This window comes from Vibrio sp. NFR (assembly GCF_027587095.1).
GTDB lineage: Bacteria > Pseudomonadota > Gammaproteobacteria > Enterobacterales > Vibrionaceae > Vibrio > Vibrio harveyi.
Map to the genome: position 1 here is coordinate 1 of NZ_JAPPTN010000020.1, position 54,520 is coordinate 54,520.

Below are 54,520 nucleotides of genomic sequence, written 5' to 3' on the forward strand. Positions count from 1 at the left end.
TAAATATCGTTACCTGTATAAACAAGTAACAACATCATCAGTGTACTAATCTGTTGATGACAATTTGTGGAGAGATGGCTGAGTGGTTGAAAGCACCGGTCTTGAAAACCGGCATACGTTAATAGCGTATCTAGGGTTCAAATCCCTATCTCTCCGCCACTATTAAGAAGCCTCGCTAGAAATAGCGAGGCTTTTTTCATTTCTGATGTTTGAGAATTAGACGGGATTTGTATCAAGTCCCAAGTCAGTCGCGACTTAGGATTAGTCGTCCTCGAACTCAGTCACTACAAAGAAAGCCTGTTGAGAAACCAATGGGCTTTCGTCGTTTCTAGTGCTGGCAAATAAATGAAGTGACTTCCTAACCGAGTGCAGTTCCAAACTAGCGCTTCTGCTCTCCACTCAATAAGCTGCCCAGCGTTTAGCCGTACCTTGAGGCTTTCTACTTTCTTTGCCTTGTAGGGTTATAGAAACTGCCCTCTAGCGAAAGTGATTGAGCTTTCCCCTTATTATTCCTCTCTATATCGAAGCAGTGTTTCTTTTAACAAAAGAGCGTTTCTACTCACTGTAGCATTCATGTGTATTAGAGCTTCTGAGCACCTTCTGATACTTGCTGTCGCTTTGCTTTATCTTTTATTAACAAACGCTACCCAAGCGCTGTATGGGGCTTTCACATCGAATAAGTGCATAACATTACTCCTAGTTACTTCTTTGGCCATCACTACGCTTTACTGTGCTCTGAAGGAGGTTTTCCCTCCTAACCATTTAAAGACAATCGCTATGTCTTGCAGAAAGTGATCGCGATTGCTTCACGTGCTTCTTAATGACACGAAGAAGAGCAGCTTGGAATGAACGACAGAAGCTTTGATGATTGCCTCTAATGAAGAGTAGCCAGCAGAGGAGCACAAATTTTGGAGAGTTAGTTGGAGCGATAAAGGGACGTGAAGAGTTACTGGCAATAAAAAAGCCGACAGTAAACTGTCGGCTTTCTACTTTCTGAATCGCTTAGTTGTTTTGAACTAGCGTTAAGGCTTTACGAGAGACCTCGTGAGCCGCTTTTGTTAGGTTTTGCTTCTCTAGTGTGTCTGCTAGGTAAGCATAGTCAGAAACGTCTGAACGAAGTTTTAGCGCAACCTCGAAGTGCTCTTGTGCTTCTTGCCATTTTTCTTGGCGGAAGAAGAAGTGCGCTAATGCACTTTGCGCCGCTGCGTTTTCTGGTTCACGCTTCAAGACACCTTCCAAGAATACGATGACTGGGTGGCTATCCGGTAAGTTTAGCTCTGGCAGTAACTGGTACAGCTCTGGTGTTGGGCTCTTCTTCAGTGCTTCTTTGATTACTGTGAATGCCTCGTTATCTGCTTTACGTGAGATGAGCTCGTGAGCAAAACAGCCGATCAAATGAGCGTCTTGTTTTACCTTACGTGGCAGCCCGTTCCAGTGTGAGATAAGACCTTCACTGCCTTGCTGCTGAGCCACTTCGTGTAGCAAGCCGCATTGTGCTTGCTGAATCAGTTCCGCTTGCTCCTCTTCCGTTACCAGTTTTGCTTTGCTTAGCTGAGGCATCAGATCGATCAGCGGTTGCCATAGCTTAAGCTGCATGTAAGTGGTTTTTAGCAGGTTAAGAACAATCGAGTTATTCGCGTACTGACCTTTCAGCGCTTGCAGTGTATCGAATGCAGACTCGAATTCGTTATCACGAATAAACTGTTTTGCACGAGTCAGTTCTACTGCTAGGTGCGCGTTTTCTTGCTGGCCTGCCAGTTCTAGATACTGGTCACGCTTCGCTTTGTCACCTTGACCTTGTGCTGCTTCTGAAGCCACTAAGTAACACAGAAGAGGCATATCGTGGTGGTTTGCCCAGCGTGTTACTTTCTTCTCTGCGCCTTTCCAGTCACCTTCAAGTAGCTTGATGATGCCTTCGTTGGTGTAGCGACGAGAGCGACGCATTTTGCGCACGCTAAAGTAATTCCATGTGCTTGAGCTTGCGTAAACCACTTTCTTGACCACGTATTCTAGGAAGAACAGTGCCGCTAAGGCCGCAATCACGAAGATCACTAGAGTGGTTACACTCATCTCAATGGTTTTGTTAGCAATTGAGATTAGGACATAACCTTGCTGACCTGAGAATTGAGTGCCAACGAACAGACCGGCACCAAGAACAACAAATAGGAAAATAAGACGAACCATTACTTATCCTCCGTACCTGTCATTGTGGTCACTTCACGACGTAGGCGTTCACGAATCACGTCAGAGAGTTGGTTTTGGCTTTCTAGCTTCGCAGGGTATTCAACTTGAATGTCTTGCTTGCTCAGTTGACTCAGTGTTTTGTTGAATTCTTTCACCGAGTTGTCGTCTTGGTTGAAGAATGCCATTGCCCACTTGTCTGCCGTTTCCAAAGAGGTGGCGTAGATTTCACCTTGCTCTTGGTAAACCGCTTTAATTGCCGTCTCTAACTTCGCTTTGATGTTCTCTTTCAAGTAGAAGTGTTGTTGTGGTGACAATAGAGGGATTACGTTGCCGTCACGAGTGCGGAAGGTGATGAAGTTTTCTGAGAAGTCTTTCAATGACGTCATCAGGTTATCTTGCCAGTTTGCAATGTCTTCAGACACTTGTTGTTTCTCTACCGCAGCTGCTTCAGGTAGTAAAGCATTCGCAAGTGGCAGTTTGTCTACTTGCTGTTGTAGTGCAGTGAGGCGCAATACCAAGCCATCACGGTCTACTAAAGGAACAACACGCAGCTTAGTAATGTCGTTTGCCATGGCTTTACGCAGACCGACCAAGCTTGGGTCGTTCAGCGCTGCGATACGTTGATCCGCGCTTTCCATCAATTGAGTAGCACTTTCTACATCGTGCTCTAAGAACAATTTACGACCTGCCAGTTTTACTAGGTAGTCAGCTTCTGCCAGTAACCAGTCGTTTGGACGACGACCTTTCACATCAGCGACTGCCAGTTGCAGGCTTTCGATGCTCTTTTGTTGCTGACCCAGTACCACTTCTGCTTTGTGAGTGACTGTGGTCGCTTTTTCAATGGTTTCTTCTTTTACTTGGCTAAGCTCTTGCTTCATTGCTGATTGAGCTTGCGCCAGTTGGCTTTGCAGCTGAGCGATCTGAGTTTGGTATTCAGATTGCTGCTCAAGCATTTTGTAAGTGAGACCGCCACCAAAAATCAGTGATAAGACGATAGCGACAGTACCCAGCTTGACGCCGCGTTTGCCTTGCTTCTCTTCAAATTCAACTTTGTTTGGTTCTGCTGGTTTGCTTGGCTCAGCAGGCTTTGATTTTGCCTTGCTTGGTTCAGATTCCTTCTTAGGCGTGTCTTTTTCAGCTAGCGGTGCCGATGTGGTTTCTTCGGAAAGGTTTTTATCGTTATTCTTTTGGTCGTTATTTTTACTTGTCATGCCTATATCCTGTGTAGCTAGGGCTGGAGAGCAGCCAGTAATTCTTGGTTGGATGCGCTTCCTGTGCACCTGACCTGAGTGAAGCCCCGTTGAATTGCGATGTCAGCGATTCGCTGACTGGGGATATACAACTCTTGTTGATTAAGCCAGGTCAATTGCTCTGACGTCAATTGGCTGCACAAATAATCCAGTTGTTCACCACTGGTGACAATAATCTGGTCGATTTGTTGGGTTTTCCATAGTGAGACACAGCTTACTGGATCGAATGGGATAAATTCTCTCTTATAAGTCTCACTATAGTGAACTTTTGCTCCACGTCTCACCAATGCATCTTTTATCAGCTCTCTACCGCCGTTGCCACGGAGGATCAGAACTGTTTGTTTTTCTACATTGTTTAGCTCGGGTAGCTGCAACAAGTGCTCACTATCACTGACTTGTGGATAGTGTACTTTTTGTTGGGTACATTTGCTCAAATAGTGTGCTGTTTTTTGACCAACGGCAAGGTATATAGCCTGCTTAGACCATGATTTAGCGTGGTTCTGCAAGATTTGCTCTGCGCATTGCACCGCATGTTGGCTAACAGCAATGATGATTTGAGCGGTTTCAATGTATTTGGAGAGCTGTGTGTCGCTGAGATCGGCGACGATGTCGATCAGAGGGTGATGAATTGCAGTTTTGCCGTGCCTTTCGAGCAGAGAGCAAAGCGCCATGCCTTGCTCTCCCGGACGAGTGACCAACACTGCCATGATTATTCGTGGTCTGCGTACAGTTTAGTTAGGATGTCGCGCGCACCGTTTTCAAGTAGCTCGTTAGCCAGTTGAACACCGAGTGCTTCGGCATCGTTGCGGTGACCACGAATTTCACCACGCACAATTAGGCTGCCGTCTGGTTCACCAACCAGTGCGCGTAGCCAAATGCTGTCACCATCAAGTAGTGAGTAGCTACCGATTGGCACCTGACAGCCGCCTTCAAGGGTGAGGTTCATCGCGCGCTCACAGCGTACGCGATCTGCCGTATCTTGATGGTTTAGTGGCTCAAGCAGCTTAAGTAGACGCTCGTCATCCACACGGCACTCAATACCCACCGCGCCTTGACCTACTGCTGGTAGTGATTGCTCTGGCTCGATAAAGCTACGGATGCGCTCTTCTAGCTCAAGGCGTTTCAGACCTGCAGCAGCAAGAATGATCGCGTCGTATTCACCTGCATCTAGCTTACCTAGACGAGTACCTACGTTGCCACGCAGCTCTTTGATAACTAGGTCTGGGCGGTATTCTTTTAACTGACACTGACGACGCAGGCTACAAGTACCTACAACTGCGCCTTGTGGCAGCTCATCAATGTTGTTGTAAGTGTTAGAAACGAATGCATCACGTGGGTCTTCACGCTCACAAATCGTCACCAAGCCAAGACCTTCAGGGAAGTCTACTGGTACATCTTTCATTGAGTGCACCGCAAGGTCCGCACGACCTTCAAGCATTGCCACTTCTAGCTCTTTCACAAACAAGCCTTTACCACCGACTTTTGCTAGCGGCGTATCCAAAATGATGTCGCCTTTGGTCACCATAGTAACCAGCTCAACTTCCAGACCTGGATGAGCGGCTTGAAGTGCGTCTTTTACATAGTGAGCTTGCCATAGGGCAAGAGGGCTTTTTCGAGTTGCAATGCGAATTGGCGTAGATTGTGTCATGGTCTTCTCAATGCTGTTTTAGTTTTGCCTAATCCTACCACTCAACGCGTGAAAGTCTTAATGTTAGTTAGGCTTCTCTTGGTGTCATGAATCGAATTACATGACGTTATGAAAATAGTGTGACTGGATTCTCATTTAGGCTAAGGACTATTATTAGTTATAGGTGAATACAAGCGACACTACTGCGCTATCGATTTTTGCGACTAGTGTGGGGTTTTCAGACCACAACTATTTGCGGGTGGAAATCTTTACCAACCCTGATGAAAGTGTTAAATTGATCACGTTTTTACACCATTTTGGTTTAAAACATCAGCAGATTTTCGTGATTGTTCAACCAAGGAACTTCCCTTGCAGGCTTACACCCAAAAACTTATTCAGCGATTAGATAACCTGAACCAGCAACGGATCGACCGTGCGCTGGCGCTTATGGATTCGCAAAGCCAGCAAGTCTTCCACTTGATTCCTGCCTTGTTGAACTACAACCATCCTGTTATTCCCGGCTACTACGATGCAGACGTCCCTTATGGTGTGTTTGGTCTAGAGCTGAACGATCTCCAACAGCAATTCCTTGATGATACCCAACTGACAATCGGTCAACCGCTTAAGACGGCAGAACAACCTGCGATCTTAGGTTTGTACACCATGGGCAGTACCTCTTCTATTGGTCAAAGTACTTCAAGTGATTTGGATATTTGGGTGTGTATCTCACCGGAGATGGATAACGACCAACGTGAGCTGCTGACCAACAAATGCTTGCTGATCACCGATTGGGCACAAAGCCAAGGTGTAGAAGCGAACTTCTTCTTAATGGATGAAGAGCGTTTTCGTAGCAACCGTTCTGAAGAGATGACCGGCGATAACTGTGGTTCTTCTCAGCATCTATTACTGCTGGATGAATTTTACCGTTCTGCGGTTCGTCTGGCAGGACAGCGTTTGTTGTGGCAAATCGTGCCACCAGAAATGGAAGAGTGTTACGACGAGTACGTTGCACAGCTTTGTAAAGATGGTTACATCAACTGTGATGAGTGGATCAATTTTGGTCAGCTTAACCGCATTCCTGCTGAAGAGTACTTCGGTTCGAACTTGTGGCAGCTGTACAAGAGTATCGATTCCCCTTACAAGTCCGTGTTGAAAGCGATCTTGCTTGAAGCTTACTCGTGGGAATACCCGCACACACAACTTCTCAGTATCGACACCAAACGTCGCTTCTTTGCCCACGAGCCTGACTTGTACGGCATGGATGCGTACTACTTGATGCTAGAGAAAGTAACGCGTTACCTAGAGCGAATCCAAGACGACACACGTTTGGATTTAGTTCGTCGCTGTTTCTACCTTAAAACCCATGAAAAACTGTCTCGTGAACCTGATGTAGGCTCTGTAGCTTGGCGTCGTGAAGCCTTGAGCGACATGATTGCGAAATGGGATTGGGATGAAGTGGTATTGGCAGAGCTCGACGATCGCCGTAACTGGAAAGTAGAACAAGTGAAAGTGGTGCACCATGCTCTGTTGGATGCTTTGATGCAAAGCTACCGTAACTTGATTCAGTTTGCGCGTCGTAACGACATTACTTCAGCGATCAGCCCGCAAGACATCAGTATTCTTGCTCGTAAGCTGTACGCGGCATTCGAAGTGCTGCCGGGTAAAGTTACTTTGCTTAACCCTCAGATCTCGCCAGATTTGCACGAACCCGACTTGAGCTTCATTGAAGTAAAAGAGGGTGGGGTGAACAAATCAGGTTGGTACTTGTACAAGCAACCACTGATTGCGCACCGCATTCTTGGTCAGCCTTGTCTTGAGCATCATGAGTACTTGAGTAAGTTGGTTTCTTGGGCGTTCTTCAACGGTTTGATTACGGAATCTACTCGCCTGCATGCCGTTGTTCGTGAGGCGCAGTTAGACATCGATAAGTTCTACCAAATGGTGAGTGACCTACGTAACACCTTCTCGTTACGTAAACGTCGCCCAACCATGCAAGCGCTGGGTAGCCCGTGTGAAATTAGTCAGATGGCGATGTTCATCAACTTTGAAAATGACCCGACGGCAGAGTTGTCTGGTCGCTCACTCAAAGTGGATGTGAAAAACACCGATATCTTCAGCTTTGGCCCTGAGCAAATTAACTTGGTCGGCAGTGTCGATTTGGTTTATCGCAACTCATGGCACGAAGTGCGTACCCTGCACTTCAAAGGTGAAACCGCGATGTTGGATGCATTGAAGACCATTCTTGGCAAAATGCACCAAGATGCGATTCCGCCAGAGTCGGTGGATGTATTCTGCTACGCGAAGAACATGCGTGGCGTGATGCGCAATATGGTGTATCAGCTATTGGCAGAGTGTATCGACTTACGTTTGAAGCCGGTTGAGCAAGAGAAACGCCGTCGCTTTAAAGCCATGCGTCTCGCTAACCAAACTTACGGTCTGTTCTTTGAGCGTCGTGGTGTATCGGTTCAGAAGCTAGAAAACTCGGTCGATTTCTACCGCAGCATTTCAACCAACAAGCTGAAAGGTTCACCGCTGTTGATGCTGGATCGTGAACAAGAGTACCAACTACCAGAAGTAGTGGATGGCTTTGCCAGTGAAGGTTTGGTGCAGTTCTTCTTTGAAGATACTGACGATGGTTTCAATATCTATGTATTGGATGAGTCAAACCAAGTTGAGGTTTACCATCAATTCAGTGGCTCTAAAGATGAAATGATTGCGTCAGTGAACAGCTTCTACACCTCAGTGAAAGACGACAGTCGTGTATCGTCGAAGTTTATTAACTTTAACTTGCCGCAGTACTACCAAATTATTCATCCGGAAGAAGGGAATACCTACATTATCCCTTACCGCAATGATGGCTGTACGCCGACTCGCCCAACCAAAGCGGTAAATGCGTAAAACGAACAACAAAAAAGAGCACCTTGGTGCTCTTTTGTCGTTTAGGTGACTGGTCGCCACGAAGACCCATTTGGCTTATGCCCAATCGATCGTTTCACCAGCGTGTTTTTCACATTCTTCTTTCACCATTGCAAACAGTTCCATGCCCGTTTTAGAGCAAGTCCATTTGTTATCGACTAGCTTGAAGTGGAAGCCACCAGACTTCGATGCTAACCAGATCTCATGCATTGGCTCTTGGCGGTTAATGATGATTTGGCTGCGGTCTTCAAACTCTAATGTCATTACGTTGCCAGTGACTTCGTAATCAATGTCTGCACCTGAATCATCGATGGATTCTTCGATGAGTTGCATCTGCGCATCCACCAGTTGATGAAATTCAGTATCGTTCATCCGTCTATCCTATTGCTTTTCCTGAGTGTGGTGCGATTATAGGGGGCATTGGTTTAATAATCACGATATGCAAAATGAAAAAATTACTTACGGTGTTGTTTGTGATGGTTGCAGCGACCCTTGCTGGTTGTGGTCAATCAGGTTCACTTTATATCCCAGATGATGCTCAACAAAACGAGCAGTCACAATAATCAGCCACACCTTCGGGTGAAAACAGGGTTTAGCAGTCGAATTAATTAAGGGAAGCAAATTTTGGATTACTTCAACTATCAGGATGATGGCCAGCTTTGGGCCGAAGACGTCTCACTCCAAGCTCTCGCCGAGCAACATGGCACTCCTCTTTATGTTTACTCACGCGCGACGTTAGAGCGCCATTGGAATGCGTTTGATAGCGCTGTGGGTCAGCATCCTCATCTTGTTTGTTACGCAGTAAAAGCAAACTCTAATCTTGGCGTATTGAATGCACTGGCTCGTTTGGGGTCAGGTTTCGATATTGTATCGGGTGGTGAGCTTGAACGCGTTATCGCGGCTGGCGGTGATGCGAAGAAGGTAGTGTTCTCGGGTGTTGGTAAAACGCCAGCAGAGATGAAACGCGCACTGGAGCTGGGCATCAAATGCTTCAACGTGGAATCAGAACCTGAACTTGAGCGCTTGAACAAAGTCGCAGGTGAGTTAGGTGTGGTTGCACCGATTTCTCTACGAATTAACCCTGACGTAGACGCAAAAACACACCCTTATATCTCGACTGGTCTGCGCGACAACAAGTTTGGTATCGCTTTTGACCGTGCTCCGGCAGTATATAAATTTGCTCAGAGCCTACCAAATCTCAACGTGCAAGGTATCGACTGCCACATTGGTTCTCAGTTGACTGAGATTGAACCGTTCATCGACGCGACAGATCGCCTCTTGGCTCTGATTGATGATCTGAAAGCACAAGGCATCAACATCCGTCATCTGGACGTTGGTGGTGGTCTGGGTGTGGTATATCGTGATGAATTGCCACCACAGCCTTCTGATTACGCGAAAGCACTGTTAGGTCGTCTTGAGAACCATCAAGATCTTGAATTGATTTTCGAACCAGGTCGTGCAATTGCAGCTAACGCTGGTATCTTGTTGACGCGTGTGGAATTCCTAAAACACACTGAGCACAAAAACTTTGCGATTATCGATGCGGCGATGAACGACTTAATGCGTCCTGCGCTGTATCAAGCATGGCAAGATATTGTTCCAGTTTCACCACGCGAAGGTGAAGCACAGACTTACGACTTAGTCGGGCCTATCTGTGAAACGGGCGATTTCTTGGGCAAAGATCGAGCACTAGTGCTGCAAGAAGGTGATCTACTCGCGGTTCGCTCTGCTGGCGCCTATGGTTTTGTGATGTCTTCGAACTACAATACTCGTACCCGAGCGGCGGAAGTGATGGTGGATGGCAACCAAAGCCACCTTGTTCGCCAGCGTGAGGAGCTGACCAGTTTGTGGCAGCTGGAACAGATTCTACCGGAGTAACACACAACAAATGCATTTCCACTTTTCCAAAATGCACGGTTTGGGCAACGACTTTATGGTCGTCGACTGCATTACCCAGAACGTGTTTTTCTCGCAAGATTTGATCCGTCGTTTGGCGGATCGTCACACGGGCGTCGGTTTTGACCAATTGCTCGTGGTTGAAGCGCCTTATGATCCAGAAACCGATTTCCACTACCGCATTTTTAATGCCGATGGTAGTGAAGTTGAGCAGTGTGGTAATGGCGCTCGCTGTTTCGCGCGTTTCGTCCGTTTGAAAGGTTTGACTAATAAGTACAGCATCAGCGTTAGCACCAAGAAAGGTAAGATGATTCTTGATGTTGAAGATGATGGTGAAGTCACGGTGAACATGGGCGTACCTGAATTCGAGCCGAACAAGATCCCTTTCAAAGCGAAGCAGAAAGAGAAAACCTACATCATGCGTGCAGGCGATAAGACCCTGTTCTGTGGCGCAGTGAGCATGGGTAACCCGCACGTGGTGACTGTGGTCGACGATGTGGATACTTCAGAAGTGGAAACACTCGGACCGCTATTAGAATCACACGAACGCTTCCCTGAGCGTGTGAACGCGGGCTTTATGCAAGTTGTGAATCGCAATCACATCCGCCTACGCGTGTATGAGCGTGGTGCGGGTGAAACACAAGCTTGCGGCAGCGGTGCCTGTGGCGCAGTTGCGGTGGGCATCCTGCAAGGTCTATTGGATGAAAACGTGAAAGTTTCACTTCCTGGTGGTGACCTACGCATATCTTGGCAAGGTCCAGGCAAACCATTGTTTATGACCGGTCCAGCAACTCACGTATTTGATGGTCAATTGTCGTGCTAGTTGAAGAACAAGAAAACCAAATCCCAGAAGTAGAAGCGGATGCGCTGACCGCGGAAGTCATTGCTCAGTATTTAAAAGACCATCCTGACTTCTTCGTTCAACGCCCAGAATTGGTTGATCGCCTTTCTATGCCTCATGCAGATTTAGGCACGGTTTCGTTAGTTCACATTCAAATGAACCGCCAACGTCAACGAATTGAAGAGCTAGAAGAAGAGATCACCACACTGATGTCTTTAGCGGCGAACAATGATCGCACCTTCTACGAGTTCATGGATCTGCAAGGACAAATCCTTAAGTGCGACGACTTTAAGCAAGTCATCAACGCCATTGAACTGAAAGCCAAAGACCTTGGCTTGAAGGCGTATGTGCGTCTATTGAGCCAGTGTGATGCTGCGACTCAATTGAGTAAGGAAAGCTACCAACGTTTTGCTACCAACCACTTAAACGGCAAAGAGGCGTACTTAGGTCGTCTGCGTAAAGTGGATCGCGAAGCGTTGTTTGGAGGTATGGACGTTCCAGAAATGGGTTCCTATGTGGTGTTACCGCTTGTGAAAAAGCAGACGCTTGGCGTACTGGCGTTTTCTAGCGAAGATGGCGGTCATTTCCAACCAGATATGGATACCTTGTTTTTGCGTCACCTATCCTTAGTAGTGGCACATCTCGCTCAAACATTGGTATGGCAAAGTCACGATGACGACAACTCCCAACACTCCTCTGCCAAATAGTCTTCAAAAGCCTCTTGAACGCTTCTACGAATTCCTGCGAAGCGAAAAGGGGCTTAGCCTGCACACCCAACGCAACTACAAACAACAATTGGAAACCATGGCTCACCACTTGGCTGAGATGGGGTTGAAAGATTGGTCTCAAGTCGATGCTGGTTGGGTTCGTCAATTGGCAGGTAAAGGCATGCGTGAAGGCATGAAAGCCAGCAGCTTAGCGACGCGCTTATCTTCTCTACGCAGCTTTTTCGATTTCCTGATCCTACGTGGAGAAATGTCAGCTAACCCAGCCAAAGGGGTTTCGGCGCCACGTAAGAAACGTCCACTACCAAAGAACCTCGATGTGGATGAAGTAAACCAATTGCTCGAAGTGAACGAGGACGACCCGTTAGCGGTACGCGATCGTGCCATGATGGAGCTGATGTACGGCGCTGGTCTGCGTTTGGCAGAACTGGTGAGCGTCGATGTGCGTGATGTTCAGCTACGCAGTGGCGAACTACGAGTGATTGGTAAAGGCGATAAAGAACGTAAAGTGCCATTCTCTGGTATGGCAACCGAATGGGTTGGCAAGTGGCTGCGTGTGCGTGGTGATCTAGCCGCGCCGGGTGAACCTGCACTGTTTGTTTCTAAGCTGGGTACACGAATCTCACATCGCAGTGTGCAAAAGCGTATGGCTGAGTGGGGGCAGAAACAGTCGGTAGCGAGTCATATCAGCCCGCACAAACTGCGTCACTCGTTTGCAACGCACATGTTGGAATCGAGCAACAACTTGCGTGCGGTGCAAGAGCTATTGGGGCACGAAAACATTTCCACTACCCAAATCTACACCCACTTGGATTTCCAACATTTAGCGCAAGCTTATGATCAGGCGCATCCAAGAGCCCGTAAGAGAAACGACGATAAGTCGGACTAACCAAGGAATCTCATGAAATTCTACCGCCGTATTGCGCCTGTAAAGGCGATGACGTTTGACCTTGATGACACCCTCTATGATAACTATCCAGTGATAGTTCGTATGGAGCGTGAGTTGTTGTCTTGGCTTAAACTCCATCATCCGGCGGTCGCTCACATGGATAAAGCCGATTGGTTTGCACTCAAGCAACGTGTCGTGCAGCAACAACCTGAGCTGAAGAGTGACGTCACTTTGTGGCGCTTAGTACAACTTAAGCAAGCCTTCTCTCAAGTTGGATACGATAACGAAGCGGCGCATACTGCTGCGCAAGCCGCAGTCGAGGTTGCTTTAGACTGGCGTAACCGTTTTGAAGTACCACAGCAAAGCCTCTATGTACTTGCTGAACTCGGGCAAGAAATCCCGCTGGTAGCAATCACTAACGGTAATGTGGATTTAGATCGAATTGGTCTTACGCCTTATTTCCAGCAAGTGCTGAAAGCAGGACCGGATGGCTGCGCGAAACCTGCGCCGGATATGTTCACCAAAGCGCAGCAGTTTCTGGATTTGCCTAGTGAGCACATTCTTCATGTCGGCGATCATCTGGTGACGGATGTTCAAGGTGCAAAACTCGCGAGTTTTGCCGCATGCTGGTTTAATGACATGAATAAAAATGTCATTACTCAGGCAAAAACGCGAACGTTACCTGACATTGAAATCAATAACTTGCAGTCGTTACTCGCGCTTTTGTAATCACTTTCGCATTAATCCATTCAATCTTCATTCTGACTCTAGAAAAGCCGTCTAAAGCCACGTAAATTACTCTCATCAAAGTAAAATAATAAAACCACTTTCATGTGGTGTGGCTTGATGACGGCAGTGGTAGGGTAAATGCGAGCATTCTCTCAACTGGTTCAAAATGTGGATCAGCTTAATGACTTTTTAGTCACTTCTCAGTGTTGTGCAGATAAACGTTATCTGGTGCAACTCCTATCCACCCAATCACGCGATTCCGCTGCCTCGCTCGCTCGGGCAATACTCGAAAGATTACCCAACACGCACATCATCGGTCACAGCACCCGTCACGTTATCTTGGAAGGTGAGATCATCAACCATGGCTGCTTAGTGTGTGTGATGGAGTTTGAACAAACCACGCTCACGTCTGCGGTTCAGCATTATTCCTTCTCGCCAGATATCGATGGCTACGATCTCAAGCAAGCTTTACAACTGCAAGATAACTCCAAAGCCATTATTAGCTTTTCTGTCCAAATCGAACGCCGTGATTATCCGGTGTATCGCGTATTTGATGCCGACGGTCCGAAGGTTTCTGGCGGTTTGGCTCAAACCATCGATGACGGTTGTTGGGTTCTGCATCAAGACCAAGTTTATGATGAAGCGGTTGTCGCGGTTGCCTTGCACAGCAATACTTTGAAAACATGGACGAGCGCGTATTCTGAGTGGAACCCGATTGGTATGCCGCATAAGGTTACTCACGCCAAAGGGACGCGCTTGTATCGCTTGGGCGAGCGTAAAGCGTTGGAAGTGTACAAACATTACCTTGCTGACGGGCACGACCTATCGCTCAATCAACTGCTGAATTTCCCACTTTATCGAGAATCCATTGGGCGAAAAGAGGTGTGTGCCGTGACGGAAATCCATCCCGACGGCAGCATGAGCTTCGACCGTCCTTGGTGTTTGGGTGATGAAGTTCAGTTCTGTTACAACCATCCTTCGTTAACGCTTGAGCAAGTTCGCCATGGGGTGGTGGAGCTTTCCATGCATCAACCTGAAGCCGTGATGATTTATAACTGCGCATCGCGACTTGATTTTATTGATAGCAGTGATGAAGTTCGCGCCTTCACGGACATTTCCCACACGTCGGGCAGTTACTGCATGGGTGAGTTGTACGGGGAGAATCACCAACAAGAAATTCTGCACCATAGCCTGACTTACTTGGCGATGCGTGAAGGGGATGAAGTTACTGCGCTTAACATGCCACAGCAAGAAGTGAGCACTTCTATCTCTCCCTTGTTTAGCCTGATCCGCAATGCGATTGGCGATCTAAATAACATGAACGCTCATATGGGGTATCAACTCGATCGTCAAGCGAAAAAGCTAGAACAGAGCTTCCGCCGAGATAGTCGCACAGGATTACAAAATCGCGTTGCGCTGCAAGAGCGCTTGATCAGCATTGATGTCGATGAACATTTACTAACGCTCAAACTGCTCAACTTTAGCCATATCAACGAAAAGTACGGCTATCGCGTTGGCGACCAACTGTTGAAAGACTTGTCGATGCACTTTAGCAATCGCCTGCGTAAACGGCTTGGTAAACCTGCCGCGCTGCAACTTTATAGCATTGGTGTCGGTGAGTGGGCGTTCTTATTCAAAGCTGACGGAAGCAGTGAAATGATTAAGCAACACTTCACTCGGTTTGCTGATGCGGTTGAGCAAACCAACTTTGAACCAAGTGGCTTACGAGACATTGATTACCTTTCGATTTCATTGTGCGGTGGCTTAGTTAGCCGTCGTGATTTTCCAACTGCATCGCCGGATGAATTGCTCCTCAAAGGCATTGAAGCGCGAAGAGCTGGGGTGCGAAGTAATACTCATATCTGTAATGCCAAAGACATTGAGGTCAATGAAGATGTGCGAAAAGAGCAGTTGGGTTGGTTGAGCTGTGTGAGCCGCGCCATTCTCAAGCAGAACATCATTACCTACAGTCAGCCAATTGTGCACGCTTACAACCATCGTCCCGCGAGCCAAGAGTGTTTGGTGCGCATCATGGAAGAGGATGGCAGCATCATTGCGCCGGGGCGTTTCTTACCTATCATTTCTGATACGCATTTGTACACGCGTTTGAGCCGTCACATGATCCGTTCCACATTGAATTACATGAAGGACAAACAAGGCGACTTCTCAATTAATTTGTCACCTCAGGATTTACTCAGCGATAAAACCTTGATGTTGCTTGAACATGCTATTACTCAGCTGAACGACCCAAGACGGATTGGTTTAGAAGTCTTGGAGTCGGAGCAAATCAAAGACTACGGGCGAATGATTGAGGTGTGCAGTCACTTTAGAAGCCTAGGTGCACGCATCATTGTGGATGATTTTGGTTCGGGTTACTCCAATATTGATGAGATCCTCAAGTTAGAGCCAGAAGTGATTAAGCTCGATGGCAGTTTGATTCGCTATATCGACAAAGACCAAAAGCAGCGCAAGATTGCCTCGCAGTTGGTGCGTTTGTGTCAGGTGTTTAACGCTAAGACTGTCGCGGAGTTCGTGCACAACAAAGAGGTGTGCGACATTGCTCAGGACATGGGGGTGGACTATCTGCAAGGTTATTATTTGGGTGAACCGACACGCTTGTTTTAATGTGGCTTTGCTCTAATTGAGCTTAAGAGCTCCAAAGTTTTGTTTCACGTGAAACAGCATTCAATAAAAAACGCAGCGTTAGAGCTGCGTTTTTTTGATTCTTAAGAATGTTAGGCATTGAACTCGTGACCACTTTTCTCAGCTTGGAAACGAGGAGGGTATTGCTCGAAGAAGTTCAGCATCTGTTGCTGGTTTTGCTCTTCACCAAGTTGTCCGAGCAATTGGGCAGCTACTTCAAAGGTACATAGATTACCTTCTTGCTGGTTGCGACGCAGTTGATATTGGGAATCGGCTTGAGTGGTTAAGCCCATCATCGTGACGCCTTCTAGCCAACGGCTTTTATTGATCATCTTGCGCGCCTCTTGCCAAGTTGCATCAAGAATGATGTACAACGGTTGTCTGTTTTGCTCGGTACTTTGTTGCTGTACTTGTTCAAGCGTTAGGCTTTCTTCACTTGGGAATAGCAGTACTGGCAGCAGGCTTGGATTAGCTAACGTTTCTAATAGCTCCGCTGGTGGCGTTTTACGATCCCAAACGACTTGAGTGACATTCAGTTGGCACTGGGCGAGCAGTTTGCCAGTGTTGGTATCGCGCGTCAGTTCATTGGGGTGCATTAGTAGTATCAGTGTATGTTCACTGCTCAACTTCGGCAGCAGTGAACAGATGCAGTTGAACTGGAAGCCACAATGTGGACAAGGCTGCGCCATTACAAGCGCACTCCATCACGAACAGGGCTGATACCATCTGAGAACAGACGCACGCTGCTGACTTGTTCTTTGCTCGCTTTTGGTGCCAAGCTTGGGTTGATTGGGTAACTTACGCCTGTGTATTGCATCACGTGTTGTCCCGGTGTTGCACCACCGCCGCTGACATTGAAAATCAGGTCACGCCAACCGTGTGAGGTTTGTTGACCAAGCATAATTGGGCTTTGCACTAGCGTCATACGGCTATTGAAACGCCACTCTTTCTCGTGGTTTTCGAATATCAGCAGAGTACAACCGCCAGAGCCACACCAATCAAGTTGCACCAGTAATTCTTCATCACCATCGCCATTCAGATCATAGGTCAGCCAACGGTATTGGTTATTGCTTGGGTTGGTTTGATTAATGAAAAAGTAGTTACGTACCGCCGCATCCACTTTCGAATTAAATTCGGCACTGGATGGAATGTCCGCAGCTGCAATTGGCGCACTACCGCGTTCAGGCGCTTCTTGCTCAATGCCTGAGTTACGCACTGTTGCTGGGTATAGCACTAAGCCGCCATCGGCAATGGGATAAACCAAATTGCCCACTTTCTCTTTGACTGCTTTCAACTGGTTGCCTTCGCGAGTAAATAGGCGCTCGGTCATTAAGCGTTGTTGCTGGTGGTAAGTCATCAATACTTGTACTTGCGATGGGCTCAGTTGTTGCCAGTAGCCGCGTTCAATCAATGGCGGTTGTCCGTCTGAATAGCTGTATTTGGTGATGGCACTGTGGTCGCTGTTGAGTGTCATTTGCACTTCGAAGCCTTGTGACTGGGTCGACGTCGCGACGTAAGTGTTCACCCATTCTAATGTTGAATCTACGTTGGCTGTCATACCACAGCCTTGATAGGTTTTATCGCCATGCTCTAGTGTTGCTTTCCAGCCGTAGAGAGAGTTGCTCATGGTGTCTGAACACAAGTTCTCGGTCATGCGCAGTTCACCGTCATCCAACTGGTAAGTACGCTGACGAGGTTGCAGTTTGCTGCTTTTAATCTCGAGTGTTTGTGTCGACTTGCCCATTTGCTGGAACTTGAGCGTATTGCCTTCAAAGTTGGCAGCCCACGAAGGTTCATTACCAAATACGCGAGTGGGTTTACTGGTTTGTTTGCAGCGATGCGGATTTTCTGTGGTGAGGAAGTTCACCTGCTCAACCACAAAGTTAGCATCGAAATCTGCAGAGAAACCGTCGATGCCCGGCGGGTTGAGATGACCAATCACTTCACCATACATGGTTTGATAAGGTTCATTGGTGATGGCTACTGCACGTTGGATTTGTTGCGGTGACAGTTGCAGCCAGTATTGTTTGTCGCTGCCACAAGGTGTGATGTACTGGCTTTCATGCCCAATCACTACTTCACCACGCAGCATAAAGGTTTGAGGTAAGATGGTTTCCGGCTTATCTAAGGATGCAGGCGGAGTGGTTGGGGTGTCTGCATCGGACTGCTGCGGTTGCATGCTACATGCTTGCAGGACCAGCAGTGTGGCTAATGCCACTGGGTTTTTCAAAGCCTTCATGTTATATCTTCCTCATTACTTAATCTGCATCGGATGGCATTATGGCATATTGGTTATTTAAAACAGAACCAGATACCTTTTCTATTGACACGCTTCGAACCCAAAAGGTTTCATGTTGGGAGGGAGTTCGTAATTATCAGGCGCGTAATATGATGCGTGACCAAGTCAAATTGGGTGATTTGGTGCTGATTTACCATTCCTCTTGCAAGAACGTGGGTGTGGCTGGTATTGCCAAAGTGACCCGTGAAGCGTATCCCGATCACTTCCAGTTTGACCTTGAGAGCGATTATTACGACCCGAAATCCGACCCAGAAAATCCGCGTTGGATTATGGTGGATATTGAGTTTGTGCGTAAGACTGAACGCTTGATTCCGTTGTCGGTCATGAAGGCGATGCCAGAACTAGAAAACATGCCATTGGTGAAACGCGGCAATCGCTTATCGATCATGCCTGTGAGCGAAGAAGAGTGGCAAGCAATCCTCGGCAAAGAGAAGTTGCCGAGTCAGCGATAAAAGAAAAGGGCTGCATAGTGCAGCCCTTTGTGATTTTGCCGATAACCTGTTGTTGATAGCCAATACAGGTTATAGCAGATGATCTTGTAGGTAGTGTGCAACCGCATCGTCGACGTTGCTGCCGATTACTTCATTGTTTGGTAGTGCTTTCATCACTTTCTCGTGAGATGTGCCCATCACCAATCCTTTACCCGCCATAGATAGCATTTCTACGTCGTTCATGCCATCACCAAAGGCGATGGTGTTTTCCAATGTTAGCCCAATAGACTCCGCAACTGCCTTCAACGCATCACCTTTAGACACACCAGCGCTCATCACTTCCAAACACCAAGGTGTTGAGAATGCGATGTTTAGTCGATCGCCAAATTGCTCACGTAACTTAGTTTCGAAGGTCACAAGATGGTCGTGATCTTTTGTTGGGTGAGTGAAGAAGATTTTCGCAATGCCATCAGTTGGTGCGTTGTCTTGATCGTACAACTTATAAGTGAACTCTTCATGGAATTCGCGTAACTCATCGTCATCTTTGTTCAACAACCAGTCGTCGTTTTGATACATGTGGATAAGTATTTCAGGATCCGTTTTGATCGTGTCGATCACTGGTTGAACCAAATCTTCAGGTACGTTCTGGCTGTACATCTCTTGATCATTCTGGTCGTGCACACGTGCTCCGTTCGAAGTAATCATATAAGCCGGAATACCTACCGTGCGACGAATGCTTGCGACGTCTACGTGGTGGCGACCCGTTGCAAAGACAAATGTGTAGCCTTGTTCATGCAGCGCTTTGAGCGTCTCTTTCGAGTAAGCGCTTAGCTGGTGGTTTGGTGCGAGTAAAGTGCCATCCAGATCTGAGGCAACGATTTTAGTGATCTCTTTGCAAGGTAGCGATGTGCTCATGAAGCCCTCGTAAACGGTTCGGATAGAGTAGAACAGGTTGATTGCACACGGAGCGCAGTAGATTGACTAGATCGTACTGCTCCGAGTGCGGGGAACATGATGAAGTCTACGCCAAAATAAGGAGGAAAAAGAGGGTAAATCGCTGAGCTCGTATTTCCTCTTTAATCTGATTTATTGGCTGTGCTCACGCATGAAGGCAAAAACCGCATCAAGTGCTTGGTTGCGATACTGGTCTTTTTCAAACAAGATTTCGTGCTCTGCGCCAGCAATAGAAACTAGGCTGGCATTGGGGTTAGTCTTACTTAGCTTATCGATAAAGCGTTGCTGCGCGGCGTTACTCACGATGCGATCGTTACCTGATTGAACCAATAAAACCGGAACTTTAATTTGGCGTGTCAGCAAAATACATTGCTTGGCTGCCATCAAGCCTTGCCATACCCAGCGTGTGCTTGGACCGCCCACTTGTAGCTCTGGTTTATCGCGGTATAAACCACGGAACCAGTGATAACGATCGTAGCTTTGGCTAAGTGGGTTATCTTCAAACGGCTTTGGGTAGTATTCCTTATGACCTGGCGCATAGCTTGGTTGCGGGGAAACCGCTGCAAGGATTTGCGTGACTGGAATCGCGATAGGGCTGAGATACCAAGGAAGGTTGATACCAAACATCGGAGCACTCAGAATCAAACCGTCAAAGTTGTGGTCTGGGTGAGTTTGCAGGTAACGTGTTGCAATTGCACCGCCCATCGAGTGGGAAATGACAAAGCGCTGCTGGTATCCACTCAAATTGAGTTGCTGCAGTACCAATTCCATATCGTCAATATAATCATTAAAGTCATAGACGTGACCCATGTCTGAGTCTGGTAGCAGACGATCTGATAAACCTTGTCCTCGGTGGTCAAACGAATACACGTCATAACCTTGTCGATATAGGTCGTAGAACAGTTCTTGGTATTTCCAGGAGGCTTCAATGCGACCGTTGACGATCAGTACGGCTTTGGTGTGTTCGGGATTGGTGAGTTTGCACCAGTAGATTTTCTTTTTCTCTGTCCCTTTTACAAAGCCTTCTTGGCGTTCTTGCCAAAGTGCTGCGATCGGACCACCTATTGCTTGCTCAAATAAGGTCTCTTGAGTATAAGTCAAAGGTGAATGGTTAATAGCCATTAGTCGATTACCTGAAGATACGTTGTTTACGCGATGTATCATCGAAGAATTATTGAGGAAATGCAATGGATACCCATGTTTGGTTAGCCTATGTGGTAACTGCAATCGTTTTTAGTCTGGCTCCGGGATCTGGCACCGTCAACTCAATCAGTAATGGTTTGAGTTACGGCACGCGCAAATCATTGGGTGCTATCGTTGGTTTACAGATTGGTTTGGCAATTCATATTGCTTTGGTTGGCGCTGGCATTGGTGCTTTAGTCGCGCAATCGGCAACGGCATTTACTGTGATCAAATGGGTTGGTGCAGCTTACCTTGTGTGGCTCGGCATTCAAAAGTGGCGTGATACATCCGGCTTGGTTGCGACCGAAAGTCACCAAACCATGTCAGGTACTTCTCTGTTGTACAAAGCCATTCTTATCAACCTGACTAACCCGAAATCGATCGTATTCTTGGTGGCACTGTTTCCACAATTTATCGATCCAGCGAAAGACCAACTAACTCAGCTGTTGGTATTGGGCGTGACGACGGTGACCATTGACGCGTTTGTGATGCTGGGCTACACCAGTTTGGCCGCACAAATGGGACGCTTTATTCGCTCAGATAAGATCATGGGCAAAATTAATAAAGTATTCGGTTCAATGTTCATGGGATGTGGTGCATTATTAGCGGCAGCTAAGTAACAAGTTATAAAAAGCACAATAATTTCGAATGAAAAACGCATATGTCGCCCGCCAGCCAATCTTTAACCGTAAAAGACAGACGCTGGGATATGAGTTGTTGTTCCGCGATGGTGAAAGTAATGCCTATCCTGCGCACATCGATTCAAACAGGGCGACATACCGATTGATAGTAGAGAACTTTCTCTCTGTCGGAACCAATCCTCTGATTGCATCTTCACGATGCTTCATCAATTTCCCTCACCAAAGTTTGCTGCGTCGGCTGCCAAGAAGCTTGCCGAAAAACAAAATCGTGGTTGAGGTACTCGAAACCTGCCAACCAACCGATGAGCTGCTTGAAGCCATTCGCGAACTGTACCGTGAAGGCTATTTGATCGCGCTTGATGACTTCACGTTGACTGACGAATGGCGTCGTTTCTTACCGTATGTCCATATCGTGAAACTCGATATCATGGCGATGGGGCTAAAAAAGGCATGCGACTTAGTTAAGAAGCACACTAAAAAGCGCACCAAATACCATTTCTTAGCTGAGCGAGTAGAAACCGAAGCTGAGTTTGAAGCGACCAAAGAGGCAGGCTTTAAATTCTTCCAAGGCTACTTCTTCAGCAAGCCTGAAGTGATGCAGACTAAATACGTGAGTCCCGAGCAAGTGTTGGCGCTCAAGCTATTTCGAGAAGTGTGTGTCCCCGATCCAGATTTTGACCGGATTGAAAACATCATTACTCAAGATGTCACGCTGTCGTACAAGTTACTGCGTTTTGTGAATACACAATCGACCACGTTAGAAGTGACCATCACTTCATTCCGCCAAGCTTTGATTTATCTTGGACAAGAAAAGCTCAAAATGTTTGTCTCACTGGTGGTTGCGTCATATATCTCCGGGCAGAAGCCGCGCGAGTTGTACAACTTATCTTTGCAACGCGCTCAATTCTGCGAAGCTATGTCGCGCTATCAACCTTTTGCACATCTCAACGAGCAGGGTTTTATGGTTGGCTTGTTATCGATTCTCGACGCCATGCTTGATTTGTCTGTGGAATCTTTAGTGGGACAGCTGCCTTTAAGTCCTTCCGTGCAGCAAGCCTTGTTGCATCGCCAAGGTGAATACGGCGCGTTGTTGGCAATTGAGGAGTGCTACGAACGTGCCGATTGGGCAGGCGTTGAGCAATTCTCCCAGCAACTCGGACTTTCTGTGGATGATGTTAAGTCTGAACTTGGCGAAGCCGTTCGCTGGAGCCAGACCTTTTCTGGCGCCTAATCTGATCAAATATTAAACTTTTATTACAGTCGAGCACGATCGCTTGACGTTATTCTATTTTTAAATAACTATATACGCATATCCATATATAGGTATGTAAATATGCTTCCACATCAGTTTTTCAAACTTCTTTCCGACGAGACTCGTGTGCGTTGCTTAATGCTGGTGGTTCGTGAAGGGGAAACTTGTGTTGGTGATTTAGCCCATGCGCTACAACAAAGCCAACCAAAGATTTCTCGCCATCTGGCTCAGCTAAGATCAAATGGTATTTTGGTTGATAAACGTCAGGGGCAATGGGTGTACTACGAGCTGTCAGATCAATTACCGGGATGGATGCAAAAATTGATTGATGACTTGGTAGCCTCGAACTGCTTGAAGCAAGAGTACCAAGAAGATATTTCACGTTTGCACGACAAAGCTCGCGCAGCGTGCTGTTAACCAGCGAAAGCTTAAAGGTAGAAGATTATGACGATTAAAGTAGGTATTAACGGTTTCGGTCGAATTGGTCGTTTGGCATTACGCGCAGCGTTTGATTGGCCAGAACTAGAGTTCGTACACATCAACGATGTAGCGGGTGATGCGGCGACTCTGGGTCACTTACTTGAGTTCGATTCAGTTCAAGGTCGTTGGAACCATGCAGTGCAAGTTGAAGGCACAGACATGGTGATCAACGGTAAGCGCATCACGACTTCACAAGAGCGTGATATCGATGCTGTGAACTGGGGTCAATGTGATGTTGTGATTGAAGCAACGGGCGTTCATCGCAAAACCTCATTCCTAAACAAATACCTAGAGCAAGGCGTAAAACGTGTTGTTGTTAGCGCACCAGTAAAAGAAGACGGCGTAGCTAACATCGTAGTGGGTGTGAACGACCACATCTTCGACCCTGCGCAGCACCGCATCGTAACCGCAGCGTCTTGTACAACGAACTGTATTGCACCTGTTGTGAAAGTGATTCACGAAAAACTGGGCATTGAACAATCGTCATTCACAACGATTCACGATTTAACTAACACACAAACGATTCTGGATGCGCCGCACAAAGACCTACGTCGTGCACGTGCGTGTGGCATGAGCCTAATCCCAACCACAACGGGCAGTGCAAAAGCGATTGTTGAAATCTTCCCTGAGTTGAAAGACAAGATTAACGGTCACGCGGTTCGTGTTCCTCTGGCAAACGCCTCACTCACTGACATTATTTTTGATGTGAAACGTGATACCACAGCAGAAGAGGTTAACGCATTACTGAAAGAAGCTTCTGAAGGCGAGCTAAAAGGCATCCTTGGCTTTGAAGAGCGCCCATTGGTTTCTATTGATTACAAAGGCGACCAACGTTCAACGATCGTTGATGCGCAATCAACCATGGTAGTAGGTTCTCGTATGGTGAAGATTTACGCTTGGTACGATAACGAAATGGGTTACGCGACGCGTACTGCAGAATTGGTTCGTAACGTTGGTATGGCATAAGGAGCTTTAAGATGTCTCATCCTACTTGGCAATTAGATTTAGAAGCGGGCGCGTTGGTACTGACTCCATGTCCAGGCACCAAAGGTGTTGAACTGCAAGCTTCGCTAGAGCAGCTAAAAGCGCAAGGCGTAGAAGCAATTGTTACTGCTCTTGATAATGCTGAATTAGCAGCAAAAGACGTGTCTGCGTTGGGCGAATTAACCCAACAATTGGGCATGAAATGGTTCCAAATTGAGATTGAAGATGACTGTGCTCCGGACGAAGAGTTCGCTGTAAAATGGTCACAAGCGAGTCCTGAACTGCACGCGATTCTAGCTCAAGGTGGTAAGGTTGCAATGCACTGCATGGGTGGCTCTGGTCGCACAGGTTTGTTCGCTGCACACCTATTGCTAGAGAAAGATTGGGCGCTAGAAGACATCGTGCGTGAAGTGCAAGCGCTACGTCCTGGTGCTTTCACAAAGCCTGTACAAGTTGAGTACATCGAGCGTGTAGCTCAAAACGCTTGATCAGCTTATAGGGCTTTTGGTACATCATGATCCAAAAGCCCTCTTTATGCCGTAATGGCTTACCAATTTATGTGATTCTTGTTTATTGGTTTTATATTTAACTTATTGTTTGTTAATGAATAATATTTAGATATCTCATCAGTTCTTGTTTCACTATTTAGCGCCAGTATTGAGATGACTCAATGCTGGTGTTCAGGTCATAGAGCATTTGGAACATCATGATCTAAATACTCTAAATGCTGTACATCTGAGGTCGTTATGATTTCAAAACTAAGCAAAAGTATCCGTCAGTATATGCTTGTGACGTTCAACTATTGGAACTTTACCGTGACGGATGGTGCACTACGTATGCTGGTGGTGCTTTACTTCCATGACTTAGGTTACTCAAGCTTAGCCATTGCTTCGCTGTTCCTTTTCTATGAATTTTTTGGCGTAGTGACCAACTTGGTTGGCGGCTGGCTAGGTGCTCGACTTGGTTTGAACAAAACCATGAACGTCGGCTTAGGGATGCAGATTTTCGCCTTGCTGATGCTGGCAGTGCCCAATGCTTGGTTGACCATTCCTTGGGTAATGGCTGCGCAGGCAATTTCGGGTATTGCCAAAGACTTAAATAAGATGAGTGCCAAGAGCGCGATCAAAACTTTAGTGCCAGACGAGCAACAAGGTGCACTTTATAAGTGGGTTGCGATCTTAACGGGCTCGAAGAATGCACTGAAAGGTGCGGGTTTCTTTGTTGGTGGTTTATTGCTATCAGCGTTTGGTTTCCAAACTTCGATGATCATCATGGCAAGTGTGTTGGCGATTGTCTTCGTGTGCAGTTTAGTTTGGTTAGAAGCGGATATGGGTAAGGCGAAGAGCAAACCTAAATTTCGTCAGATTTTCTCTAAGTCAGAATCGGTGAACATCCTTTCTGCAGCGCGTATGTTCCTATTTGGTGCTCGTGATGTGTGGTTTGTTGTTGCACTGCCGATTTACCTTGGCAGCGTATTTGGTTGGGATCACCTGATGGTAGGCGGCTTCCTGGCAGCTTGGGTGATTGCTTACGGATTCGTTCAAGGCTTTGCACCTCGTATTACCGGTAAAGCGCAAGGTCGAGTGCCAGATGGCAGCGCGGCATTAATTTGGGCTGGTATCCTTGCTGTTATCACTGGTGCAATTGCTTACGGCGTGCAGATTGGCTGGCAACCAGAGCTTGTTATTGTGGTGGGCTTGATGATTTTTGGTGCCGTATTTGCGGTGAACTCATCTTTGCACTCTTATCTAATCGTCAGCTACGCAAAAGGCGACGGTGTTTCATTGGATGTCGGTTTCTACTACATGGCGAATGCGATGGGACGTTTGATCGGTACGGTTCTTTCTGGTTGGATTTACCAAGAAGCAGGGCTTGCTGCATGTTTGTGGGTGTCCTTTGCCTTCTTAGCGCTGACAACGGCCATTTCTATCAAGCTACCAAAAACCAAAGTAGTTACGGCTTAAATCGATTTACGAGTTAGAAATAAAAATGGCTCCATATTGGGAGCCATTTTTGTATTTACGATTCAGTATCGCAAATCAGTAAATCTTGGTTATGGGCAAAGGCGACCTTGCTGTGCCGGTTGCTTCATTTCCATATCACCTTTTAACGAACGGTAAACGATGGTGTTCCAGACTTCACCATTGTCCATTTCGAATTCAATCGCGTAGTTAATGCCATTCACGACTTGAGTTCGTACGCTCAAGATTTCTTTTAGTTTAGCAGCGGTATTCATCTGCCCAAGAACAAAGTCGAGCGCTTGCTGAGCCTCAGGTGTTACTTCACCTTGTGACCAGCCGCCAGCAAGATTTTCCGTGCTGCAGATAGGGTTCGCTTCCGATTGCGATTGTGTTGGTGCCACGGTCTCTTCCTTTTGATTACATCCAGCTAAAGCCACTACACAAACCAGTGATGCTAATAATGTTTTCTTCATAAAGACCTCTCTTAATAATCTGTCCAGCATCCTAATGGAAAGAAACGGCTAAATCTGTTTCATATCCAAGAAAGCTTAGGGCTGGTGATCCTATTTGTACAATAGGATTTGTCGCTAACTATTGTGCAAATCAATGTTATTAGAGCTTCATAGCTGAGTTAAAAATAAGCAAAAACAGATTGTTAACTATTTAACTGAGCGAAAATTACCCTATGCTATAGACGTGAAGTTACACAAACTAGGAAAGGGTATGAGAGAAAGGGTTCTGTTTTTCGACTTATTACGTTGTGTCGCTGCTGTGGCAGTGATCGCTATTCACGTGTTAGCGCCATATCGTAATGAATTGGGCGTGATTCCATTCGATCAATGGGCGACGGCAGTCGGAGTGAACAGCGTGACGCGTTGGGCGGTGCCAGTGTTTATTTTGATAACTGGTGCATTGATGCTCAGCGATACGCGTCCTTTTGATGCCAAATACTACGTCAAACGACGTTTAGGCAAAGTGCTGGTGCCTTTTTTGGTTTGGTCGATGTTTTACGCGTATTTATCGGGTTGGACAGCGCAAGGTTTTGATTTTGCCACGGTAAAAGAAGTGGTGAGTAACAGTCCGTATCATGCAACTTATTATCACCTTGGTTTTTTCTACTACTTTATTCCACTCTATTTTGTGATTCCGTTGTTTCAATGGATGGTTCGCAATGTCGATGACAACGTTATTTACACCTATTTAGCGTTTTGGTTGTTCACGAGCACCTTATTCCTATTCAAAATTGATGGACCATGGAGTAATCAATATTGGCTTTACATGGGGTATTTACCGTTAGGCTATGTGTTGTTTAAGAAAATTCCACTAAACCGTTCCGTTGTGACGGCGTTTACTGCGTTTGGGTTGGTGGCATTAGCAGTGACGTTTACTATGGTTGTGACCAACAGTTTAGAAGCAGACAAATACACAGTAGGGCGCTGGTTCTCATACAAAACATTGAATGTGATTCTCGCAGCATCGATGATTTTTATGTTGTGTCGTTACTTTGGAGAGGGCTTGGCACCGAAAGCACAAAAAGTGGTGAGTTTTATAAGTCAGCACAGTTTAGGTATTTATCTTCTTCACCCAATCTTCTTATGGCCGATGAAAGCATTCGGTTGGTATCAAGGTCACCCTGCATGGGTGATTCCTGTGTGGATTGTATTGAGTGGTGCTGGAGCCTTGGCGATGAGCTATTTGTTCTCCAAGTCCGCCAAGACTCGCTGGTTGCTACCGTAGATTAGCGCTTTAAGGCGAAATGTAAGAACTTATCGCCACGGTAAGTCAGTGTGCCTTTATCACCCGGATTGAGTGCGTGGTAATAGTGCACACCGATTTGAAATTCGCGTTTTGGTCCAATCGAACCGCGTTGTACATAAATCCAATATTCTTGATCGTCTTGACCTGGCTCTGCATCCGGTACTTCTATTGCTTGTTTGTCTAAGATGGTCACTTGAGCACTTTGCTCAGGTGCATCTTCGCCAAAGTAATGTTTGCTGTAGAAGCGGAAAAACGCCCATGCGCCGAGCGCAATCAGAGCGAACAAAGCCAAAATAAGTGAGATTGGCATGATAACCTCCAATGTTTCATTGGCACCTATTTTACAGAACTCCCTGATTAAACTATGAGTTGAGATAAATTATTCGTGATCTAGTAAAAGCGTCGTAGATTTTATTCGGCGCACTTCACATTTTATATGCGTTCAAGAGCACAATTTAAAAGGAAATTTGCACCTTTTGGCTCGAAAAAGTTCTAAATTTATAGAAGAATGAAATGACTGACGAAGGAAGGGTCAAGTAAGGAGGGTTACGATGTCAGATATTGAGAAAGTAGTCATGCGTACCCGAACGATCGAGAAACTTCTGCGTACGCAATACCACGCGGAAGGGAAAGGGTTACATCAGCTTATCACTAGTTGTGAAGAGCGCTTGCCGCATGACGTTGTTGCTAAGTTGCGGTTTATTGCGACCGTAAGAAACAAGGTTGTTCACGAAGAGGATTACAAGCTGGACGATCGAAAAGGTTTCTTAGCTGCGTGCGATGCATGCGAAAAGGAGCTGACACCACGAAGTTCACGCTTTATTTGGCGAGCGGCGATTTTGTTAATGGCCTTGATTACGCTCGCTGCACTTGGTTTCTACTACATGCATTGGGACATTCTGGTTAAGCATTTGTAGACGATAAAATTTGAATAATAAAAAAGGGACGCGAAAGCGTCCCTTTTTTATTTTAAACAGTAACTTAGTACATCATTGGCAGTGTCATTAAACCAACAACCACTGCAATCATTACCAGCCCTTGTTTTTGAGAAGAAGAAATCATAACACTACCCCTAAAATCATTGATGAACTCGATGTAAATAATATAGCACTGTTTTTGAGCTTTGATCAACTTCAAAGCGGAAAAGTTTTCAAAACTCGCACTTAACTTAAGTGTTTTTACCCTAAATTGACTAATAAAACTGTGTTTTTTGTGCTGTTCTTTAAGTGTTCGACTTGTTGTTTTTCTCTTCTTTTTGTCTTTAAGTATATGATTTTAATGTGTTAAATATGAGTAATCTTATGATGAAATAGTGTTTCTTGTCTGGGTGGTGATGTTGGTTGGCTATTTTTGCTGAATTTCTCAAAAGTTGAGAAAATTAGGTTTTGTGCTAATGAAGTGAACACTTATGGACGTCTATTTCGTCTTATTTTTCCTATCTAATGAGAAAACTACAGTATCAAAAGGCTTTAGCTATAATCTACAATAGCTAAGGTTAGGTTTTTATCGCTTTTGTTGACTATTCTTTTTTATATCATGTGGTTAGGTGTGGTTGTTTGAACTTTTAACCTGAGGTTTTACTACTCTGGTAGTTACGAGTCTTGTTATGGAACGGTGTTTTTAGCTTTCTGAGTGGTCAGAGGTGGTGGATTTGGTTTTTGTGTCGGTTATTTATCCATAACGGTTGCATGGCGAACAAATTGGCGGTTTGTTTTTCAATTTATTGAAAGTCAGCGAATTTATTTCGCTGCCGTTGCTTGCTTTCACTAAATCATTCACCTCAATGATTGCGAGAAAAACGATAACCATTAATTGAGTAAGTTGCGGCTACAAAATGTTGCGATTCGCTATCGAGATCCAACTTTCACTGATTGCATCTTTACATCAAGATTGGTCTACCTAGACTAGCGGCGAGATTACGTGAAAGGTGTATCGGCATGTGGAGTTGGTTAGCGATAGGGCTATCGGGGATGTATTCCGTGTTGGGGGCGAAACAAGCCAATCCAACGCAGTCTCTCACATTTAAAATCTTTACTCTGCTATTGCTGCTGATTTTGGCACTGACCGAAGGTTCTTCAGCACCACACACATATTGGATCGTTGGTGGTTTAGTGGTTTCGATGTTTGCTGACACTCTTCATTCATTTAAATCTCGCAAACCTCTTTATTTCGCGGGTTATCTCCTAGCACAAATTTGCTATAGCAAATCATTTTGGGTTCAGCTCAATGGTGACATCGTTTGGTGGTTGTTAGCTCTGCTTCTCGCAGCAAGTATCGTCGCGTTTTTCCTACTATTGCCACAATTGGATTCCATGGTCTTTCCGGTCGTGATTATGGGCATTATGCTGGTTCAACTGGCTTGGGCTGCGGGAGAGGTGTGGTTACAAGTGCCGAGCTTTGCTAGTGCGCTCGGGTTTAGCGGCACCTTAGTGATGATTTATTCCGCCTTAGCTTATGCAATACATGGTTATCGTAAGCCGATGAAACGCGCCTATGTCTGGGTGAGTGGCAGCTACTTTTTTGCTCATGCGTTAATTGTTGCCTCTATCATTTACTAACTCAGGTCAAAGTACCTCGTCTTTTTTTCAGTAAACTGGACGAATTCAACTTGATGACCGGAGTCAATAATGACTGAAATTCATGCTCACAATCTACTGAACCTACTTCGTGAAACCCCAATGAACCGTGATGAGCTTGCGGGTCACTTTGGTTCTGAGGCACGCTTTCATACCTGTAAGCTGAATGATCTAGACTTAGATGCATTGCTAGAGTTTTTGCTAAAGCGAGAAAAAGTACGCGAGCTAGAAGGTAAGTTTGTCGTAAACATGGCGCGCGTTTGCAATCACTAAGCGGCGGTTAAGCGTTGTTCTGTGAAGGCGATAAATGCATTTCGCCTTCAAACATATATTCATGTAGTCACTTTGTTATACTGGCCGCCAATTTTCCTGTCGAGGTCAGAACATGGACATTCTTTCTGCAGCGACCATGCTGTTTCTTATTATGGACCCGCTCGGCAATTTGCCGATTGTGCTATCCATTCTCAAACATCTCGATGCAAAGCGTCGTCGCAAAGTACTGATCCGTGAGTTAGTGTTTGCCTTGATGATTTTGATGCTGTTCTTATTTGCAGGGCAGAGCATCATGAGCTTCCTTCATGTTCAGCCTGAAACCTTGAGTATTTCTGGTGGTATCATTCTGTTTATCATCGCCATTAAGATGATTTTCCCAAGTGCTGGCAGCATTACTGGATTGGCTGCCGGCGAAGAGCCGTTTATTGTACCAATGGCTATCCCGATGATTGCGGGACCTTCGGTGATTGCAGCGCTGCTTTTACTTTCTTCTCAGCATCCCGATAAGATTATGGAGCTGTCTGCCGCCGTGTTAATTGCTTGGGGCGCGACTTTCTTTATTTTGATGTTCTACAGCTTCTTCCACCGTATCCTAGGAGAGCGTGGCTTAAAAGCCGTTGAGCGATTGATGGGACTACTGCTAGTGATGATATCTACCCAAATGTTCCTTGATGGGGTGAAGAGCTACATGGGCTGAGCCATTACCGAGATGATAAATACAAAAAAGCCGCTCTTATGAGCGGCTTTCGTTTATCTGTCTTATTACATCATGTGCTTACGACGAATATCGAGCAGAGCAAAAATACCAAAAATCAAAATGGAGTACTTTTCCCATGCGCTCATCTTAATCTTGTCGCCAAATGCACCAATGAAGATCGCCATTTGCAAACCGTGCATGATGAACAAGAATGCGGTCATGATGTACAACGCAATCGCTGCTTTGCCAGGGAATGGCATAAAGAAGTTGAGGATCAACACGAACCAGACAAAGGCGATGGCCGCTTTAGCCAGTATCAATAATGCTTTCATTTAACTATCCTTTTAAATCGAGGCTTTAAGCTGGTGAGCGTTCGTATAAACGGTAGCTCACTTGACCTGCGGTTTTCTCACGGTGTAGGTGCCAGCTCTCTGGTAGCCCAGCAATGTTCAGCTCTTTTTCAGTTTCAATATAAATCATCGCATCTTCAGCAAGCCAGCCGTTTTGCTCTAGCAAGGTCACGGTTTCATCCAATAATCCTTTGCGGAATGGCGGATCGATGAATACTACGTGGTGAGGTGTCCCTGGTTGCTGCAAAAAGCTAATTGCATCAGTGTTAACTACTTGAATGTTGTTGGCATTCAAGGAAGTTACGTTCTTTTGCAGTTGCTGAAATGCTTGTGGATTTAGCTCAATCATAGTTACTTGGTCAGCTTGGCGTGAAGCTGATTCAAAGCCTAAACCGCCTGAGCCCGCAAACAAGTCGAGACACTTCGCCTGCGGTACATCTTGAGCTAACCAGTTAAACAGGGTTTCTTTTACGCGATCCGTGGTTGGGCGTAAGCCCTCTGCATCATGAACAGGGAGCTTTCTACCTCTCCATAACCCACTAATAATGCGTACAAAGCCCGTTGTTGGCGTTTTTTGTGATGAGTTTTGCTGGCGACGTCTTACCATAGATTTTTTGACCGCTAATAAAGTGATACTATACCCAATCGCCCAAGCTTTGAGCTTGGATACAGCCCAGAATATTCAAGATGACAGAGTGTAACACTAATAAGATTAGATTTACCTAATTGGAAAGTTTTCACAACTTTGTCATTCGCCTTTTCTGTAAAGTTAATATTCTTGTCAGAAAAGAGTCATTAATAGATAAGAAGACAATCTAGGATAGCCCCAGATGACGGAAAAAAAGAAGCGCGGATTACTTTCGTGGCTAGGTTTTGGTGATGAAGAGCAAAGCCAAAAACCGACAACTGAAGAATCAGTAAAAGAAGAAGCAGCGGAAGCTCCTGCCGCCGAGCAACAACCAACAGAAGACGTTGCCGAGCAAGCAGAAGAAAAAACAGCGGTTGAAGCGGAGCCGGAGAAAGCCGAGGCTGCCCCAGCAGAAGCAGAAGCAGAAGCAGAAGCAGAAGCAGAAGCAGAAGCAGAAGCAGAAGCAGAAGCAGAAGCAGAAGAGCCACAAGTACCAGTTGCACCTCGCGTTCAAGAACAAGAAAAACCAACCGAGAGCTTCTTTGCTCGCCTGAAGCGTAGCCTAAGCCGCACAAAAGCAAACATCGGTGCGGGTTTCTTTGGTTTGTTCAGCGGTAAGAAGATCGATGATGACCTTTTCGAAGAGCTAGAAGAACAACTGTTGATTGCTGATGTAGGCATGGAAACCACCACAAAAATCATCAACAATCTGACTGAAAAAGCCTCTCGCGGTGATCTTAAAGATGGTGAAGCACTTTACGGCCTGCTGAAAGAAGAGATGGCAGAAATCCTTGCGAAAGTAGAACAGCCTCTCGAAATCGACAGCAGCAAAACCCCTTACGTTATCTTAATGGTTGGCGTGAACGGTGTCGGTAAAACCACCACAATAGGTAAGCTGGCGAAGCAATTCCAAAACCAAGGTAAGAAAGTCATGCTTGCGGCGGGTGATACCTTCCGTGCGGCAGCGGTTGAGCAGCTACAAGTATGGGGTGAGCGTAACAACGTTCCTGTGATTGCTCAGCATACTGGCGCGGACAGTGCCTCGGTTATCTATGATGCGATTGAAGCGGCAAAAGCGCGTGGCGTCGATGTCGTGATTGCCGATACTGCAGGTCGTCTACAAAACAAAGCGAATCTAATGGAAGAGCTGCGTAAGATTGTACGTGTAATGAAGAAGATTGATGACTCAGCGCCACACGAGATCATGCTGACGCTAGATGCAGGCACAGGTCAAAATGCAATTAGCCAAGCGAAACTTTTCAGTGATGTTGCCCCTCTAACCGGGATTACATTGACTAAGCTGGATGGTACAGCGAAAGGTGGCGTGATCTTCGCTATCGCTGATCAGTTCGAAATCCCAATTCGCTACATTGGTGTAGGCGAAGGCATCGAAGACTTGCGTCCATTTGAAACTCAAGAGTTCATTGACGCTCTGTTTAGTCGTGAAGAGTAACAAGAGTTAGAGGAAATCAACGGTGATCAAATTTCAGCAAGTGAGCAAAGCTTACCGAGGTGGTCGACAAGCCTTACAGAAAGTCGATTTTCACCTTCGACGCGGAGAAATGGCGTTTTTAGGTGGGCATTCCGGAGCAGGTAAAAGTACCTTGTTGAAACTGATATGTGCGATAGAGCGACCAACCGATGGCAAAATCCATTTCAATGGTCACGATATCACTCGTATTCCAAACAAAGACATTCCCTTCTTGCGTCGCAATATCGGGATTGTTTTCCAAGATCACCGTCTATTGATGGATCGCAGTGTGTTCGACAACGTTGCACTGCCGATGCGCATCGAATCGATTTCTGAAAACGAAATCAAACGCCGTGTTTCTGCGGCGTTGGATAAAACGGGCTTGTTAGATAAAGCCCGTTGTTTGCCAAGTCAACTTTCGGGTGGTGAACAACAACGTGTTGGTATTGCACGCGCTGTCGTAAACCGACCAACTCTATTGGTGGCCGATGAGCCAACTGGTAACCTTGATCCAGAGCTGTCTAACCGTGTGTTACGATTGTTTGAAGAATTTAACCGTGCTGGCGTAACGATTCTCCTTGCGACGCACGATATCGGGTTAGTAAACACTCGCCCACAATATCGCCATTTTGAATTGAACCAAGGCTTCCTAAGTGAGGTAGAAGACTATGGTAGGTAACAAGCGCACCCAGAAGAAAGGGAAAGGTCGCAGTGCCAAGCGTGCAAATACCGATGGTTTTTTCTCTGTCCATGCAAAACAAGCAAAATCTTCTTTTGGCGCGTTATGGCGTCGTCCTTTAGGTAACATTCTTACCTTAGCTGTTATTTCAGTGGCATTAGCGATGCCAGCTTGCTTGTACTTGCTGGGTAAAAACGTGGCGAGCGCAGCACAAGACGTCGCTTCACCATCGCAAGTTAGTGCTTACTTAGTAGAAGGCATGCCTGATGCGCGTGTGATGGTGTTAAAAGACCAAATCGAAACGTGGTCTTTGGTAAAAGAGGTGGAATATATTTCGCCGCAACAAGGTCTATCTGATTTAAGCCAATACGCTGGCTTTGACCAAGCGTTGAGTCTGTTGAGTGGTTACGCACTACCAGGCGTGTTGGTGATCACACCAGATTCAGAAGTAAAGAGTGATATTCAGTCGATAGCCAAGCAAGTCCGTGAGCAACAAGACGTTACTGACGTTAGGCTCGATGAAGATTGGCTGGCGCGTCTTGATGCCATAAAAACCCTTGCTGGTATTATTGTCATCACCCTGACAATACTGATGTTAGGTGCTGTATTTTTAATCGTCGGCAATACATTGCGCTTTAATGTGCTGGCGAACAAAGAAGAGATTCAAACCATGAAGCTGATTGGTGCGACCGACGGTTTCATTCTGCGTCCTTACCTGTACACGGGTATGTGGTTCGGTGTGCTGGGGGCGAGCATTGCTTGGTTAGTCACCGCATTGATTACTGTGGTGATGAACAATGCCGTTGAGCAATTGGCTTCACTATACGACAGTCAGTTCCGTTTGATTGGTCTGAGTTGGGATGAATCTCTGCTATTAATTATCACTGGTAGTTTGCTGGGTTGTATCGCCGCACGAGTATCCGCGCAGCGTCATCTAAAAGAAATTGAACCAGTTTAGGTGATAAAGGTCTTATACTTGGAATTTATTAGCACAAGCTAATTTTTACCTCTTGTTTAGACAATTTGTTTATGGATAATTACTCGCCCTTCTTGAAACTTGTTCATTTTAAGTTCAAGATGGCCAAGCTAAATTGCAATGTAATGCTCCAGATCAGAGATTGATGAGGAATTGAATGACAAAAGAAGCGTATCCGATGGCTCTAGTCACGCAAGATAGCCTTGATAGCTATATCCGTTCTGTAAACAGCTACCCAATGCTAACTGCAGACGAAGAGCGTGAGCTTGCAGAACGATTACACTACAAGGGTGAAATTGACGCGGCGAAAGGCCTTATCTTGTCACACCTACGATTCGTTGTTCACGTTGCTCGTGGCTACTCAGGCTACGGTTTGCCAATGGCAGATCTAGTACAAGAGGGCAACATCGGTCTTATGAAAGCGGTTAAGCGTTTTAACCCTGAAGTGGGTGTACGTTTGGTTTCTTTCGCTGTTCACTGGATCAAAGCTGAAATCCATGAATACGTATTGCGTAACTGGCGTATTGTTAAGATCGCGACAACCAAAGCGCAACGTAAGCTGTTCTTCAATCTACGTAAGTCGAAAAAGCGTCTAGGTTGGTTCAACAACGGTGAAGTTGAAACCGTAGCTCGTGAGCTAGGTGTCGAGCCTTCAGAAGTACGTGAAATGGAATCGCGTCTAGCGGCAGTGGACTCAACGTTCGATATGCCAATGGATGACGATGACAATGTAAACTCGTACACAGCGCCAATGTTGTACCTAGAGGACAAATCGTCTGATGTAGCAGATAATATTGAAGCTGCTAACTGGGAAACGCATACTAATAATCGTTTAGGCCACGCTCTTGCGAGTTTGGATGAGCGTAGTCAACGTATTGTCCGTTCTCGTTGGTTGGATGACGAGAAAGCAACACTTCAAGATCTAGCGGATGAGTTTGGTGTATCTGCCGAGCGTATTCGTCAGTTAGAAAAGAACGCGATGAAGAAACTGAAACTTGCTGTCGGTGAGTTCTAACTTTCGCTTCTAATCTAAAGTAAGATTTTCATAGAAAGCCGAGATCATGTGATCTCGGCTTTTTTGTTTTCGATCGAAAATCGATAGTGTTTGCGATCTAATTTATCTGTGCTACCTGTGTATAACTCTGTGAAGTAATTATTCATCAACTGTTCGAAAGCCGGACTAAATAAGGCTTAGGCGTGGTTTTTCACTTGGGGATAGTTGTAAATATACACACAGTTAGATCAAGATCATTACTACATCTTGTGGATCAAATGATCCAAATATACTTTATCAACGCAATTCACAGATTTATCCACAAACGGTGCGAATGTGTACAGCTTTCAATGACCTGACTATCTCTGTGTCTAAGTTTGGCTTTGGATAGGTTACAATGGCGTCAATAACGAAAACGACATAGAGAAAGTAAATGGACCAGTTTCAACATATCGATGTTCAAGGCGCTCAGGCATTGCTCGAACAAGGTGAAGCAAAACTTGTAGATATTCGTGACCCTCAATCTTTTGCTGTCGCGCATGCAGAATCCGCTTTTCATCTGACTAATGATTCGATCGTTCCTTTCATGGACGATGTGGAATTCGAACAACCAATCCTAGTGATGTGTTACCACGGCATCAGTAGCCAAGGTGCGGCACAATATTTGGTTAACCAAGGCTTCGAACAGGTGTACAGTGTGGATGGCGGCTTTGAAGCCTGGCAACGAGCAGAACTACCGATAGTGAGAAGTTAATGAAGAGATTGGTAACGTTAAATAATCCACGTATGGCGCAAGCCTTCATTGATTACATGGCATCACGCAAGATTGATATTCAGATGATGCCGGAAGGTGAAGGACAGTTTGCACTTTGGCTGACGGATGCGCAGCATGAAATTGAAGTCGAAGCCGAGCTAAAACAATTCTTAGCCAATCCATCAGCGTCGAAATATAGCGCCGCTTCGTGGGACGTTGCCGATACTCGTAAGAGCAAATTTCATTATTCCAGCCCGAGCATTATGGGTATGGTGAAAGCTAAGGCGGGCCCAGTGACCTTGCTGATCATGGTTGTCTGTGCCGTTATCTACTTTTTGCAGATGTTCGGCTTTGGTGATGGTGTGTTTGCTTTATTGCATTTTCCTGCGTTCGAAGGGCAGCAATGGCAGCTCTGGCGCTGGGTTAGCCATGCGTTATTGCACTTCTCTGTTACCCATATTGTGTTCAACCTCTTGTGGTGGTGGCAATTGGGAGGTGATATCGAGCGCCGTTTAAGCTCTGGAAAGTTACTGCAAATCTTCCTTATTTCTGCAGCGCTCTCCGGCGCGGGTCAGTTTTATGTTGAAGGAGCAAACTTCGGCGGTTTATCTGGTGTGGTTTATGCGCTACTTGGTTACTTGTGGATCCTTGGTTACCGTTGTCCACATCTTGGCTTAACACTTCCTAAACCTATTATTGGCTTTATGCTGGTGTGGTTGGTTCTTGGCTATGTTCAACCATTTATGGCGATTGCCAACACGGCCCACTTAGTTGGCTTACTTTCTGGTATGGCGATAGCGTTGTTTGATTCTGGTAAACAGAAATACCAACAAACCTCCTAAGTTAATGATTTACAGACACCAACAAAAAGACCACCAATCGGTGGTCTTTTGTTTATCTGTCTTTCGTTTAATAGGAGCAGCTCGTCAGCTTTAACTGTTCATATTATTGGTAAAGGTATTTGGTAAACAGCAAATCAGCGATGATGGTTTTACCCGTCTCTGGCAGTAGGGTTTCATTGAGTTCTTTCACCAACGTTTTGCGCAGATCCTCACGACCAGATAAAGACTTAATCGTATCTTCTGTTTGTTTACCCAATAGTTCAATCACCGCATCTCGGATTAATGGTTGGTGGTGTTCGACAACGGCGAGGTCTTGCTGACTCATCACCATGATATCGATACGCACCTGTACATAACCCAGTTTATTACCCTTGGTATAGAAGTTCGTAGTTAAATCGGGTTCGAGCGTAAAGTAGGCTAACTTAGGTGCTGCCTCTTCAGATTCAGCCCAACTCGGTGCTGAAATAAGCAGACTTAGCGCGAAAATAATTTGGGCTATATAACGTTTGTACATATTTCTAACTTTTCTTTCTCTGGATCGCGATATTCGAATCGCTTCAGTCTTGATACAATAGACCGTCTATAACAAATAACGGAACTTACAGTTTCAATAAGACGGTAAGTTGTTGCTTTATTGTACGCATAAAGCCTCCAATTGAATACTAGTATGAATCAGCCGACATCACTCTATCTTACTTCTTTATTGGAAGTAGAGTGGCAAAACCCCGAAGATTTTGAATTCCCTAACGAATTCGCCAAGCATTGGCTTGAAGAAAAGGGCTCTTTGTCACGTCGTTTAGGTCAGCACTGCCAACGCTTAACAGTGGAATTGCTGCACAATCAGATCGTCACTGCCAAGACGTTAAAACAGGATGAGAGCCAGCTATTGTCTGAGCAAGATTGCCTACTGAGAGAGGTGATTTTATGTGGCGACAATACAGATTGGGTCATTGGACGCACGCTCATTCCTCGTTCAACCTTGGTCGATCAACAGTATGACTTAGCCCAGCAAGGAGATATTCCGCTGGGCTTAACTGTGTTCAGCGCCGATAACGTTGAACGCGATGCTCTGCAAATGGGATGGGTTAATTTGCCACAGGGGCGCCTTTTAGCGCGACGCTCAAGACTGTGGATGAATCACAAACCCATGCTGGTTGCTGAGCTATTCTTACCCAATTCACCAGTTTACGCTAAGGAGAAGGTGTAAATGTCCGCAGAAAAAGCCAAAGCATATTGGCAACTGATGCGAATGGATCGCCCAATTGGCTCACTCTTGTTATTGTGGCCGACGGTTTGGGCACTTGTAATTGCCGCCCAAGGCATGCCAAGTTGGAATGTACTCATCGTGTTTGTGTTAGGTGTATTCCTAATGCGAAGCGCCGGTTGTGTGATTAACGATTTTGCTGACCGTAAAGTTGATGGTCATGTGAAACGTACCAAGCAGCGCCCTTTACCCTCAGGTAAAGTGACCTCGAAAGAAGCGATTGGTCTGTTTTTAGTTCTAGGTATCAGCTCTTTCTTATTGGTGCTGACCATGAACCCGCTGACGATCAAGCTCTCCTTTGCTGGTATCTTTTTAGCGTTCATTTATCCATTTATGAAGCGTTACACCCATTTGCCTCAGCTGTTTTTAGGTTTAGCTTTTAGTTGGGCGATTCCGATGGCATGGGCAGCACAAACAGGCGAATTGCCTTGGATTGTGTGGTTTGTGTTTGTGATTAACGCTTTGTGGACCATTGCCTACGATACTCAATACGCGATGGTCGACCGCGATGATGATTTAAAGATTGGTATCAAATCAACGGCTATCTTGTTCGGGCGTCACGATAAGCTGGTGATTGGTGTTCTGCAGTTGATTACCTTGGCGATGTTAGTGTTGCTTGGTCAACATTACGAACTTGGGCAAAGCTACTATTGGACGATTTTGGTTGCGGCTTCTTTGTTTGTATACCAGCAACACTTGATTCGCCACCGAGAGCGCGACTTGTGCTTCAGAGCCTTTCTTAACAACAACTATGTGGGAATGGTGATTGCGGTCGGTCTGTTTATCGCTTTCTGGTAACTCAGTACAAACGTTCAGATAGAAAAAGGCATCCAATTGGATGCCTTTTATGTTTTGTCGAGATGAATATCGAGCTTAAGCCAATTATGCTTGCAGCTGGTGGATACTCTCTTCGATGGTCAATTTCACTTCTGGGTAGAGCAAAGCAAAGAGTAGTTTGGCAAATTGCTGTGTCTTCTCAAGATCGCAGTTGCCGTCGCTATCTAGGTATTGTTGCTCTTTCAACGAATTGAACATTGCAGCAAACACACCTTTGTCGAAAAACTCTGGCGCGTTAATACCGTGTAGACGACCCAAACGCTGCGCAATGTCTTGGCTCTGCTGTTCAAGGTCTGATTTACCCAGTTCTTGGTCAGCTACCAGTAAGTTCATCGCGATAGAGTAACGTTGCAGTGTTTCTGTGATAGTACGACCCAACAGAACCAAGGATTGGTTGTTTGACTGGTTAATTTCCAGTTTGTCACCATCTTGGCAAACCATCTTCTGCTCAATGAACTCGTTCAAGATCTTCACGACCAGCTCGTTCAACTCTTCTTCCTTGTAGCTTAGGAACAGCTCTTTTTTCAGGAATGGGTAGATTTGAGCGACGTTTTCTTGAATTTTCTCTATGGTCACGTTGCGCTGACGAATAATCATCTGAGCAATCAATGATGGTAGGGCGAACAGGTGAATGATGTTGTTGCGGTAGTAAGTCATCAGAATCGACTGGCTACGATCCAGCGAAATGATGTCACCCATGGTGTCGGTTTCAATCACAAACTTATCAAGTGAGATAGCGTGATCTACCAACTCTTCAGCCGTTTCTGTTGGAACTGTTGAAGTGTTTGAGTATGGGTTGTTCTTAAGTAGCTTCAGGTAGCATTCAATCTGATTGATCAGAGAGTCACGAGACAATGCACGCTGACGAGACGCCAATAGCGCGGTCGCACATAGAGTTAGCGCGTTAGTCGCTGCCGCATCGTTAATGTGCGTCATCATCTTGTTTGCCAGACCGTTCACCACTGGGTTCATCCATTGTGGCTTGCTGCCGCCCATGCGATCGATGTCTTTCGTCCACTCAGGAGCGTGTTCATTCAGGTATTGGTTTAGCTGAATTGGCTCACCGAAGTTAACGTAACCAAGACCAAAATTGCGCAGCTTACGCAGAGTACGCAGCACAAGACCCGCGTTTTCTTTCTCTTTGCGTGAACCTCGAAGCTCTTTGGCGTAAGTACCTACTTCCATTACGTGCTCGTAACCGATGTAAACAGGCACCAATGTTACTGGACGGTTTAGACCGCGTAGCATGGCTTGAATCGTCATTGCCAACATACCGGTTTTTGCTTGAAGTAGACGACCAGTACGTGAACGACCACCTTCACTGAAGTACTCAACCGAGTAACCTTTAGCAAACAGCTCTGATAGGTACTCACGGAAAATCGTGGAGTACAGCTTGTTGCCTTTAAAGCTACGACGAATAAAGAACGCACCACCACGACGGAAGATTGGACCCGCAGGGAAGAAATTCAGGTTGATACCCGCAGCAATATGCGGTGGCACCATACCTTCATGGTATAGAACGTAAGAAAGCAGTAGGTAGTCCATGTGACTGCGGTGACATGGTACGTACACGATCTCATGACCATCTTGCGCTAGGCGACGAACAGTCGAAGCGTTGTTTATGTGTAGACCTTGGTACAGCTTCGTCCACAACCAGCCAAGAATACGATCGCCGTTTTTAACCAAACCATAAGAGAAGTCCGCTGCAATCTCATCCATGATGTCATGGGCTTCTTTGCGTGCTTTCTCGATAGAAATGTTTTTGCTTTGCGCTTCGTCTTCAATCGCTTTTTCGATTGCTGGCGATTTCATTAAGCGTGCAAACAGCACTTGGCGTTGAGGCAGGTTTGGACCCGATGCCGCGAGCTTCTGACGAGAGAAGTGGATACGTGCAACGCGCGCTAGCTTGTGTGCAATAGCGCTGTCGGTACCGTGAGAGTCTGCCATGTAACGCAGTGAAACCACTGGGCTAAAGCGCACCAAACAGTCACGACCTGCTGCCATTACCGCTTTTGCTTTTTGCGGACCGTTCATTGGTTGCAGGTACGGCTTATGGTTTTCTTCTTTACCTGGCTTACGACCCCAAAGTACGGTCGCTGGAATCATTTGTACGTCTAGCTCGCTATCGAGCTTGTGCAATTCAAGTAAATCAGTAAACAGAGAAACAGACTCACTCGGTACGTCGTTATCATTGCTCATCACCGTTGGACGAGAGGCAATAAACACGTAACGAGTCAGTTTTTTGCCATTGATTTCTAGCGGGCTAAGCGGGTCTGGGAGACCAAGGCTCAAAGCTTGTTTTTGTAGTGTCAGCAAATCCACGTTCGAACGGAACGGTAAGGCGTACACAATCGGTTTCGCTAGGTCGATGTTGAGATCGTCAATCGGATTCGATGGGATTGTGGTGCCCTTTACCATTACCGATAAAGGTAGTTTTAGTAATGAACGTGAAAATGATTGTCCAGAAGACATAAAGTTCACAGCCTCAATAGGTATTCAAACAAGCCTAACCTTATTTCTGCGTCCGCTTTCCCTTCTTCTATAGGAAAGGAAATAGATACGGCTATAGAAATAAGCCTAGGCGATAAATTTTAAGCGCAGCAAGAATACCAGAAACTGGTCAAACCTTTTAATTTTATTGAGCGGAAATTAGTCGAACCCCTAGGTTGTTGCTTTCATTAGACGAATTGGCTATTGCGCGTTTAAAACGCATGTTCACTTGAGGTTTGTGGGTGGGATCTGAAACTGGCGCAAATAAATTAAAAAACAACCAATTGGGTTTTCATTTGTTCATTTACTGGATATACTCACAGTTAACTGTATAAAAAGACAGGTGACATATGAAGCCGTTAACGCCACGCCAACAACAAGTCTTCGATTTGATTAAAAGCAAAATCGAAGACACCGGAATGCCACCAACTCGTGCAGAGATTGCGCGTGAGCTTGGCTTCCGCTCTGCGAATGCCGCAGAAGAACACCTAAAAGCGCTTGCTCGTAAACAAGCGATTGAAATTATTCCAGGCGCATCTCGCGGGATTCGAATCCTACTCGAAGATGCGGCAAACGACGATCAAGGTCTGCCTTTGATTGGTCAAGTTGCTGCTGGTGAGCCGATTCTGGCTCAAGAGCATGTGGAGTCTCACTACCAAGTGGACCCTGCGATGTTCAAACCAAAAGCAGATTTCTTACTTCGCGTAAACGGCGAAAGTATGAAAGACATCGGTATTATGGACGGCGACTTGCTGGCTGTGCACAAAACTCAAGATGTGCGCGACGGTCAAGTTGTGGTTGCACGTGTTGATGATGATGTGACGGTGAAGCGTTTAGAGCGTAAAGGTTCTACAGTTCTACTGCATGCAGAGAATGAAGAGTTTTCACCAATCCAAGTTGACCTAACATCGCAACACCTGACGATTGAAGGTCTGGCGGTTGGCATCATCCGTAACACTGACTGGATGTAGGTTTCTTACCTCAAGCATTCTAATAAAGCCCAGCGTTCTGCTGGGCTTTGTGTTTTCTGCACTTTCTATTCCCACTTTTATTTTCTTCAAAGCATATTTCTTTTCTTCCGAGCATAGTTACGCTCGCACTGATTCAGAGCGTTTGGCTGTTGCGTTAAAACTTGCAAGTGATATTGAGATTTATTATCATCTAATTCCATTTAACCATTTTCTTTTCGGCGCAAGGAAATGCCCATGTCCAAGCCTCAACATCACGTACCCAATCATCTGTTGAAACCGTTGTTTTTGCGTAGCCGCGAAAGCTTGGTCGATAACGGTTTGGTGTACGATCCGATCGCTGCAAAAGCGTGCTTGAGCTGCAAGATGGCACCAGATTGCATCAGTGGCGACGTCGATCAGAAGCAGTTGCTGCACGTGACTTTAACTCAGCTGTGCGATCAGCAGGTTAGTCACTTTCTTCAACAACACTCAGACGCTTGGATCATTAACGTTGGTGCGGGCTTAGATACGCGTTTCTACCGTTTGGACAATGGTCGTTGTCACTGGATTGAACTGGATGTCACCGAGAATCTGGTTTGGCGTCAGCGATTGTTTCATAAAAACGAACGCTACGAGCATCGTTGTGGCAGTGTAGAAGACATGAATTGGTTAGATGAACTGCGCATTCCTGAAAAAGCACCAGTATTGATTCTGTGTGAAATGGCTTTACTCGATTGTGATGAATCGCGCGTTGCGACTTTCATCCAAACTCTGGGTCGTCATTTTGTATCGGCAGAAGTGTGCATGGTACTAGCAGGTGACTTAACCGAAAGTAAATGGGGTCAGAAGCTCGGCTCAGATACGTATGCACATGGTTTTGAAGCACCAGCACAACAAGTACTGCATTGGCTGCCATGGGCGCAATGGGTCAAAGCCTTCTCGCCATTCGACCGATTTTGCTCACGCTGGAAAGCATGGCAGCGCTGGCTGAATAAGATCCCAATGTTGAAGCATCGTCTCACGCCAGTTCTCGTTCACATCAAGTGGTAATTGGCTAGGCATTGAACACTCAGGTACACTCGCTGATCTAAACAACGAGGTGCCTGTGACAAACTCTATCTTCTCTCCTTTATCGAATCCTCAAGTGCATCGCCAAGTGTTAGCGCTCGCTATCCCTATGGTGCTGTCGAATATTACTGTTCCACTATTGGGCTTGGTTGACGCTGCGGTGATCGGTCACCTTGAACACGCTTGGTATCTAGGTGGTGTTGCGCTTGGTAGTACCATGATCAGTGTGACGTTTTGGTTGCTTGGCTTTTTACGTATGTCGACCACTGGATTAGCGGCGCAATCCTATGGTGGTGAAGACCGAAAACAACTTGCTTTGGTGTTTATGCAAGGCTCACTGATGGCACTGCTGTTTGCGTTAGTCTTTCTTATTGCCCATAACCCGATCGCGGATCTGATCTTTGGTTGGAGTGATGCCAGTGCTGAAGTGAAGCACTACGGCATGCAATATTTCTCTATTCGAGTGTGGAGTGCGCCCGCTGCGCTGATGAATTTTGTGTTGTTGGGCTGGCTGCTCGGAACGCAAAACTCCAAAGCCCCAATGTGGATGGTGATCATCACCAACGTGACCAATATTGCGCTCGATTTACTGTTTGTTATTGGCTTAGGTTGGAAAGTAGAAGGCGCAGCGCTAGCATCGGTAATCGCTGACTACTCAGGCATGGCGTTTGGCTTGATGTGTGTATGGAGGACGTGGTGTGCCCGTCAGTTGCCATCACCTAAGAGCCTGCTAACCGATACTCAACATGGGCTAGGGCGGTTCGTAAAACTCAATCGCGATATCTTCTTACGCTCGCTATGTTTACAAGCTACGTTTAGCTTTATGACTTTCCAAGGTGCGAGCTTTGGTGATGATGTGGTTGCGGCCAATGCGGTATTGATGAGTTTCTTGATGATGATTTCCTATGGCATGGACGGTTTTGCTTACGCCATGGAAGCCATGGTTGGCAAAGCGATTGGCGCCAAAGACCGAGCGCAGCTCAATGCTTCGCTGATTGGTACTTTCTTTTGGAGCCTTATCATCTGTTTAGGTTTGACTACGGTATTTGGTTTGGCGGGATCGCACTTGATCGCCATGATCACTTCGATTGAAGCGGTGCAGCAGCAAGCTGCGGTATATCTGCCGTGGCTGGTGGTCATGCCATTGGCGTCGATGTGGTGCTTCCTGTTTGATGGCATTTTTGTTGGTGCCACCAAAGGTAAAGACATGCGAAACAGTATGTTCGTGGCGACTTGCTGCTTCTTTGCAATCTTCTTTTTGTTCTCTGGCTGGCAAAACCATGCACTATGGTTTGCGATGACCAGTTTCATGGCAATGCGAGGGATTGGACTCGGCGCTATCTTCTTTTATCAATGGCGTAAGGGAAGCTTTCTTGCCTAGTCACTCAAATAGAAACAGCAGGTCGAAACCTGCTGTTTTAGCTTTTGGATCATGGCAACCCAATTGAATTAGAATAATCGGTTCAAACCGTTTAGCGCCGCTACGCGATACGCTTCTGCCATCGTCGGGTAGTTAAAGGTGGTATTGACGAAGTATTCAATCGTATTGGCTTCGCCTTTTTGTTCCATGATGGCCTGACCGATGTGGATGATTTCCGCAGCGCGCTCACCAAAGCAGTGAATACCAAGAATCTCTTTGGTTTCGCGATGGAAGAGGATTTTTAAGCTGCCGATGTCTTTACCTGCAATCTGTGCACGAGCTAGATGCTTGAACGAAGAACGTCCCACTTCGTAAGGCACTTTCGCCGCAGTCAGCTCTTGCTCGGTTTTACCCACTGAGCTGATTTCTGGAATGGTGTAGATACCCGTTGGGATGTCATCAATCAGATTACCGTCAGCTTGCCCTTTAGTGATGGCTTGTGCCACGAAACGACCTTGGTCATACGCTGCACTCGCTAGGCTAGGGTAGCCAATTACATCACCGACTGCGTAGATGTGTTCTACCTCTGTACGGTAGTTACCATCTACTTTGAGCTGTCCGCGCGAATCACCTTCAAGTCCCACTGCAGGTAAGTTGAGTTTGTCTGTGTTACCCGTCCGACCGTTAGCATACAGTAAGCAGTCTGCTTTCATCTTTTTACCTGATTGCAGGTGTACGATTACGCCGTCTTCGGTGCCTTCGATTTTCTCGAATGTTTCGTCGTTGCGAATCACCACGCCACTGTTCCAGAAGTGGTAAGACAATGCATCCGAGACTTCGTTATCTAAGAAAGAGAGCAGGCGGTCGCGAGTGTTAATCAAGTCGGTCTTCACGCCTAAACCGCGGAAGATTGAGGCGTATTCACAACCAATCACGCCTGCACCGTAAATAATGATGTGGCGAGGGTCGTGCTTCAGGCTCAGGATGGAATCACTGTCGTAGATGCGTTCATGTAAGAAGTCAACGTCATTTGGTTGGTATGGACGAGAGCCTGTAGCGATAACAAATTTATCCGCTGAGTATACTTCTTCCGTACCATCACTTTGCATGACGGCGATGGAGTAGTTATCGATAAAGCGGGCTGTACCAAACAACAGTGTGCATGAGTTGCGATCATAAAAGCCCTGACGAAGTCGAGTCTGTTTATCTATTACCGATTTTGCATGACCTAAAATGTCAGAAAATGTTGCATGAAGGCTGGTGTTATTGCGGCAGAATAACGGGTTGCTATTGAATTCAATGATACGGCTAACTGCGTGACGCAATGCTTTGGATGGTATGGTTCCCCAGTGCGTACAACCGCCACCAACACTGCTTTCCTTTTCTACGATGGCAACATTCAGTCCGGCTTTGGTCAATCCCATCGCCGCCCCTTCACCGCCCGGGCCACTACCAATTACGATCACGTCATAGTGATTAGCATGCGCCATGATGTCTTCCTTGTTATATTTGCTTAACATTGCTGTAGCGGGATTTTAACTCATTTACTCTATTGGGAACACGTAATGCCTGCTAGAGAGTGGAAGTGATCACGCAGAATCGCCCAAAAGAACTAATTGGTATGCTATATGTCTACTATTTGAAGTGAGGCGATTGCAATTAGATGCATGGCGATAGTAACGTGCTCGCCGCTTATCGGCAGATAACGTCGCTTTATACGTGGGGGCGATATGCGTTATATTGAAGCTCTCGTACCCAATAGAAAAAGAGCAAGTTAAAGAATGAAATCGATGGGAATCCGCGCGCAGCAAAAAGAAAAAACACGTCGATCGTTGATCGATGCGGCATTTAATCAACTCAGTGCGGATCGCAGCTTTTCCAATCTCAGCTTGCGTGAGGTTGCCCGAGAGGCAGGAATTGCACCAACTTCTTTTTACCGTCACTTCAAAGACATGGACGAGCTAGGCTTAACCATGGTTGATGAAGGTGGTCTGTTGTTGCGACAACTGATGCGTCAGGCGCGTCAGCGTATTGTCAAAGAAGGCAGTGTGATTCGAACTTCAGTTGAAACCTTTATGGAATTCATTGAAAGTAGTCCTAACGTTTTCCGCTTATTGTTGCGTGAGCGCTCCGGCACTTCCTCTGAATTTCGTACTGCCGTCGCTCGAGAAATTCAGCATTTTGCGGCAGAATTAACTGAGTACTTAATGAGCACCGGAATGACCAAAGAAGAGGCGTTCACTCAAGCAGAGGCGTCGGTTACTTTGGTGTTTAGCTCTGGTGCGGAAGCTTTAGATTTAGATCGACGCGAGCGCGATGAACTCGCCGAGCGATTGATCATGCAATTGCGAATGATAGCCAAAGGGGCCTATTGGTATCGCAAAGAACGTGAACGTAACCGATTAAAAGGCGGGATAGAATAATGTCGAATGGAAATAAATCTGAAAAGAAAACGCTGATTTTGGCACTGGTTGCAGGTATGTGTGGTGATGCTTTGTTGTCATGGTTGACCATGAGCGAAGTGTCTTTTTCAATCTTCCCTCTGATTGCACTCGTGCTAGCTGTACAGGCGCTGTACCAAGAATACCTAAACAACCCAGTATCAGAAGATATCCCACTTGTTGGTCTGGCGTGTTTCTTCGTAGGTGCATTTGGTCACTCTGCGTTTATTAAAGCGCAATACCCAGAAGCAGGCTCTAACTTCTTCGCCATTCTGGTTTCAATGATTCTCCTAGCGTGGATCGGTAAGAAGCTGGGTTTCATGGAAAAGAAGACCACCGCTGAATAAGCAAAACGAATCCAACAAAAAAGCGAGCCATTGAGCTCGCTTTTTTATGTCTGATGCTGGTGGATTACGCTTTGCGTTCTAACAGTACACCTGCTTCCATGTGGTGTGTGTAAGGGAATTGGTCAAACAGAGCAAAACGCGTCACGTTGTGGGTTTCACATAGAATGTCCAAGTTCTCTTTTAGTGTCTCTGGGTTACAAGAGATGTACATGATGCGCTCGTAACCTTGCACCATTTTACAAGTATCGACATCCATACCTGAACGCGGTGGATCGACAAAAATCGTATTGCAGTTGTAGCTCTTCAGATCCACACCTGCATCTTGTAGGCGGCGGAATTCACGCTTACCTTCGATTGCTTGAGTAAACTCTTCTGCTGATAGACGTAGGATTTGTACGTTATCAATCTCGTTCGCTGCAATGTTGTATTGCGCAGAAACCACAGATGGCTTCGCTAATTCAGTTGCAAGAACGCGGTCGAAGTTTTGTGCCAGCGCCAAAGAGAAGTTACCGTTACCACAGTAAAGCTCTAGGAGATCACCAGTGCTTTCTTGAGTACAGTCGACTGCCCATTCCAGCATCTTCTCAGCGACTTTGCCGTTTGGTTGAGTGAAGCTGTTTTCTACTTGTTGGTAGATGTAGCTTTGACCATTTACGTCTAGCTTCTCGATCACGTAGTCACGGTCTAGGACAATCTTCATTTTACGAGCACGACCAATGATGTTTAGGTTGAAGCCTTCATCATTCAAACGCTGCTTAAGGGCTTTCGCGTTTTCAATCCACTCTTCATCAAGCTGGCGATGGTAAAGCAGTGAAACCAGAATCTCACCGCTAAGCGTTGATAGAAAGTCCACTTGGAACAGTTTACGACGTAGCGATTCGTTGTCTTTCATCGCTTCAACTAGTAGTGGCATCAGGTCGTTGATCAGACGGCTTGCTGCTGGGAATTGGTCAACGCGGTATTTCTCACGAGTTTCTTGATTGAACATGATGTAGTAAAGGTCTTCACCCTCATGCCAAACGCGGAACTCAGCACGCATGCGGTAGTGCTGCTCTGGTGATTCAAACACTTCCAGTTCTGGCACGTTGTATGGCGCGAACATATCGTTCAGACGTTCGACTTTTTCAGCCAGTTGTTCTTGGTAGCGTTGTGGGTTTACATCAAGAGTAGCCATGATCTTACCTTTTATGGTGCATTCAATTTAAGAGCGCAGATTTTATTCAATCTCAATAGGATGTCCAGTTTTGTGCCCCAATTGATTTAAAGATAGTGTGTTCTGTGTCAGTTGATACACCAATGAACCAAATCGTTACAATTGTCAGAGGTAATATTGGCTGGACAAATAATCAATAGCTTAATAGTATTTGCCCCAAGCTGGTGCTATCTAGCAATCTAGATGGCTGAAATGGGAATCTGGTGAGAATCCAGAACTGACGCGCAGCGGTAAAAGAGAACGAACGCTCATCAAGACACTGCATTAGTTTATGTGGGAAGTCGAGTAAGTAGGCGGTACAACCTTGCTCTTAAGTCCGAATACCTGCCAGCAACTGAGCCACAGCACTGGACTGCTCAACACGAGTAGGGCTCGGTAGGAATTACGCGACTTAGGACAATACAATGAGAAAAACATTTCTTGCGATCACGTGTGCATCGCTGCTTTCACCTACCTTTTATTCACAGGCCCAAGAAGTTTCCGCAGATGAAACGGTTGTGGTTACGGCAAACCGCTTCAAGCAAATTGATGGTGCTGTTCTTGCACAAACCGTCACGGTAACCAAAGAAGACATTAAACGCCTGCAAGCAAATAGTCTGTTTGATGTGTTCCGTACACTGCCGAGTGTTGAAGTTGCTCAGTACGGTGGGCGTGGTCAATCCGCATCTATCTACGTTCGAGGTGGTAGCTCGTCTCAAGTACTCGTTTTAGTTGATGGGGTGCGTATGCCTCGTGCAATCATGGGTGGTATCGACTTTAACCAATTTCCAATCAACTCTGTCGAACGTATCGATTACATTCGTGGTGCACGAGCCTCTATCTATGGTTCAGAAGCGATCTCTGGCGTAATCAACATTATTACTCGTGCGCCTATTAATGACGATTCAGGTCGAGTGTCTGCAGGTTATGGCTCAAATAACCATAAAAAAGGCACGTTTGTGGTCTCTAAACCTGTGGGTGAAGGTAAACACTTTAAGGGTGTCTTAGGATACGAGAAAACCGATGGTTTTAATGTTAAGCCTCAGCCAGGATTGAATGATGGCGATGAGCATGGCTTCGAAACGCTAAACCTGAAGTTGGGTTACCAACAAAACTTTTCTGACAACTTGTCTGGTTACGTTGGGGTGAGTGCTTACAACAATGAATACGATTACGACAACAGTAGTATTTGGAGTGGTCATGAGAAAAAAACTGGTGAAGTAGAGTATGTAGGTACCGACTTATCGCTGGAATACAACAAAGACGTTTACTCATCTGAATTAAAATTGGCTTATGGTCAACAAGACAACTACGACCATAAATCAGGTCAAAACAAATCTACTGGCGATCATGTTGCTATTGAGCAGTTCAACGCGATTTGGTTGAACTCGTACAGCGTTAACGAAGAACTGAGTATTGGTGGCGGTTTGGATTACCGTACTGAGAAGCTAGCAAAAGGCTACATTGCGGCGAACAGTTGGGGACCAGCTAAAGACTATGATCCAGAGAAGAACCCAAGAACTAACTTTGGTGTTAGTGCCATTGCTCAATATGTTTATGACGTATGGACGTTAGAAGCAAGCGTACGTAATGACGACAACAATCAATTTGGTAACAACACCACATGGCAAACCGCTGCGGGTTGGAGTTTTTACGAAGGTTACGAGTTAACCCTGAGCCACGGTACTGCTTTCCGTGCGCCGAGCTTTGTTGATTTGTATTACCCAGGCTACGAAATGCCAAACCTAAAACCAGAAGAATCAGAAAATACCGAGCTGTCGCTATCTGGTGCTGTATCGATTGTTGATTGGACGGTGACGGGTTACTACAACCAAATTGAGAACATGTTGATTTGGAAAGGCTCTGGCATGCAAAACGTGGGTGAAGCTGAGATCAAAGGTGTCGAACTAGAGGTGAAATTCGACACGGATATCGTTTCTCACGAGTTTTACTTAGATTATAAAGATCCTGTCGATAAGTCTGGGGCAAAAGATACTCAGCTAGCGTACCGCTCCAAGCGTGGTGCTAAGTGGAACGCCTACGCAACGTTTGACCAATGGACGTTGGGCTCGCAGTACCTGTACCAAGGTGAACGCTTTAATGGCAGTACCAGACTACCGAGCTACAGCCTATGGAACTTCACTGCTTCTTACGCCGTGAACCAAAACTGGGATATTAATGCGAAGCTAAGCAACGCTTTCGATAAAAACTACGAGATGTACACTAGTTACGCGACGCCAGGGCGTCAGTACTTTGTCTCGGCAGACTACCGCTTTTAATCAAGCTAAACGAGACCGCCATATCGGCGGTCTTTCTTTTTGTAAGTAAAGCGCTGGTGGAAATAGGTAACAAGGAAAGACGATGACTAAACCAAAACGTGTTGTGATTAGCTGGTCAAGCGGAAAAGACTCTACATTAACGTTGGAGCGTCTAAACGAAGATCCGCATTATCAGGTAGTTGGCTTGTACACCACTTATGTTGATAAAGAAGTCCCTTTTCAAGCAACCCCGCTTGAGGTCGTGCAAATGCAGGCGGACTTACTTGGCCTTCCGCTCATTACTATCGAACTGCCTGAAGTGTTCCCGAATAACGACATTTATCAATCGACGATCGTTAATGCACTACAAAGCAGTGGGCTGAATGTAGAAGCTGTCGCGTTCGGTGATATGTTTTGTAATGGTATTGCTGATTATCGACGCAGCTATATTGAACCTGCCGGCTGGGAATGTGTATTCCCTTTGTTGGGGGAAGAAAGCAAGGCATTGGCATTTGAAATTATCGAGCGTGGAATTCAAACCATGTTGATTACCACCGATGGAAATGTATTGCCGCCGGAGTGGTGTGGATGTTGGTATGACAAAACGTTGATTGAGTCATTACCCGGTCATATTGATCCCTGTGGCGAAGATGGCGAATTCCATACATTGGTGACATCAACCTCATCATTTCAAGGACATATAGAGTTGGCTAAGCTTGAAGTGGAAACAGGGGAGCGATTCAGTCATCAAAGATACCGAGCCAAAGCATTGCCAAAACAAATCTAACCAGTATGATCGCCGAGTCTCTAATTTGCAGGTAAGACTCGTGCGAGCATCAAGTAAGAAAAAAGTCCTAGTGTTTGATTCCGGTGTCGGAGGGCTATCGGTCTTCCAAGAAATCCACCGACTTCTACCAAACATGGATTACTTGTATCTGTTCGATAACGAAGCTTACCCATATGGCGAGCTAGACCAAGATGTGCTGATCACTCGCGTTAATAAGCTGGTGGCAGCATTGGTTGAAGAGCATCAAGCTGACATAGTAGTCATCGCCTGCAATACCGCAAGTACCATAGTGTTGCCATCATTGCGTGCGAATCTATCCATTCCGGTTGTCGGAGTGGTGCCTGCGATCAAGCCGGCCTCATTACTCGCTTCTCAGGGTGTAGGACTTATTGCTACGCCCGCGACCGTGACTCGTCAATATACTCATGAACTGATCCGTGACTTTGCTCAAGGCAAACCTGTCGAACTATTAGGTTCCACTCGCTTAGTGGATATGGCAGAAGAAAAGCTGCGTGGCGAAAGTATTTCTATTCCAGAGCTCGAAAGCATTCTTCTCCCATTACGTAATAAAGTCGATGTAGCTGTATTGGGGTGCACTCATTTTCCTTTGATTAAAGAGGAAATCCATCAAGCGTTAGGTGGAGAGGTTACGTTAATTGATTCTGGCGAAGCCATTGCTCGTCGAGTGAAAGCATTACTACTCAGCGATATGAAGGAAGAAAGCCAAGAGGAAGGGAGTAAGAAGATTTATGCCAGTGCACCTCCTTGGCAAGAAGATGCACTGAATACCTGTTTGGCGACCTTAGGGTTTAATCCTGTTCAGGTTTACCGCCATCAGGGTGTTTAGGATCGTTAGCAATACGCACTTTAAGTGTACGCTCCATATATTCCTTCTCGTTAAGTTTAGCGATAGCAGGTTTTGCATCTGCCGCAGCCATCACTACAAAACCAAACCCTCTCCTTTTACCAGTGCGCTTATCTTTCATTAAGCGTACTGCATAGACCTGACCATACTCAGCAAACAAATCTCGAACGTGACTTTCATTTGCCTTATAAGGAAGGTTGCCGACATACAGCGTTTTAGTTGAAGGATCGGAATCCGAAGATTGAAGAACAGGTGTTTTGCTAGAAAGTGAAAAAAGAAAAGCAGTAGCGACAACACCGATAACAAAGCTCAAGGCAGGTGACACAGGTAACTGAGAGAAGATGATTCCCCCAATGACCGCCAACCCAGCACACAAGATCAGATTTTTTTTAGACGTCATTTTGATTACTACATATAGATGATAAAGAGATTGGCTGCCTATTAACAAAATAGACACATGAATCTTACGTATATGGTTGGTGTTTTTCCAACCAATTGCTGTGATATGTCTCAAATGTGACGAAGAAATATGCAGATATAACGCATTTGGTGGATAAATAACCGCTTAGAAAGTTTTTTTCAAAAAAAGGTTGCGCTAATTTCTCAACTCCCTATACTGCGCATCCACCGACACGGAGTGAGACGAAAGTCACACAGCGAGTCGGAAGAGAGAAAAAAGAATTTGAAAAAATACTTGACTCTCAAAGCGGGAAGCGTAAGATACGCACCCCTAACGACGAGGCGCTGAGGCGGCAAGTTAGTTAGAAAAGTTCTTTAAA

At 45.9% G+C, this 54,520-nt stretch carries 54 protein-coding genes, 1 tRNA gene and 1 riboswitch; of the genes, 37 read left to right on the plus strand and 18 right to left on the minus strand.

Features of this window, described 5'->3' with window-relative positions:
• The first annotated feature begins 68 nt into the window (after nucleotides 1-68).
• Nucleotides 69-159, plus strand: a tRNA-Ser gene (locus OH463_RS24575).
• Nucleotides 160-1,002: 843 nt separating this feature from the next.
• On the opposite strand, the gene OH463_RS24580 is transcribed toward OH463_RS24575, so the two are convergent.
• From OH463_RS24580 to hemC, 4 genes are read right to left on the minus strand one after another with little or no spacing between them, the layout of a single operon-like run.
• The gene (locus OH463_RS24580) at nucleotides 1,003-2,184 is read right to left on the minus strand and encodes a heme biosynthesis protein HemY (RefSeq protein ID WP_269992961.1); all 1,182 of its coding nucleotides are present in this window, start codon (nucleotides 2,182-2,184) and stop codon (nucleotides 1,003-1,005) included.
• Nucleotides 2,184-3,395 carry a uroporphyrinogen-III C-methyltransferase gene (locus OH463_RS24585; protein ID WP_269992963.1) on the minus strand — a complete coding sequence of 404 codons (1,212 nt, stop codon included), beginning with the start codon at nucleotides 3,393-3,395 and terminating at the stop codon, nucleotides 2,184-2,186. Before OH463_RS24585 ends, OH463_RS24580 begins: the two co-directional genes overlap by 1 nt.
• A 17-nt stretch (nucleotides 3,396-3,412) precedes the next feature.
• The gene (locus OH463_RS24590; protein WP_009705176.1) at nucleotides 3,413-4,141 is read right to left on the minus strand and encodes a uroporphyrinogen-III synthase; all 729 of its coding nucleotides are present in this window, start codon (nucleotides 4,139-4,141) and stop codon (nucleotides 3,413-3,415) included.
• Between the two features lie 2 nt (nucleotides 4,142-4,143).
• Nucleotides 4,144-5,082: a hydroxymethylbilane synthase gene (hemC, locus tag OH463_RS24595; protein ID WP_269992966.1), complete on the minus strand. Its 939-nt coding sequence runs from the start codon at nucleotides 5,080-5,082 to the stop codon at nucleotides 4,144-4,146.
• Between the two features lie 348 nt (nucleotides 5,083-5,430).
• Here hemC and OH463_RS24600 point away from each other — a divergent pair, with 348 nt between their 5' ends.
• Nucleotides 5,431-7,959 carry a class I adenylate cyclase gene (locus tag OH463_RS24600; RefSeq protein WP_005452031.1) on the plus strand — a complete coding sequence of 843 codons (2,529 nt, stop codon included), beginning with the start codon at nucleotides 5,431-5,433 and terminating at the stop codon, nucleotides 7,957-7,959.
• A 75-nt stretch (nucleotides 7,960-8,034) separates the two neighbouring features.
• Here the strand turns inward: OH463_RS24600 and cyaY are convergent, their stop codons facing one another.
• Nucleotides 8,035-8,349 (minus strand): iron donor protein CyaY, encoded by a 315-nt coding sequence (gene cyaY / locus OH463_RS24605; RefSeq protein ID WP_005430390.1) that lies wholly within the window; start codon nucleotides 8,347-8,349, stop codon nucleotides 8,035-8,037.
• Between the two features lie 74 nt (nucleotides 8,350-8,423).
• Between cyaY and lptM the strand changes: the two genes are divergently transcribed.
• From lptM to OH463_RS24640, 7 genes are all read left to right on the plus strand, one after another.
• Nucleotides 8,424-8,540 carry an LPS translocon maturation chaperone LptM gene (lptM, locus tag OH463_RS26340; RefSeq protein WP_005533626.1) on the plus strand — a complete coding sequence of 39 codons (117 nt, stop codon included), beginning with the start codon at nucleotides 8,424-8,426 and terminating at the stop codon, nucleotides 8,538-8,540.
• A gap of 61 nt (nucleotides 8,541-8,601) precedes the next feature.
• Entirely contained in the window at nucleotides 8,602-9,855 is a 1,254-nt protein-coding gene (gene lysA, locus OH463_RS24615) for a diaminopimelate decarboxylase (protein WP_005452029.1), read from the plus strand.
• Between the two features lie 10 nt (nucleotides 9,856-9,865).
• Nucleotides 9,866-10,696: a diaminopimelate epimerase gene (gene dapF / locus OH463_RS24620; RefSeq protein ID WP_049538426.1), complete on the plus strand. Its 831-nt coding sequence runs from the start codon at nucleotides 9,866-9,868 to the stop codon at nucleotides 10,694-10,696.
• 20 nt (nucleotides 10,697-10,716) lie between these two features.
• The gene (locus OH463_RS24625; protein WP_155414570.1) at nucleotides 10,717-11,421 is read left to right on the plus strand and encodes a DUF484 family protein; all 705 of its coding nucleotides are present in this window, start codon (nucleotides 10,717-10,719) and stop codon (nucleotides 11,419-11,421) included.
• Entirely contained in the window at nucleotides 11,387-12,328 is a 942-nt protein-coding gene (gene xerC / locus OH463_RS24630) for a tyrosine recombinase XerC (RefSeq protein WP_005430404.1), read from the plus strand. Before OH463_RS24625 ends, xerC begins: the two co-directional genes overlap by 35 nt.
• 12 nt (nucleotides 12,329-12,340) lie before the next feature.
• Entirely contained in the window at nucleotides 12,341-13,057 is a 717-nt protein-coding gene (yigB, locus tag OH463_RS24635) for a 5-amino-6-(5-phospho-D-ribitylamino)uracil phosphatase YigB (protein ID WP_049538430.1), read from the plus strand.
• A gap of 138 nt (nucleotides 13,058-13,195) precedes the next feature.
• Nucleotides 13,196-15,682, plus strand: a complete 2,487-nt coding sequence (locus tag OH463_RS24640; RefSeq protein ID WP_009695949.1) for a bifunctional diguanylate cyclase/phosphodiesterase — start codon at nucleotides 13,196-13,198, stop codon at nucleotides 15,680-15,682.
• Nucleotides 15,683-15,792: 110 nt separating this feature from the next.
• On the opposite strand, the gene OH463_RS24645 is transcribed toward OH463_RS24640, so the two are convergent.
• Together OH463_RS24645 and OH463_RS24650 are read right to left on the minus strand one after the other, a co-directional pair.
• Nucleotides 15,793-16,389 (minus strand): tRNA-uridine aminocarboxypropyltransferase, encoded by a 597-nt coding sequence (locus OH463_RS24645; protein WP_269992973.1) that lies wholly within the window; start codon nucleotides 16,387-16,389, stop codon nucleotides 15,793-15,795.
• On the minus strand, nucleotides 16,389-17,939 hold the full coding sequence (locus OH463_RS24650; protein ID WP_269992974.1) for a COG3650 family protein: 1,551 nt from the start codon (nucleotides 17,937-17,939) through the stop codon (nucleotides 16,389-16,391). Before OH463_RS24650 ends, OH463_RS24645 begins: the two co-directional genes overlap by 1 nt.
• Nucleotides 17,940-17,980: 41 nt before the next feature.
• Here OH463_RS24650 and OH463_RS24655 point away from each other — a divergent pair, with 41 nt between their 5' ends.
• Complete coding sequence (locus OH463_RS24655) at nucleotides 17,981-18,451, plus strand: EVE domain-containing protein (RefSeq protein WP_005452022.1); 471 nt, start codon at nucleotides 17,981-17,983, stop codon at nucleotides 18,449-18,451.
• A 69-nt stretch (nucleotides 18,452-18,520) separates the two neighbouring features.
• Here OH463_RS24655 and OH463_RS24660 read toward each other — a convergent pair whose 3' ends face one another.
• Both OH463_RS24660 and OH463_RS24665 read right to left on the minus strand, forming a co-directional pair.
• Nucleotides 18,521-19,345 (minus strand): Cof-type HAD-IIB family hydrolase, encoded by an 825-nt coding sequence (locus tag OH463_RS24660; protein WP_269992976.1) that lies wholly within the window; start codon nucleotides 19,343-19,345, stop codon nucleotides 18,521-18,523.
• A 171-nt stretch (nucleotides 19,346-19,516) separates the two neighbouring features.
• Nucleotides 19,517-20,506: an alpha/beta fold hydrolase gene (locus OH463_RS24665; RefSeq protein WP_005452020.1), complete on the minus strand. Its 990-nt coding sequence runs from the start codon at nucleotides 20,504-20,506 to the stop codon at nucleotides 19,517-19,519.
• A gap of 65 nt (nucleotides 20,507-20,571) precedes the next feature.
• Here OH463_RS24665 and rhtB point away from each other — a divergent pair, with 65 nt between their 5' ends.
• The 6 genes from rhtB (at nucleotide 20,572) to arsJ (ending at nucleotide 25,887) form a co-directional block, all read left to right on the plus strand.
• Complete coding sequence (gene rhtB, locus OH463_RS24670; RefSeq protein ID WP_005452019.1) at nucleotides 20,572-21,186, plus strand: homoserine/homoserine lactone efflux protein; 615 nt, start codon at nucleotides 20,572-20,574, stop codon at nucleotides 21,184-21,186.
• Nucleotides 21,187-21,214: 28 nt separating this feature from the next.
• Nucleotides 21,215-22,438, plus strand: coding sequence for an EAL and HDOD domain-containing protein (locus OH463_RS24675; protein WP_005452018.1), 1,224 nt, complete (start codon nucleotides 21,215-21,217; stop codon nucleotides 22,436-22,438).
• A gap of 102 nt (nucleotides 22,439-22,540) precedes the next feature.
• Nucleotides 22,541-22,876, plus strand: a complete 336-nt coding sequence (locus OH463_RS24680; RefSeq protein ID WP_005452016.1) for a metalloregulator ArsR/SmtB family transcription factor — start codon at nucleotides 22,541-22,543, stop codon at nucleotides 22,874-22,876.
• Between the two features lie 27 nt (nucleotides 22,877-22,903).
• A complete protein-coding gene (locus tag OH463_RS24685) occupies nucleotides 22,904-23,905 on the plus strand; it encodes an ArsJ-associated glyceraldehyde-3-phosphate dehydrogenase (RefSeq protein WP_005430364.1) in 1,002 nt (333 codons plus the stop codon).
• 11 nt (nucleotides 23,906-23,916) lie between these two features.
• On the plus strand, nucleotides 23,917-24,411 hold the full coding sequence (locus OH463_RS24690) for a cyclin-dependent kinase inhibitor 3 family protein (RefSeq protein WP_199479281.1): 495 nt from the start codon (nucleotides 23,917-23,919) through the stop codon (nucleotides 24,409-24,411).
• A gap of 258 nt (nucleotides 24,412-24,669) precedes the next feature.
• Complete coding sequence (arsJ, locus tag OH463_RS24695) at nucleotides 24,670-25,887, plus strand: organoarsenical effux MFS transporter ArsJ (RefSeq protein ID WP_033007896.1); 1,218 nt, start codon at nucleotides 24,670-24,672, stop codon at nucleotides 25,885-25,887.
• An 89-nt stretch (nucleotides 25,888-25,976) separates the two neighbouring features.
• Here the strand turns inward: arsJ and OH463_RS24700 are convergent, their stop codons facing one another.
• Complete coding sequence (locus tag OH463_RS24700; RefSeq protein WP_009695940.1) at nucleotides 25,977-26,357, minus strand: cystatin domain-containing protein; 381 nt, start codon at nucleotides 26,355-26,357, stop codon at nucleotides 25,977-25,979.
• A 250-nt stretch (nucleotides 26,358-26,607) separates the two neighbouring features.
• On the opposite strand from OH463_RS24700, the gene OH463_RS24705 reads away from it, so the two are divergent.
• Nucleotides 26,608-27,621, plus strand: coding sequence for an acyltransferase (locus tag OH463_RS24705; RefSeq protein WP_009695939.1), 1,014 nt, complete (start codon nucleotides 26,608-26,610; stop codon nucleotides 27,619-27,621).
• A gap of 1 nt (nucleotide 27,622) precedes the next feature.
• Here the strand turns inward: OH463_RS24705 and OH463_RS24710 are convergent, their stop codons facing one another.
• A complete protein-coding gene (locus tag OH463_RS24710) occupies nucleotides 27,623-27,952 on the minus strand; it encodes a DUF2500 domain-containing protein (protein WP_009695938.1) in 330 nt (109 codons plus the stop codon).
• 241 nt (nucleotides 27,953-28,193) lie between these two features.
• Here OH463_RS24710 and OH463_RS24715 point away from each other — a divergent pair, with 241 nt between their 5' ends.
• The 4 genes from OH463_RS24715 (at nucleotide 28,194) to OH463_RS24730 (ending at nucleotide 31,188) form a co-directional block, all read left to right on the plus strand.
• Nucleotides 28,194-28,559, plus strand: a complete 366-nt coding sequence (locus OH463_RS24715) for a hypothetical protein (RefSeq protein ID WP_005430355.1) — start codon at nucleotides 28,194-28,196, stop codon at nucleotides 28,557-28,559.
• Nucleotides 28,560-29,579: 1,020 nt separating this feature from the next.
• Entirely contained in the window at nucleotides 29,580-30,200 is a 621-nt protein-coding gene (locus tag OH463_RS24720) for a lysoplasmalogenase (RefSeq protein WP_009695934.1), read from the plus strand.
• Nucleotides 30,201-30,269: 69 nt separating this feature from the next.
• The gene (locus OH463_RS24725) at nucleotides 30,270-30,491 is read left to right on the plus strand and encodes a YecH family metal-binding protein (protein ID WP_005452009.1); all 222 of its coding nucleotides are present in this window, start codon (nucleotides 30,270-30,272) and stop codon (nucleotides 30,489-30,491) included.
• A 112-nt stretch (nucleotides 30,492-30,603) separates the two neighbouring features.
• On the plus strand, nucleotides 30,604-31,188 hold the full coding sequence (locus tag OH463_RS24730) for a YhgN family NAAT transporter (protein WP_005452008.1): 585 nt from the start codon (nucleotides 30,604-30,606) through the stop codon (nucleotides 31,186-31,188).
• Nucleotides 31,189-31,253: 65 nt separating this feature from the next.
• On the opposite strand, the gene OH463_RS24735 is transcribed toward OH463_RS24730, so the two are convergent.
• Nucleotides 31,254-31,520: a DUF1145 domain-containing protein gene (locus OH463_RS24735; RefSeq protein WP_005438504.1), complete on the minus strand. Its 267-nt coding sequence runs from the start codon at nucleotides 31,518-31,520 to the stop codon at nucleotides 31,254-31,256.
• Between the two features lie 25 nt (nucleotides 31,521-31,545).
• Nucleotides 31,546-32,145, minus strand: a complete 600-nt coding sequence (rsmD, locus tag OH463_RS24740) for a 16S rRNA (guanine(966)-N(2))-methyltransferase RsmD (protein ID WP_005452007.1) — start codon at nucleotides 32,143-32,145, stop codon at nucleotides 31,546-31,548.
• A 223-nt stretch (nucleotides 32,146-32,368) separates the two neighbouring features.
• Between rsmD and ftsY the strand changes: the two genes are divergently transcribed.
• The 6 genes from ftsY to glpG all read left to right on the plus strand — a co-directional run bounded on the left by ftsY (nucleotide 32,369) and on the right by glpG (nucleotide 37,882).
• On the plus strand, nucleotides 32,369-33,619 hold the full coding sequence (ftsY, locus tag OH463_RS24745) for a signal recognition particle-docking protein FtsY (RefSeq protein ID WP_069218949.1): 1,251 nt from the start codon (nucleotides 32,369-32,371) through the stop codon (nucleotides 33,617-33,619).
• A 22-nt stretch (nucleotides 33,620-33,641) separates the two neighbouring features.
• Nucleotides 33,642-34,316, plus strand: a complete 675-nt coding sequence (gene ftsE / locus OH463_RS24750) for a cell division ATP-binding protein FtsE (protein WP_005452005.1) — start codon at nucleotides 33,642-33,644, stop codon at nucleotides 34,314-34,316.
• Nucleotides 34,306-35,274 carry a permease-like cell division protein FtsX gene (gene ftsX, locus OH463_RS24755; RefSeq protein WP_053049954.1) on the plus strand — a complete coding sequence of 323 codons (969 nt, stop codon included), beginning with the start codon at nucleotides 34,306-34,308 and terminating at the stop codon, nucleotides 35,272-35,274. The genes ftsE and ftsX overlap by 11 nt, the downstream gene beginning before the upstream one ends.
• 175 nt (nucleotides 35,275-35,449) lie before the next feature.
• Nucleotides 35,450-36,307 (plus strand): RNA polymerase sigma factor RpoH, encoded by an 858-nt coding sequence (rpoH, locus tag OH463_RS24760; protein WP_005452003.1) that lies wholly within the window; start codon nucleotides 35,450-35,452, stop codon nucleotides 36,305-36,307.
• Between the two features lie 412 nt (nucleotides 36,308-36,719).
• Nucleotides 36,720-37,040, plus strand: coding sequence for a thiosulfate sulfurtransferase GlpE (gene glpE, locus OH463_RS24765; RefSeq protein ID WP_005452002.1), 321 nt, complete (start codon nucleotides 36,720-36,722; stop codon nucleotides 37,038-37,040).
• A complete protein-coding gene (gene glpG, locus OH463_RS24770) occupies nucleotides 37,040-37,882 on the plus strand; it encodes a rhomboid family intramembrane serine protease GlpG (RefSeq protein ID WP_005451997.1) in 843 nt (280 codons plus the stop codon). Before glpE ends, glpG begins: the two co-directional genes overlap by 1 nt.
• A 103-nt stretch (nucleotides 37,883-37,985) precedes the next feature.
• Here glpG and OH463_RS24775 read toward each other — a convergent pair whose 3' ends face one another.
• Nucleotides 37,986-38,396, minus strand: coding sequence for a flagellar basal body-associated protein FliL (locus OH463_RS24775; protein ID WP_005451996.1), 411 nt, complete (start codon nucleotides 38,394-38,396; stop codon nucleotides 37,986-37,988).
• Nucleotides 38,397-38,549: 153 nt separating this feature from the next.
• Here OH463_RS24775 and OH463_RS24780 point away from each other — a divergent pair, with 153 nt between their 5' ends.
• Together OH463_RS24780 and ubiA are read left to right on the plus strand one after the other, a co-directional pair.
• On the plus strand, nucleotides 38,550-39,089 hold the full coding sequence (locus OH463_RS24780; protein WP_009695930.1) for a chorismate lyase: 540 nt from the start codon (nucleotides 38,550-38,552) through the stop codon (nucleotides 39,087-39,089).
• Nucleotides 39,090-39,944: a 4-hydroxybenzoate octaprenyltransferase gene (ubiA, locus tag OH463_RS24785; RefSeq protein WP_005451994.1), complete on the plus strand. Its 855-nt coding sequence runs from the start codon at nucleotides 39,090-39,092 to the stop codon at nucleotides 39,942-39,944.
• 84 nt (nucleotides 39,945-40,028) lie between these two features.
• Here ubiA and plsB read toward each other — a convergent pair whose 3' ends face one another.
• The gene (gene plsB, locus OH463_RS24790) at nucleotides 40,029-42,455 is read right to left on the minus strand and encodes a glycerol-3-phosphate 1-O-acyltransferase PlsB (RefSeq protein WP_269992986.1); all 2,427 of its coding nucleotides are present in this window, start codon (nucleotides 42,453-42,455) and stop codon (nucleotides 40,029-40,031) included.
• A gap of 368 nt (nucleotides 42,456-42,823) precedes the next feature.
• On the opposite strand from plsB, the gene lexA reads away from it, so the two are divergent.
• From lexA to dinF, 3 genes are all read left to right on the plus strand, one after another.
• Nucleotides 42,824-43,444 (plus strand): transcriptional repressor LexA, encoded by a 621-nt coding sequence (gene lexA / locus OH463_RS24795; protein WP_005438488.1) that lies wholly within the window; start codon nucleotides 42,824-42,826, stop codon nucleotides 43,442-43,444.
• 234 nt (nucleotides 43,445-43,678) lie between these two features.
• Entirely contained in the window at nucleotides 43,679-44,473 is a 795-nt protein-coding gene (locus OH463_RS24800; RefSeq protein ID WP_009695929.1) for a class I SAM-dependent methyltransferase, read from the plus strand.
• A 55-nt stretch (nucleotides 44,474-44,528) separates the two neighbouring features.
• A complete protein-coding gene (gene dinF, locus OH463_RS24805; RefSeq protein WP_269992988.1) occupies nucleotides 44,529-45,872 on the plus strand; it encodes an MATE family efflux transporter DinF in 1,344 nt (447 codons plus the stop codon).
• A 68-nt stretch (nucleotides 45,873-45,940) separates the two neighbouring features.
• Here the strand turns inward: dinF and sthA are convergent, their stop codons facing one another.
• Nucleotides 45,941-47,371, minus strand: coding sequence for a Si-specific NAD(P)(+) transhydrogenase (sthA, locus tag OH463_RS24810; RefSeq protein ID WP_012126563.1), 1,431 nt, complete (start codon nucleotides 47,369-47,371; stop codon nucleotides 45,941-45,943).
• Nucleotides 47,372-47,632: 261 nt separating this feature from the next.
• On the opposite strand from sthA, the gene fabR reads away from it, so the two are divergent.
• Together fabR and OH463_RS24820 are read left to right on the plus strand one after the other, a co-directional pair.
• A complete protein-coding gene (gene fabR, locus OH463_RS24815; protein WP_005430912.1) occupies nucleotides 47,633-48,274 on the plus strand; it encodes an HTH-type transcriptional repressor FabR in 642 nt (213 codons plus the stop codon).
• Complete coding sequence (locus tag OH463_RS24820; protein ID WP_005430908.1) at nucleotides 48,274-48,639, plus strand: YijD family membrane protein; 366 nt, start codon at nucleotides 48,274-48,276, stop codon at nucleotides 48,637-48,639. Before fabR ends, OH463_RS24820 begins: the two co-directional genes overlap by 1 nt.
• A 64-nt stretch (nucleotides 48,640-48,703) precedes the next feature.
• On the opposite strand, the gene trmA is transcribed toward OH463_RS24820, so the two are convergent.
• Nucleotides 48,704-49,813: a tRNA (uridine(54)-C5)-methyltransferase TrmA gene (trmA, locus tag OH463_RS24825; protein ID WP_005451984.1), complete on the minus strand. Its 1,110-nt coding sequence runs from the start codon at nucleotides 49,811-49,813 to the stop codon at nucleotides 48,704-48,706.
• A 184-nt stretch (nucleotides 49,814-49,997) separates the two neighbouring features.
• Nucleotides 49,998-50,198: riboswitch (cobalamin riboswitch) on the plus strand.
• Between the two features lie 58 nt (nucleotides 50,199-50,256).
• On the opposite strand from trmA, the gene OH463_RS24830 reads away from it, so the two are divergent.
• The 3 genes from OH463_RS24830 (at nucleotide 50,257) to murI (ending at nucleotide 53,723) form a co-directional block, all read left to right on the plus strand.
• Nucleotides 50,257-52,110 (plus strand): TonB-dependent receptor domain-containing protein, encoded by a 1,854-nt coding sequence (locus OH463_RS24830; protein ID WP_005451983.1) that lies wholly within the window; start codon nucleotides 50,257-50,259, stop codon nucleotides 52,108-52,110.
• An 82-nt stretch (nucleotides 52,111-52,192) separates the two neighbouring features.
• Nucleotides 52,193-52,876 carry an ATPase gene (locus OH463_RS24835; RefSeq protein WP_050937483.1) on the plus strand — a complete coding sequence of 228 codons (684 nt, stop codon included), beginning with the start codon at nucleotides 52,193-52,195 and terminating at the stop codon, nucleotides 52,874-52,876.
• Between the two features lie 40 nt (nucleotides 52,877-52,916).
• Entirely contained in the window at nucleotides 52,917-53,723 is an 807-nt protein-coding gene (gene murI, locus OH463_RS24840; protein WP_005451981.1) for a glutamate racemase, read from the plus strand.
• Here murI and OH463_RS24845 read toward each other — a convergent pair.
• Entirely contained in the window at nucleotides 53,686-54,141 is a 456-nt protein-coding gene (locus tag OH463_RS24845; RefSeq protein WP_005451980.1) for an RNA-binding protein, read from the minus strand. The genes murI and OH463_RS24845 overlap by 38 nt on opposite strands.
• Nucleotides 54,142-54,520 lie beyond the last annotated feature (379 nt).

Coding starts and splice junctions, on each gene's coding strand:
- OH463_RS24580 (WP_269992961.1), bottom strand. CDS start 2,184: ATGGTTCGTCTTATTTTCCTATTTGTTGTTCTTGGTGCCGGTCTGTTC.
- OH463_RS24585 (WP_269992963.1), bottom strand. CDS start 3,395: ATGACAAGTAAAAATAACGACCAAAAGAATAACGATAAAAACCTTTCC.
- OH463_RS24590 (WP_009705176.1), bottom strand. CDS start 4,141: ATGGCAGTGTTGGTCACTCGTCCGGGAGAGCAAGGCATGGCGCTTTGC.
- hemC (WP_269992966.1), bottom strand. CDS start 5,082: ATGACACAATCTACGCCAATTCGCATTGCAACTCGAAAAAGCCCTCTT.
- cyaY (WP_005430390.1), bottom strand. CDS start 8,349: ATGAACGATACTGAATTTCATCAACTGGTGGATGCGCAGATGCAACTC.
- lptM (WP_005533626.1), top strand. CDS start 8,424: ATGAAAAAATTACTTACGGTGTTGTTTGTGATGGTTGCAGCGACCCTT.
- dapF (WP_049538426.1), top strand. CDS start 9,866: ATGCATTTCCACTTTTCCAAAATGCACGGTTTGGGCAACGACTTTATG.
- xerC (WP_005430404.1), top strand. CDS start 11,387: ATGACGACAACTCCCAACACTCCTCTGCCAAATAGTCTTCAAAAGCCT.
- yigB (WP_049538430.1), top strand. CDS start 12,341: ATGAAATTCTACCGCCGTATTGCGCCTGTAAAGGCGATGACGTTTGAC.
- OH463_RS24640 (WP_009695949.1), top strand. CDS start 13,196: ATGCGAGCATTCTCTCAACTGGTTCAAAATGTGGATCAGCTTAATGAC.
- OH463_RS24645 (WP_269992973.1), bottom strand. CDS start 16,389: ATGGCGCAGCCTTGTCCACATTGTGGCTTCCAGTTCAACTGCATCTGT.
- OH463_RS24650 (WP_269992974.1), bottom strand. CDS start 17,939: ATGAAGGCTTTGAAAAACCCAGTGGCATTAGCCACACTGCTGGTCCTG.
- OH463_RS24655 (WP_005452022.1), top strand. CDS start 17,981: ATGGCATATTGGTTATTTAAAACAGAACCAGATACCTTTTCTATTGAC.
- OH463_RS24660 (WP_269992976.1), bottom strand. CDS start 19,345: ATGAGCACATCGCTACCTTGCAAAGAGATCACTAAAATCGTTGCCTCA.
- OH463_RS24665 (WP_005452020.1), bottom strand. CDS start 20,506: ATGGCTATTAACCATTCACCTTTGACTTATACTCAAGAGACCTTATTT.
- rhtB (WP_005452019.1), top strand. CDS start 20,572: ATGGATACCCATGTTTGGTTAGCCTATGTGGTAACTGCAATCGTTTTT.
- OH463_RS24675 (WP_005452018.1), top strand. CDS start 21,215: ATGAAAAACGCATATGTCGCCCGCCAGCCAATCTTTAACCGTAAAAGA.
- OH463_RS24680 (WP_005452016.1), top strand. CDS start 22,541: ATGCTTCCACATCAGTTTTTCAAACTTCTTTCCGACGAGACTCGTGTG.
- OH463_RS24685 (WP_005430364.1), top strand. CDS start 22,904: ATGACGATTAAAGTAGGTATTAACGGTTTCGGTCGAATTGGTCGTTTG.
- OH463_RS24690 (WP_199479281.1), top strand. CDS start 23,917: ATGTCTCATCCTACTTGGCAATTAGATTTAGAAGCGGGCGCGTTGGTA.
- arsJ (WP_033007896.1), top strand. CDS start 24,670: ATGATTTCAAAACTAAGCAAAAGTATCCGTCAGTATATGCTTGTGACG.
- OH463_RS24700 (WP_009695940.1), bottom strand. CDS start 26,357: ATGAAGAAAACATTATTAGCATCACTGGTTTGTGTAGTGGCTTTAGCT.
- OH463_RS24705 (WP_009695939.1), top strand. CDS start 26,608: ATGAGAGAAAGGGTTCTGTTTTTCGACTTATTACGTTGTGTCGCTGCT.
- OH463_RS24710 (WP_009695938.1), bottom strand. CDS start 27,952: ATGCCAATCTCACTTATTTTGGCTTTGTTCGCTCTGATTGCGCTCGGC.
- OH463_RS24715 (WP_005430355.1), top strand. CDS start 28,194: ATGTCAGATATTGAGAAAGTAGTCATGCGTACCCGAACGATCGAGAAA.
- OH463_RS24720 (WP_009695934.1), top strand. CDS start 29,580: ATGTGGAGTTGGTTAGCGATAGGGCTATCGGGGATGTATTCCGTGTTG.
- OH463_RS24725 (WP_005452009.1), top strand. CDS start 30,270: ATGACTGAAATTCATGCTCACAATCTACTGAACCTACTTCGTGAAACC.
- OH463_RS24730 (WP_005452008.1), top strand. CDS start 30,604: ATGGACATTCTTTCTGCAGCGACCATGCTGTTTCTTATTATGGACCCG.
- OH463_RS24735 (WP_005438504.1), bottom strand. CDS start 31,520: ATGAAAGCATTATTGATACTGGCTAAAGCGGCCATCGCCTTTGTCTGG.
- rsmD (WP_005452007.1), bottom strand. CDS start 32,145: ATGGTAAGACGTCGCCAGCAAAACTCATCACAAAAAACGCCAACAACG.
- ftsY (WP_069218949.1), top strand. CDS start 32,369: ATGACGGAAAAAAAGAAGCGCGGATTACTTTCGTGGCTAGGTTTTGGT.
- ftsX (WP_053049954.1), top strand. CDS start 34,306: ATGGTAGGTAACAAGCGCACCCAGAAGAAAGGGAAAGGTCGCAGTGCC.
- rpoH (WP_005452003.1), top strand. CDS start 35,450: ATGACAAAAGAAGCGTATCCGATGGCTCTAGTCACGCAAGATAGCCTT.
- glpE (WP_005452002.1), top strand. CDS start 36,720: ATGGACCAGTTTCAACATATCGATGTTCAAGGCGCTCAGGCATTGCTC.
- glpG (WP_005451997.1), top strand. CDS start 37,040: ATGAAGAGATTGGTAACGTTAAATAATCCACGTATGGCGCAAGCCTTC.
- OH463_RS24775 (WP_005451996.1), bottom strand. CDS start 38,396: ATGTACAAACGTTATATAGCCCAAATTATTTTCGCGCTAAGTCTGCTT.
- OH463_RS24780 (WP_009695930.1), top strand. CDS start 38,550: ATGAATCAGCCGACATCACTCTATCTTACTTCTTTATTGGAAGTAGAG.
- ubiA (WP_005451994.1), top strand. CDS start 39,090: ATGTCCGCAGAAAAAGCCAAAGCATATTGGCAACTGATGCGAATGGAT.
- plsB (WP_269992986.1), bottom strand. CDS start 42,455: ATGTCTTCTGGACAATCATTTTCACGTTCATTACTAAAACTACCTTTA.
- lexA (WP_005438488.1), top strand. CDS start 42,824: ATGAAGCCGTTAACGCCACGCCAACAACAAGTCTTCGATTTGATTAAA.
- OH463_RS24800 (WP_009695929.1), top strand. CDS start 43,679: ATGTCCAAGCCTCAACATCACGTACCCAATCATCTGTTGAAACCGTTG.
- sthA (WP_012126563.1), bottom strand. CDS start 47,371: ATGTTAAGCAAATATAACAAGGAAGACATCATGGCGCATGCTAATCAC.
- fabR (WP_005430912.1), top strand. CDS start 47,633: ATGAAATCGATGGGAATCCGCGCGCAGCAAAAAGAAAAAACACGTCGA.
- OH463_RS24820 (WP_005430908.1), top strand. CDS start 48,274: ATGTCGAATGGAAATAAATCTGAAAAGAAAACGCTGATTTTGGCACTG.
- trmA (WP_005451984.1), bottom strand. CDS start 49,813: ATGGCTACTCTTGATGTAAACCCACAACGCTACCAAGAACAACTGGCT.
- OH463_RS24830 (WP_005451983.1), top strand. CDS start 50,257: ATGAGAAAAACATTTCTTGCGATCACGTGTGCATCGCTGCTTTCACCT.
- OH463_RS24835 (WP_050937483.1), top strand. CDS start 52,193: ATGACTAAACCAAAACGTGTTGTGATTAGCTGGTCAAGCGGAAAAGAC.
- OH463_RS24845 (WP_005451980.1), bottom strand. CDS start 54,141: ATGACGTCTAAAAAAAATCTGATCTTGTGTGCTGGGTTGGCGGTCATT.